The organism is Yinghuangia sp. YIM S09857 (assembly GCF_051388915.1).
In the GTDB taxonomy this organism is placed as follows: domain Bacteria; phylum Actinomycetota; class Actinomycetes; order Streptomycetales; family Streptomycetaceae; genus Yinghuangia.
Genome location: NZ_JBPKBH010000004.1, coordinates 516,077 through 573,345, shown reverse-complemented (window position 1 = coordinate 573,345; position 57,269 = coordinate 516,077). Strand labels below are relative to the sequence as shown.

47 protein-coding genes (1 of these 47 cut by a window edge) are annotated in these 57,269 nt (G+C 72.7%); 21 read left to right on the top strand and 26 right to left on the bottom strand.

Annotated elements, in window-relative coordinates:
- The 3 genes from ACRX5S_RS11420 to ACRX5S_RS11410 form a co-directional block, all read left to right on the top strand.
- Positions 1-4,076 carry the 3' portion of a polymorphic toxin-type HINT domain-containing protein gene (locus ACRX5S_RS11420; protein WP_436772734.1) on the top strand. Its footprint begins 2,383 nt before the window's first position, so 4,076 of the gene's 6,459 nt are visible here — the last part of the coding sequence; its start codon lies off the left edge, out of view; the stop codon is at positions 4,074-4,076.
- Between the two features lie 200 nt (positions 4,077-4,276).
- Complete coding sequence (locus ACRX5S_RS11415; RefSeq protein WP_436772733.1) at positions 4,277-4,921, top strand: hypothetical protein; 645 nt, start codon at positions 4,277-4,279, stop codon at positions 4,919-4,921.
- 133 nt (positions 4,922-5,054) lie between these two features.
- Complete coding sequence (locus ACRX5S_RS11410; protein ID WP_436772732.1) at positions 5,055-6,131, top strand: hypothetical protein; 1,077 nt, start codon at positions 5,055-5,057, stop codon at positions 6,129-6,131.
- 98 nt (positions 6,132-6,229) lie between these two features.
- Here ACRX5S_RS11410 and ACRX5S_RS11405 read toward each other — a convergent pair whose 3' ends face one another.
- Positions 6,230-7,195, bottom strand: a complete 966-nt coding sequence (locus ACRX5S_RS11405) for an ADP-ribosylation family protein (RefSeq protein WP_436772731.1) — start codon at positions 7,193-7,195, stop codon at positions 6,230-6,232.
- A gap of 228 nt (positions 7,196-7,423) precedes the next feature.
- On the opposite strand from ACRX5S_RS11405, the gene ACRX5S_RS11400 reads away from it, so the two are divergent.
- The gene (locus ACRX5S_RS11400) at positions 7,424-8,050 is read left to right on the top strand and encodes a suppressor of fused domain protein (protein WP_436772730.1); all 627 of its coding nucleotides are present in this window, start codon (positions 7,424-7,426) and stop codon (positions 8,048-8,050) included.
- Between the two features lie 6 nt (positions 8,051-8,056).
- On the opposite strand, the gene ACRX5S_RS11395 is transcribed toward ACRX5S_RS11400, so the two are convergent.
- Entirely contained in the window at positions 8,057-9,190 is a 1,134-nt protein-coding gene (locus ACRX5S_RS11395) for an alpha/beta hydrolase (protein ID WP_436772729.1), read from the bottom strand.
- 264 nt (positions 9,191-9,454) lie between these two features.
- A complete protein-coding gene (locus tag ACRX5S_RS11390; RefSeq protein WP_436772728.1) occupies positions 9,455-10,018 on the bottom strand; it encodes a hypothetical protein in 564 nt (187 codons plus the stop codon).
- Between the two features lie 219 nt (positions 10,019-10,237).
- On the opposite strand from ACRX5S_RS11390, the gene ACRX5S_RS11385 reads away from it, so the two are divergent.
- The 4 genes from ACRX5S_RS11385 (at position 10,238) to ACRX5S_RS11370 (ending at position 14,848) form a co-directional block, all read left to right on the top strand.
- Positions 10,238-11,356, top strand: a complete 1,119-nt coding sequence (locus ACRX5S_RS11385) for a PP2C family protein-serine/threonine phosphatase (protein WP_436772727.1) — start codon at positions 10,238-10,240, stop codon at positions 11,354-11,356.
- Between the two features lie 320 nt (positions 11,357-11,676).
- Positions 11,677-12,492, top strand: coding sequence for a SpoIIE family protein phosphatase (locus tag ACRX5S_RS11380; RefSeq protein WP_436772726.1), 816 nt, complete (start codon positions 11,677-11,679; stop codon positions 12,490-12,492).
- 82 nt (positions 12,493-12,574) lie between these two features.
- Positions 12,575-13,489, top strand: a complete 915-nt coding sequence (locus tag ACRX5S_RS11375) for a DUF4429 domain-containing protein (RefSeq protein ID WP_436772725.1) — start codon at positions 12,575-12,577, stop codon at positions 13,487-13,489.
- 165 nt (positions 13,490-13,654) lie between these two features.
- Positions 13,655-14,848 carry a hypothetical protein gene (locus ACRX5S_RS11370; RefSeq protein WP_436772724.1) on the top strand — a complete coding sequence of 398 codons (1,194 nt, stop codon included), beginning with the start codon at positions 13,655-13,657 and terminating at the stop codon, positions 14,846-14,848.
- Positions 14,849-14,957: 109 nt separating this feature from the next.
- Here the strand turns inward: ACRX5S_RS11370 and ACRX5S_RS11365 are convergent, their stop codons facing one another.
- Positions 14,958-16,442 (bottom strand): HAMP domain-containing sensor histidine kinase, encoded by a 1,485-nt coding sequence (locus tag ACRX5S_RS11365; protein ID WP_436772723.1) that lies wholly within the window; start codon positions 16,440-16,442, stop codon positions 14,958-14,960.
- Positions 16,439-17,095, bottom strand: coding sequence for a response regulator transcription factor (locus ACRX5S_RS11360; protein WP_436772722.1), 657 nt, complete (start codon positions 17,093-17,095; stop codon positions 16,439-16,441). Before ACRX5S_RS11360 ends, ACRX5S_RS11365 begins: the two co-directional genes overlap by 4 nt.
- A 255-nt stretch (positions 17,096-17,350) precedes the next feature.
- Between ACRX5S_RS11360 and ACRX5S_RS11355 the strand changes: the two genes are divergently transcribed.
- The 5 genes from ACRX5S_RS11355 (at position 17,351) to ACRX5S_RS11335 (ending at position 23,107) form a co-directional block, all read left to right on the top strand.
- Positions 17,351-17,926, top strand: a complete 576-nt coding sequence (locus ACRX5S_RS11355) for a hypothetical protein (RefSeq protein ID WP_436772721.1) — start codon at positions 17,351-17,353, stop codon at positions 17,924-17,926.
- A gap of 11 nt (positions 17,927-17,937) precedes the next feature.
- Entirely contained in the window at positions 17,938-19,434 is a 1,497-nt protein-coding gene (locus ACRX5S_RS11350; RefSeq protein WP_436772720.1) for a peptidoglycan-binding protein, read from the top strand.
- Positions 19,431-20,240, top strand: a complete 810-nt coding sequence (locus ACRX5S_RS11345) for an ABC transporter ATP-binding protein (protein WP_436772719.1) — start codon at positions 19,431-19,433, stop codon at positions 20,238-20,240. The genes ACRX5S_RS11350 and ACRX5S_RS11345 overlap by 4 nt, the downstream gene beginning before the upstream one ends.
- Positions 20,241-20,275: 35 nt before the next feature.
- Positions 20,276-21,538, top strand: coding sequence for an ABC transporter permease (locus ACRX5S_RS11340; RefSeq protein ID WP_436772718.1), 1,263 nt, complete (start codon positions 20,276-20,278; stop codon positions 21,536-21,538).
- A 261-nt stretch (positions 21,539-21,799) separates the two neighbouring features.
- Positions 21,800-23,107 (top strand): RNA polymerase sigma factor, encoded by a 1,308-nt coding sequence (locus ACRX5S_RS11335; protein WP_436772762.1) that lies wholly within the window; start codon positions 21,800-21,802, stop codon positions 23,105-23,107.
- A gap of 63 nt (positions 23,108-23,170) precedes the next feature.
- On the opposite strand, the gene ACRX5S_RS11330 is transcribed toward ACRX5S_RS11335, so the two are convergent.
- From ACRX5S_RS11330 to ACRX5S_RS11290, 9 genes are all read right to left on the bottom strand, one after another.
- The gene (locus ACRX5S_RS11330; RefSeq protein WP_436772717.1) at positions 23,171-23,920 is read right to left on the bottom strand and encodes a hypothetical protein; all 750 of its coding nucleotides are present in this window, start codon (positions 23,918-23,920) and stop codon (positions 23,171-23,173) included.
- A gap of 131 nt (positions 23,921-24,051) precedes the next feature.
- Positions 24,052-24,687 (bottom strand): helix-turn-helix domain-containing protein, encoded by a 636-nt coding sequence (locus tag ACRX5S_RS11325; RefSeq protein WP_436772716.1) that lies wholly within the window; start codon positions 24,685-24,687, stop codon positions 24,052-24,054.
- A gap of 259 nt (positions 24,688-24,946) precedes the next feature.
- Positions 24,947-25,714: an SGNH/GDSL hydrolase family protein gene (locus ACRX5S_RS11320; protein ID WP_436772715.1), complete on the bottom strand. Its 768-nt coding sequence runs from the start codon at positions 25,712-25,714 to the stop codon at positions 24,947-24,949.
- Positions 25,711-27,264, bottom strand: coding sequence for an MFS transporter (locus ACRX5S_RS11315; RefSeq protein ID WP_436772714.1), 1,554 nt, complete (start codon positions 27,262-27,264; stop codon positions 25,711-25,713). The genes ACRX5S_RS11320 and ACRX5S_RS11315 overlap by 4 nt, the downstream gene beginning before the upstream one ends.
- 678 nt (positions 27,265-27,942) lie before the next feature.
- On the bottom strand, positions 27,943-29,670 hold the full coding sequence (locus tag ACRX5S_RS11310; protein WP_436772713.1) for an amidohydrolase family protein: 1,728 nt from the start codon (positions 29,668-29,670) through the stop codon (positions 27,943-27,945).
- Positions 29,671-30,082: 412 nt separating this feature from the next.
- Positions 30,083-30,763, bottom strand: coding sequence for a response regulator transcription factor (locus tag ACRX5S_RS11305; protein ID WP_436772712.1), 681 nt, complete (start codon positions 30,761-30,763; stop codon positions 30,083-30,085).
- Positions 30,760-32,061: a sensor histidine kinase gene (locus tag ACRX5S_RS11300; protein WP_436772711.1), complete on the bottom strand. Its 1,302-nt coding sequence runs from the start codon at positions 32,059-32,061 to the stop codon at positions 30,760-30,762. The genes ACRX5S_RS11305 and ACRX5S_RS11300 overlap by 4 nt, the downstream gene beginning before the upstream one ends.
- A gap of 104 nt (positions 32,062-32,165) precedes the next feature.
- On the bottom strand, positions 32,166-34,436 hold the full coding sequence (locus ACRX5S_RS11295) for an MMPL family transporter (protein ID WP_436772710.1): 2,271 nt from the start codon (positions 34,434-34,436) through the stop codon (positions 32,166-32,168).
- A gap of 266 nt (positions 34,437-34,702) precedes the next feature.
- The gene (locus tag ACRX5S_RS11290) at positions 34,703-35,110 is read right to left on the bottom strand and encodes a MerR family transcriptional regulator (protein WP_436772709.1); all 408 of its coding nucleotides are present in this window, start codon (positions 35,108-35,110) and stop codon (positions 34,703-34,705) included.
- A 110-nt stretch (positions 35,111-35,220) separates the two neighbouring features.
- Here ACRX5S_RS11290 and ACRX5S_RS11285 point away from each other — a divergent pair, with 110 nt between their 5' ends.
- Both ACRX5S_RS11285 and ACRX5S_RS11280 read left to right on the top strand, forming a co-directional pair.
- Positions 35,221-36,039 carry a methyltransferase domain-containing protein gene (locus ACRX5S_RS11285; RefSeq protein ID WP_436772708.1) on the top strand — a complete coding sequence of 273 codons (819 nt, stop codon included), beginning with the start codon at positions 35,221-35,223 and terminating at the stop codon, positions 36,037-36,039.
- Between the two features lie 124 nt (positions 36,040-36,163).
- The gene (locus ACRX5S_RS11280; protein WP_436772707.1) at positions 36,164-36,289 is read left to right on the top strand and encodes a hypothetical protein; all 126 of its coding nucleotides are present in this window, start codon (positions 36,164-36,166) and stop codon (positions 36,287-36,289) included.
- 82 nt (positions 36,290-36,371) lie between these two features.
- Here ACRX5S_RS11280 and ACRX5S_RS11275 read toward each other — a convergent pair whose 3' ends face one another.
- Together ACRX5S_RS11275 and ACRX5S_RS11270 are read right to left on the bottom strand one after the other, a co-directional pair.
- A complete protein-coding gene (locus ACRX5S_RS11275; protein WP_436772706.1) occupies positions 36,372-38,978 on the bottom strand; it encodes a hypothetical protein in 2,607 nt (868 codons plus the stop codon).
- A 391-nt stretch (positions 38,979-39,369) separates the two neighbouring features.
- Positions 39,370-39,933: a TetR/AcrR family transcriptional regulator gene (locus ACRX5S_RS11270; RefSeq protein WP_436772705.1), complete on the bottom strand. Its 564-nt coding sequence runs from the start codon at positions 39,931-39,933 to the stop codon at positions 39,370-39,372.
- A gap of 310 nt (positions 39,934-40,243) precedes the next feature.
- Here ACRX5S_RS11270 and ACRX5S_RS11265 point away from each other — a divergent pair, with 310 nt between their 5' ends.
- On the top strand, positions 40,244-40,945 hold the full coding sequence (locus ACRX5S_RS11265; RefSeq protein WP_436772704.1) for an SGNH/GDSL hydrolase family protein: 702 nt from the start codon (positions 40,244-40,246) through the stop codon (positions 40,943-40,945).
- A gap of 138 nt (positions 40,946-41,083) precedes the next feature.
- Here the strand turns inward: ACRX5S_RS11265 and ACRX5S_RS11260 are convergent, their stop codons facing one another.
- The 5 genes from ACRX5S_RS11260 to ACRX5S_RS11240 form a co-directional block, all read right to left on the bottom strand.
- A complete protein-coding gene (locus tag ACRX5S_RS11260) occupies positions 41,084-42,427 on the bottom strand; it encodes an NAD(P)/FAD-dependent oxidoreductase (RefSeq protein ID WP_436772703.1) in 1,344 nt (447 codons plus the stop codon).
- A 146-nt stretch (positions 42,428-42,573) separates the two neighbouring features.
- Positions 42,574-43,884, bottom strand: coding sequence for an MFS transporter (locus ACRX5S_RS11255; RefSeq protein ID WP_436772702.1), 1,311 nt, complete (start codon positions 43,882-43,884; stop codon positions 42,574-42,576).
- A gap of 286 nt (positions 43,885-44,170) precedes the next feature.
- Positions 44,171-44,779 (bottom strand): DJ-1/PfpI family protein, encoded by a 609-nt coding sequence (locus ACRX5S_RS11250; RefSeq protein WP_436772701.1) that lies wholly within the window; start codon positions 44,777-44,779, stop codon positions 44,171-44,173.
- A gap of 274 nt (positions 44,780-45,053) precedes the next feature.
- Positions 45,054-46,079 carry an LLM class flavin-dependent oxidoreductase gene (locus ACRX5S_RS11245; protein ID WP_436772700.1) on the bottom strand — a complete coding sequence of 342 codons (1,026 nt, stop codon included), beginning with the start codon at positions 46,077-46,079 and terminating at the stop codon, positions 45,054-45,056.
- A 95-nt stretch (positions 46,080-46,174) separates the two neighbouring features.
- Positions 46,175-47,029: an SDR family NAD(P)-dependent oxidoreductase gene (locus ACRX5S_RS11240; RefSeq protein WP_436772699.1), complete on the bottom strand. Its 855-nt coding sequence runs from the start codon at positions 47,027-47,029 to the stop codon at positions 46,175-46,177.
- A 124-nt stretch (positions 47,030-47,153) separates the two neighbouring features.
- Between ACRX5S_RS11240 and ACRX5S_RS11235 the strand changes: the two genes are divergently transcribed.
- Complete coding sequence (locus ACRX5S_RS11235; RefSeq protein ID WP_436772698.1) at positions 47,154-47,642, top strand: MarR family winged helix-turn-helix transcriptional regulator; 489 nt, start codon at positions 47,154-47,156, stop codon at positions 47,640-47,642.
- Positions 47,643-47,811: 169 nt separating this feature from the next.
- Here ACRX5S_RS11235 and ACRX5S_RS11230 read toward each other — a convergent pair whose 3' ends face one another.
- Positions 47,812-48,390 carry a hypothetical protein gene (locus tag ACRX5S_RS11230; RefSeq protein ID WP_436772697.1) on the bottom strand — a complete coding sequence of 193 codons (579 nt, stop codon included), beginning with the start codon at positions 48,388-48,390 and terminating at the stop codon, positions 47,812-47,814.
- Positions 48,391-48,565: 175 nt separating this feature from the next.
- On the bottom strand, positions 48,566-49,303 hold the full coding sequence (locus ACRX5S_RS11225) for a class I SAM-dependent methyltransferase (protein WP_436772696.1): 738 nt from the start codon (positions 49,301-49,303) through the stop codon (positions 48,566-48,568).
- Between the two features lie 98 nt (positions 49,304-49,401).
- Here ACRX5S_RS11225 and ACRX5S_RS11220 point away from each other — a divergent pair, with 98 nt between their 5' ends.
- Positions 49,402-50,205 (top strand): enoyl-CoA hydratase, encoded by an 804-nt coding sequence (locus tag ACRX5S_RS11220; RefSeq protein ID WP_436772695.1) that lies wholly within the window; start codon positions 49,402-49,404, stop codon positions 50,203-50,205.
- Here ACRX5S_RS11220 and ACRX5S_RS11215 read toward each other — a convergent pair.
- Positions 50,162-51,145: a DMT family transporter gene (locus tag ACRX5S_RS11215; protein ID WP_436772694.1), complete on the bottom strand. Its 984-nt coding sequence runs from the start codon at positions 51,143-51,145 to the stop codon at positions 50,162-50,164. The genes ACRX5S_RS11220 and ACRX5S_RS11215 overlap by 44 nt on opposite strands.
- Positions 51,146-51,215: 70 nt before the next feature.
- Here ACRX5S_RS11215 and ACRX5S_RS11210 point away from each other — a divergent pair, with 70 nt between their 5' ends.
- Both ACRX5S_RS11210 and ACRX5S_RS11205 read left to right on the top strand, forming a co-directional pair.
- On the top strand, positions 51,216-52,127 hold the full coding sequence (locus ACRX5S_RS11210) for a LysR family transcriptional regulator (protein WP_436772693.1): 912 nt from the start codon (positions 51,216-51,218) through the stop codon (positions 52,125-52,127).
- An 829-nt stretch (positions 52,128-52,956) separates the two neighbouring features.
- Positions 52,957-53,241, top strand: a complete 285-nt coding sequence (locus ACRX5S_RS11205; RefSeq protein WP_436772692.1) for a hypothetical protein — start codon at positions 52,957-52,959, stop codon at positions 53,239-53,241.
- Between the two features lie 252 nt (positions 53,242-53,493).
- Here ACRX5S_RS11205 and ACRX5S_RS11200 read toward each other — a convergent pair whose 3' ends face one another.
- Positions 53,494-54,138, bottom strand: a complete 645-nt coding sequence (locus tag ACRX5S_RS11200; protein WP_436772691.1) for a response regulator transcription factor — start codon at positions 54,136-54,138, stop codon at positions 53,494-53,496.
- A gap of 126 nt (positions 54,139-54,264) precedes the next feature.
- Complete coding sequence (locus ACRX5S_RS11195; RefSeq protein WP_436772690.1) at positions 54,265-55,683, bottom strand: sensor histidine kinase; 1,419 nt, start codon at positions 55,681-55,683, stop codon at positions 54,265-54,267.
- 354 nt (positions 55,684-56,037) lie between these two features.
- On the opposite strand from ACRX5S_RS11195, the gene ACRX5S_RS11190 reads away from it, so the two are divergent.
- Positions 56,038-57,180, top strand: coding sequence for an alpha/beta hydrolase (locus tag ACRX5S_RS11190; protein ID WP_436772689.1), 1,143 nt, complete (start codon positions 56,038-56,040; stop codon positions 57,178-57,180).
- Positions 57,181-57,269: the final 89 nt, after the last annotated feature.

The window sequence follows — 57,269 nt, the reverse complement described above, 5'->3', positions numbered from 1 at the left end:
CCCTGGCCAACGCGCGCGGCTCGGCCCGGCCGACCAGCTCGACCGTGTACGACCTGGTCCACCGCCCGATCGAGACCACCGACGCCGTCGGCGCCACCAGCCGGATCCGGTACGACCGCGACGGACTCGCGACGGTGCGCACCGACGCGTACGGCACCGAGTCGTTCGCCCGCTACGACGCCCGCGGCGCGCTGGTCGAGACCCGGGTGCCGCACCGCAAGAAGCCGGACGGCTCGCTCGAATACCGCGTGACGCGCCACGAGTACGACGAAGCCGGGAACCCCACGCGCGTCTGGTCGCCGCGCGCCATCGCGGAGAACAAGCCGTCGCTGACCGGGGAATCGGAGTTCGACGCGCTGAACCGCGTGGTGCGCACGGTACTTCCGTACGACCCCGGGCACGCGCACGTGAACAAGCGCGACGAGATGCGCTACGAGTTCGATCCGGTCGGCAACCTGGTGAAGTCGATCGCGCCGCCGTCGCGCGAGGGCGGCGAGCCGAGCGTGACGCGGACGGACTACTTCGACAACGGACGGGTCCGGTCGAGCGTCGACCCGTGGCAGATCGAGACGCGGTTCACCTACGACGTGATGGGCAATCAGCTCACCCGCACGATCACCGGCGACGGCGCCAACACCCGGACGATGGGCTGGGAGTATTACCCGGACGGCAAGCTGAAATCCCGTACCGACAAGGGTGCTCCGGCCGCCTCGACGGCCGCGGTGTCGGACGACGCCGACGCCGGGCGGACGACCGCGACCGGCGCGTGGCCGACGTTGGCGCGGGACTCGGCATGGAGCGGGGACGCGCGGGCCCACGCGCTCGCGTCCGGTCCCGGGGAGTTCTCGTGGATGCTCCCGGTGCCGGGCAAGGAGGGCGAGAGCGGCGCGTACAAGGTCGCGGTGTACGTCCCGGCGGGGGTGGCCGCGTCGGCGACGGCCTCGGTGCGGGCGCGGTACACGGTCGACGCGGAGGGCGGCCCGGCCGAGGCGTCCGTCGACCTGCGGCGGACCCTGGAGGAGATCGAGGCGGCGCGCGAGCGCGGGCGGTGGGTCGATCTCGGGGTGTTCCGTCTGCCGCAGGAGCGCGACGCGCGCGTCACGCTGACCGCCGCGGGCGCGGACGGCGACCTGGTCGCCGACGCGGTGCGCGTGGTGGCGGACGCGGACACGGCCGCGAAGGCCGAAGCCGAAGCCGGGGCCGGGGCCGGAGCCGGAGCCGGAGCCGGAGCGGCGAACGCCGGTACAAGTACGGAGAGTTCCACCTCCCACGGCAGGGCCGCGGAACCGCCGGTGCACACGTTCGAGTACCGCTACGACGCCGAGGGCAACCAGGTCGAGGTCGCCGACAAGACGCCCGGCGGGCCCGGCAGCCGGTTCGCGACCGCGTACGACGCGCTCGGACGGCCGTACGAGGTCCGGGAGTTCCAGGGCGGCGAGACGCCCGCCCACACGACGCTTTACGCCTACGACGAGAACGGGAACCTGCGCAAGCGCACCCGCGACGGCGCCGAGTCGGCCTACGAGTACGACCCGCGGGGCCTCGCGCTGACCGCCACGACGCCGGGCACCGGTCAGGGGGCGCAGCCGCGCACGACCACCTTCACGTGGGACCTGCTGGGCCGCCTGGAGTCGCAGGTCAAGGCGAACGGCAACAAGGTGGCGAACGCGTACCACCTCGACGGCCTGCTGTTCACCAGCGAGGAGAAGAAGCAGGGCGGCGCCCTGGTCGCCCGGCACGAGATCGACTACGACGCGGACGGCAACCGCGCGAAGGACGCCGCGCGCACGATGAACGCCGACAAGAAGGGCGCGTTCGTCGACCGCACGTCGGCCTTCACGTACGACCCTCGCAACCGGGTCGAGAAGGTGGTCAAGACGTCCGGCGGCGCGGGCACGGGCGCAGCCGACGCCGAGGACACCACCGAGTCGTACCGGCACGACGCCGGCAACAACGTGGTGTGGCAGGAGATCGCCAAGAAGACCACCGAGTACACCTACGACCGCAACCGGCTGGTGTCGTCCACCGTGCAGGGCGCGGGCGGGGCCTTCGCGTACACCTACGACCCGTTCGGCCGGCTGAGCCGTATTGCGCAGGGGGGTTCGCCGAGCGAGAAGTACACGTACGACGGCTTCGACCGGGTGACCGAACACCGCGCGTGGGCGGTGCCGGGCGCGGGCGAGCCGACCGTCACCACGTCGCGGTACGACCCGCTGGACCGGCGCACCGAGACGACCGCGGACCCCGCGTCGGGACCGGCGAAGACGACCGAGTTCGAGTATCTGGGTCTGGGCAAGGAGGTCGTCGCCGAGAAGACGGGTGGCGAGGCGAAGGCCGAGTACGAGTACGGGCCGTTCGGCGAGCGGCTGTCGCAGACCAAGCCGAAGTCGGAGTCGGACAAGACGAAGGAGACGACGTACTTCGGCTACGGCCCGCACTCCGACGTCGAGGCGGTCACCGACCAGAACGGCGACACGAAGGCGACGTACGGCTACACCGCCTACGGCAGCGACGACCCCGACGCGTTCTCCGGCCCCGACAAGCCCTCCGGCGCCGGGAACCCGGACGGCACCGAGGCGTTCAACGCGTACCGCTACAACTCCATGCGGTGGGACGGTGGTTCGCAGACGTACGACGCGGGCTTCCGCAGCTACAGCCCGGGTCTGAACCAGTTCCTGTCGCGCGACATGTACAACGGCGCGCTCTCCGACCTCAACCTCGGCGCCGATCCGTGGACCGCCAACCGCTACTCCTTCGCGGGCGGCAACCCGATCTCGAACATCGAGATCGACGGGCACTTCTGGGCGGCGCTCGGGCACGCGGTCCTCGACATCGTCGGGACCATCCCGGTGGTCGGCGAGGTGGCCGACGTGGCCAACGCCGCGTGGTACGCAGCCGAGGGCAACTACGAGGACGCCGCCCTGTCGCTGGCCTCCGCGGTCCCCGGCGCCGGGTACGCGGCCACCGCGGTGAAGGCGGGCAAGTGGGGCAAGGCCGCGCTCAAGGAGGTCAAGCGCGAGTTCAAGCAGGAGGTCAAGGACGCCGTCAAGGACGAGGTGAAGGACCTGGTCGCGGAGGAGATCCAGACCCAGGTCGCGGAGAACCTGGAGATCCCGGCGGCCGACCTGCCGATCGTCCTGCCCGGCGGCAAGCGGGGCGGCAAGGGCGGCGGCGGGAGCGGCAAGGCCCCGGTCGCGGCCCCGCGCGCCACGAACTCGATGAGCTTCGCCGGGTCGGGCCCCTCGGGCGGCGCGTCCAAGTGCAGCTTCGCGCCCGGCACTCCGGTGCTCATGGCGGACGGCGCCGCCAAGGCGATCGAGGAGGTACGCCCCGGCGACCGCGTCCTGGCCACCGACCCGGTGTCGGGCGTCACCGGCCCGCGTACGGCCACCGCGGCGCACGGCAGCGAGGGCGACAAGGACGTCGTACGGGTCGGTGTCGACCTCGACGCCGACAAGGGTTCGCGGACCGCGACGATCGAGGTCACCGGCAACCACCCGTTCTGGCTGGAGGCGGACAAGGCCTGGACCCGCGCGGACGAACTCGCGGCCGGCGACTGGCTGCGGACGTCCGCGGGGACGTACGTCCAGGTCACCGCCGTCGCCACGGAGCAGCGGCGACTCAAGGTCCACAACCTCACCGTCGCCGAACTGCACACCTACTACGTGTTGGTGGGCTCCGCCCCGGTACTCGTCCACAACTGCAAAGGGGCGCAGTGGACCCCGGACCCGAACTACTCGTACGACGCGGTGTCCGCGAGGAGCGCCGCGAACACCGCCTTCTACGAGACGCCGCAGGACATCCACGATCTGGTGACGGCGATCGTGAACGATCCGAACTACCGGCAGCGCATGACCGGTCCGGCCGGCAGCCGGAGGCCCGACGTCTACCAGGCCCACGACGCTTCGCGGGCGTCCAAGCGCTGGAAGAACGCCTCGATCTACGACAACGGCGACCCGACGAGCCAGGCACGCGTCCTGGTCGACAAGGACGGCAACATCGGCTACGCCGGGCGCACGAAGGACGGCAAGCACAACTACAACCAGATCAATCCCTACCCGTGGGCGAAGCGGTAGGAGGGACGGGGAAGGCCGGGTGCCGGTCGGTGCCGATCGGGTGGACGGCGCGGTCGTAGGCTCTGCCGGGGTCGCGTCGGCGGCTTGCGCAGGACCGGTGGACGTACAGGGCCGTCCGCCGCAGCGACGACCGTTCAGGCGCCGGAGCGCGCGGACGAGACAGGGCCCGGGTAGCGGGCGGAAGCGGAGCGGCGCGGATCATGGCGGAGCATTGGCGGACCGGGCCGCTGGCGGAGGCGGGACTGCGGTTCCTGGGCATGGTGGCGCCTGACGTACCGCTCATCCCGCCCACGACGGCGGCGTTCGCCGGGCACTTCCCCCTGCCCGAGGGCCGATTCGACGCCGTGTCGGTGGAGTTCGACGACCCGCATCTCCGCGACCGCTGCAACGCCGAGTGGCACCGGTTGTGTTCGGACGGCGGGCTGGTGGCGGCCGGCGGTTCGGCCGCGGCGCGCGACGGCGGCTTCCTGGTGGCCGTCCTCCGTACGGACGACGACGGCAGACGCGTGTGGTGGTGGGCGCGCGTCGGGTTGGACGAACCGTGGGACATCATCGGCGCGGGCGCGGCCTCCGGCGCGCTCGGCGCGGGCTGGTGCCACCCGGGGTTCGTGATGCTGTCGGCCGACGGCCGCAATGTCGTGCGCGGGGACGAGGGCCAGTCTTCCGTGGAAATCGTCCTGGTACGCGACCCGCAGCGCGTCCCGCGGCTGCGCGAACACGGCGCGCGGACGGCCGGGCAGGCGTACACCGATCCCTTCACGCGCGCCGCGATCGAGCGCTGGCTCGCCGCCACTGCCGACGACGCGGATGACGCGGATGGCGCCGGTGACACGGGAAGCGGGTGACACGGGGGAAGCGGATGACGCGGCAAATGCGGGTGGCACGGAACGCGCTTAATCCGCCCGGGCGGCGGGTACCGGGCGGCTTCACATTCCGGCAACGCGGTTGGTGCCGCTTGTCCCCTGCTGGGAGCGTTCGATGGCTGTGAGATCAGGGCTTGTCGGTGCGGTAATCGGCTTGTCGTTGCTGGGAGTTCCGGCGGTGGCCGCGTCGCCCTCGGGACCCGCGGCGGAGGTGGGCGACATCGCCGTCGACGCCGCGCGCAAGCGGGTCTACTACTCCTCCGGCGCCGCCGCCAACCAGGTGATTTCGGTCGGATTCGACGGCCGCGGAAAGAAGGTGCTGGAGAACCAGCTCGGCGCGTCCGGGCTCGTCCTGAGCGCGGACGGCAGGACGCTGTACGTCGCCCTCGCCGCCGGCGACGCCATCTCCGCGATCGACACCGAGACGCTCACCGAGCGGGCCCGGTACGCGCTGACCCCGCACAGTTGCCCCACCCACCTCGTACGCTCCGGCTCCGACGTGTGGTTCGGCTACGGGTGCGACGCCTGGACCGGCGAGATCGGCAGGCTGGACACGTCGGTCGAGCCCGCGGTGCCGACGTACGGCCACCAGGCCCCGGAGCCGGGCAACCCCGAGAAGGACCAACGCCGCTTCGAACGCGCGCCGTTGCTCGCCGAGGGCGGGGACGGCGCGGCGCTGCGCGTGGTCGCGAGCCAGCCCCACATCAGCCCGGCCAACGTGCGCGTCTACCGCGTCGACGGCGGCAAGCTCGCCGAGGAGGGACGGCAGGACCGCGGCGGGAGCAACCTGACCGACCTGGCAGTCGGCGCGGACGGTGCGCTGTTCTACACCGCGGCCGGATCGCAGGACCACGTGAGCGCCTACCGCGCCGACAAGGACATGGGCGGCGCGGGTGCGTGGCGTACCGGCCGGTCCCCCAACTCGGTCGCGACGTCGCCCGACGGGACCTGGCTGGCGGCCGGGGTGCGCACCGCGGGCGCGGACGGCACGTCGGTGTACGTGCACGCCCCCGACGCCGGACGCGACCCTCGGACGTACCGCCTCCCGCCCGGCGAGCGCCTCATGGACCGCGGCCTGGCGTGGTCGCAGGACGGCAGGGCCCTGGCGATCGTGGCCCGGAAGGGGCAGGAGTCGGCACCGGTCGTCCACGTCGTCGATCCGTCCCGCGAGCACGCGGGCGACGGCGAGTAGACGTCGGCTCCCGAGCCCATCCCTGGAGACCGTCCCTGGAGCCGTCCCAGGAGGCCGTCCCAGGAGGCCGGCTCCGGAGACGGACCCTGGACGTCGCCTCAAATCACCTGAACGCTCTTGATCTGCCGGTGCCGGTAGTGGGCCTCCGCGACACCCGCGAGCGCAGGCCGGTCCAACGCCTCGTACGCCGCCGTGAGGAGGTCATGCGCGTACGCCTCCCGCTCCTCCTGGAAGCCCGACGTCCAGTGCAGGTCCCGGCCCAGCGCCAACGCCTCCGCCGGGTCGCCGTCCTCGCAGCGCCGCCGGGCCTCCTGAACCGCGGCGGCCAGGGCGTCGGCGTCGTTCAGGATCGCGTGGACCGGGCCCGCGAACCGGCCCAGGTCGGTGCGGTTCTGCGGCTGCCGGCTCAGCACCGTCTCGCCGTCGGCCAGCGCCCCGCCGCCGTCCAGGGTCGTGGCGCAGTCGTGGAGGATCGGCGGCCAGGCGAACGTGTACTTGCGCGAGTACTTGTCGCCGACCTGCTCGCGGTCGCCGGTCTCGAACGCGGTCACCGCGTCCCGCAGCCCGGACAACTCGTCCAGGCGTTCGGCCAGTTCCTCGCCCTCGTGGTAGTCGTGCGCGTCGCGCACGAACAGTTCGAGCCGGGCGCGGATCGCCTCCAACGGCGTCGACGCGGTGATGTCCAGTTCCCCGGCGTCGTTGTTGTAGTACGACGCGACACGAGCGCAGGTCTCCCCGTCCTCGAACCACAGCCCGTAGTGCAGCCCGTCCGAGCCACCGTGCATGAACGTCAGGAACTCGGGCGGGTCGCGGTAGAAGCGCCCGTGCGCGCGCACGTCGACGCCCTCCTCCTTCGGCTGCGCGTCCGGGTCCGCGAACAGGTCAGAGATGCCGAAGGGGCGCAGCTCCATGTCGCGGAGCAACCGCGCCTGGTCCTGGTCGAGGGACCCGAGAAAGGTGTCGTACCGGAACAGGGATTCCGGCAGCTCCAGTCCCCAGTCACGGCGGACGCGCTCCGCGACCGCGGCGTGCAGCTCCTGCGTTCGGGCTCGCTCTTCCGGCATGACCCATCCCCTGCCTCGTGTGTGGTTTCCGGTGCCGTCGGCCACGCTACCGATCTCCCCGCGCCCGCGTTCCCGTCGCCGCGGGTGCGAGGGAAGTCCCTTGGAGTTGCGCCCGATCCGTGCGACAGGCAGGTGGGCGACCTAGGGTGGCCGGACGCCCACGGGGGACGCGGAGCGGGCGTGTCGGCATGCGCGGCATCGGAATTGAGACTGGTAGGGCTCTTGCTCATGGATGAGGCACCCGGCTGGGCGGCGATCGAGGCGGCCTTGGAACGCGTGTACGGGGATGTGGAGCCGTACGGCCACCTGGGCACCCAGGTCCCGTACGCGCTCGGCGGCCCGGACCCGCTGGACGGCATCTCCCTGTACCGCCGCAAGGAGCCGGTCCCGCACTGGCACCTTGTCGGCTTCGGGATGTCGGAGCTGTACGGCAAAGACAGCGACGAACCGGAAGTGTCCGGCTACGGCTTCGAGTTCAGTGTCCGCGTGGCCGACCACGGCGACGACGACAGTGACGACGGCGTGCCGATGTGGGCGGCCGTGCTGCTCCAGGTGCTGGCCCGGTACGTGGTCGGCAACCGGCCCTTCGCACCCGGCCACACGATCCACGTCGCGCCGGGCACGTTCGGCGCCGACACCGCGACGGAACTCGCGGCACTGGCCTTCGCCGTCGACCCGGACCTGGGCGTCATCGACACGCCACACGGCTCGGTGACGTTCCTGGAGGTCACGGCGCTCACGGAGGACGAGTACGCGGCGGCCAGGGGCGGCAACACCGCGGCCGTGCTCGACCGCATCAGCGCGCGCACGACCCGCCCGACGGTGATCGACCGTACGCGCGGCTCCCTGCTCTGACGCGGATCAGACCACGACGCCGGCGCCGTCCCCGGGGTCTTCCGCGGGCTGTGCCGTAGTGGGCCCCGTCGCCGCGGACCCGGCAACCGCCATCGCCCGCCGCACCTCCGCGGCGATCTCCCCCAGCGCCGTGCCGCAGTGGCGCTCCACGCAGGCGAAGCTCGCGAAGCCGTGGAAGAGCAGGTCGAAGCGGCGCAGCGTGACGTCCACGCCCGCGGCGCGCAGGCGTTCGGCGTACGCCTCGCCCTCGTCGCGCAGCGGGTCGAGGCCGCCGGTGGCGATGTAGGTCGGGGGCAGTCCGGCCACGTCCGGGTCGAGGATCACCGACAGGCGTGGGTCCTCGCCGTGCGGCACCAGGGACGCTATGAGTCCGCCCTTGCCGGTCCACGTCTCGGTGTCGATGACGAAGCCCTTGCCGTACGCGTTGCGGGAGGCGTATTCGCCGAGCAGGTCGGTGGCCGGGTAGATGAGGAGCGTCCAGGCGGGCGGGGTGCTCCCGGTGCGGAGCGCGTCGTGGGCGACGGCCGCCGCGAGGTTGCCGCCGGCGCTGTCGCCGCCGACCGCGATGCGCCCCGGTGCCGCGCCGAACCGGGCGGGGTCGCCGGTGACGTGCCGGAACACCGCGACGGCGTCGTCCGACTGCGCGGGGAACCCGTGTTCCGGGGCAAGCCGGTAGTCGGCGGACAACACACGCACGCCCGAGCGGGCGGCCAGGAACCGGCAGACCGGCTCGTGGCTCTCCACTCCGCCGAGGATCCAGCCGCCGCCGTGGAAGAACACGAGCAGCGGACCTGGCTCGCGGCTGCCGGGCGGTTCGTAGAGGCGCGCGCGGAGCGGCCCGGCGGCGCCGGGCACGGTGAGGTCGCCGACGCGGAGGTCGCGTCCCTCGCTGCCGGCCAGGATCGGTCCGCCGCGCTCGCTGTCGGTGCGCAGGCGCGCGAGGTCATGCAGGCCGGCGGGCATGCTGCGCTGTATCAGCCGCATGACGACGCGGCTGGGGACCGGGAGTTCGCGGCCGTCGTCGGTGTGGACCGGCGGTCCGGCGAAAGGGCGCAGCAGCGGCGCGGGCAGTGCGAGCGCACCGCGCAGCATCGCCGACGCCGCACGGGCTCCCCGCGCACCGAGTCGAGGCGCGACCAAGGCGGTTCCTCCCGAGGCCGTGGCCGGACACGACGCCCGGCAGGGTGCCCGCACGTTATCCGACGGGCCAGAAGAAGGCAGCACCGCCGTGCCGCCATCTTGCGGGTATGGCGGGTCACCCCTCAGGGGGCCGACCGTCAGCACACATCCGTCACACCTGTGCATCCCACACACGTGTCGCCACCCCGGAAAGCGCCCCTCGCGATCACCGCCCCGTGCTCACCGCCCCGTGCTCACCGCCTCCGCGATCACCGCGCACGCGCATCAACGGCCGCGCGTCGACGCCTTGAGCACCGCCTTGCCCCGCGGCGACAGCCGGTAGCCCGTGGGCAGGCTCTCCGTCAGGCCGAGTTCCTTGAGCCTGCGTACCGACGCCTTGAAGCTCCGCTTCTCCCTGCCGACCTGGGCCGCGAGATCAACCGCGCGTACACCCGGCTGGGCGGCGATCATCGCCAGCGTGGGCACCGCCCAGTCCCCCATCCGGGCGACGCGGTCCCGCAGGGCGTCGAGGTCGCGGCCCTTGGGTACGTCCTCGCGCAGCGCGATGCGCGGGTCCTCGCCCGCGAGGTGCAGGGTGATGCGGTAGAGCGTCCCTTCGCGGGCGTCCACCGCGCGGCGCAGCGCGTCGAGCGAGGCGAACCCGGCGCGCCGGGCGTCCTCGGCGGTGAGGTCGGCCGGGTCCGCCTCCTCGATGCCGTCGACGGCGAGCACGCCGATCCTGGTGCGCTGCGTGCTCCCGGCGTGCACGCGCTCGGTGTCCCAGGTGCGGAAGACCAGGTCGATGTCGCCGGCGGCGATGCCGTCCAGGACGGCCCGTTTGAAGAGCACCGGTTTCACTCCCTTCGTGTCCTGTACGGCTCCGCACGCCGCACGGCGCCGCCGTCTCCGCCGCGGAGCCGCTGATCGGTCGGTCGGCACAACAGCCGGTACCACCGGCCGGTACCACCTCCGCCATCTGTCCACACCAGGCGCCTCGGTCAGGGGAACTGTCCCGCGTCCGGCCGTGTCGTCCGATGGAGCAAACAGCATCAAATGTAGTGTTTCCGGATGTTCAGCTCCCGCCACGACGAGGGCAGCGCGAGCGGGAACCCGCTGGTGCAGATCGCCCGTTGGGCGCCGATCGGGCTGCTCACGATGGCGGTCGCCGTGGACGTCGTCACACCCGGCACGCAGCGGTTCGACCGTTACCTGGCCGCCGCCCCCGCCCTCGCCGCCGCGACGTGGGGCGTGGTCGGCACCGTCACCATCGGGGCGTTCGCGTGCCTGCTCCAGATCCTGCTGGGGTACGACCGCGGCTCCCACTACCAGGCGCCCGCGTTCAACTCGATGGTGGTGATCGCCGTCGTGACGCTCGCCGCCGCGTACGCGAGCCACGTGCGCCAGCGGCAGGAACGCGACCTCTCCGACGTGCGCGCGGTGGCCGAGACCGCGCAGAGCATGGTCCTGCGCCCGCTGCCGCGCCACCTCGACGACGTCGACCTCGACGTCCTGTACGTGGCGGCACAGGCGCAGGCCCGCATCGGCGGCGACTTCTACGAGGCGCTGCGTACCGAGTACGGGGTGCGCCTGGTGCTCGGCGACGTGCAGGGCAAGGGCCTTCCGGCGGTCGAGGTCGCGTCGGTGCTGCTGGGGTCGTTCCGTGAGGCGGCGTACGACGCTCCCGACCTCGCGGCGCTGGTCGCGCGCATGGAGCTGAGCATGGCGCGCTACACGCAGCAGCCGCCGGTGTCCGACGCGTCCGAACGCTTTGCGACGACGCTGCTGATGGAGATCCCCGAAGGACGGCCGGTGGCGCGCGTCCTCAACATGGGGCATCCCGCCCCCCTGTTGATGCGCGGACGGGCCGTCTCGGCGGTCGAACCGGTGTCGCCGCTGCTGCCGGTCAACCTGTCCGGTCTGGCGGAGGGGGCCGCCGACGCCCCCGACGCGTATGCGGTCGAGACGGTGCCGTTCACCCCCGGCGACCGGCTGCTGCTCTACACCGACGGCGTCAGCGAGACCCGCGGCGCGGACGGCTCCTTCTACCCGCTCGCCGCGCGGGTGCGCGGGTGGATCACCGAATCCCCCGCCGACCTGCTGGAACTCCTGCGTGTGGACCTGGCGGAGTTCGGCGCGAGCCCGGGCGACGACGACGTGGCCGCGTTGGTGGTCCGCCGCCACCCGTGAGCGAGGCCCTTGAGCGACGCCCGCAAGCGACGCTCGGTGAGCGAGGCTCGGTGAGCGACACCCCTGAGCAACGCTCCGTGCGCGGACGCCCGGCTCGCCGCCGCCACCGACGACAGCCCCGTGCCGGACGTCCGGCATTCATCCGCACCGTGACACCCCGCGTACTTATTGTTCATTTATGTGGCTTTTAGAATGGTTGGGAAGGCCGGTCCCAACAGGGCGGAGCGTTCCCGAGCCGCCCTGTCGCGTTGTGCCGGGTGGGCCCACGGCCCGGTCCCGACCGACGCCGACAGACGACCCATCGACGAAAGGTGCCGCCCATGCTCGCCCTCCTCGACGCCCCCGACCGGCTGCTCGGCTCCGTCGCGCCCGGCAGCGGACCGGTCGGGACCACGACCGCCGAGACGGGCAGCATGCGGCTGGCCGCGCGCATGCCCCCGCACGAGGGCCCGACCGCGCCGCGCCTGGTGTACGGGGCCGCCGCCACGGCTTTCGGGACACGCGTGCTGTTCGGCGACGTCGCGGCGAGCGGCGCACGAGGGCTCGCGGTCGCGGCGCGGCTGCTCGACGCGTTCCGGACGGGTGCGGACCACGAGCCGGATCTCGCGCGGGTGATCTACCACATGGACCTCAGCCTGCGCGACGAGCGCAGCGGGGCCGAGGAGTTGGCGCGCATCGTGCTGCTGGAGCACCGCCCCGACGGGCTGGTCGCGGTGGTCAACCGCGGCGGCGCGACGCCGGTCCACGTCAGCGGCGGCCTGGCCCGGCCGGTCGCCGAACCGCTCGCGCAGCCGCCGATCGGCGTGCTCAACCCGGAGACCCTGCGGGTCCCGGCCCTGGCCGTGCCGACGTCGCCCGGGGACCGGTTCCTGTTGCGGACGGGCGCTCCGGACGCCTCGTGGCCCGAGTCGGGCGTGGCGGTCGCGGGCGCGCTGGACGGCGAGTTCGGGCGGGCACTCGACGACATCACCCTGCCGCACTCCGGGGACGCGCCGTCGGGAGGGCGAGCCGGAGGGCCGACGCCGGGCGTGTGCCTGGTCGAGATCGGCGACCCGGCCGACGCGACCCTGCCGACCGGCGAGGCGGAGGAGCACCGGCGCGCCCGGCTGCCCCGCAATCCGCTGCGGCGCGCCTGAGACCTGCGCCCGCGGTCGGGAACGGAGACCTCAGGCGGGAGACCGAACGGGCCGGCCGGAGCGGGATCGTAGGATCGTCCGCGTGGCAGAGCTGAGGACCAAGGACGGCACGTGGACGTTCGACGGGGACACGGTGCGCATCGTCCCCGGCCGGGACCGGGGCGTGCACCGGCTGCGCCAAGTGGTGGGCGAGATCGCCGTGCCGCTGGCGGCGGTTGCCGGAGTCTCGTTCGAGGCCGGGCGCAAGAGCGGGCGGTTGCGGATGCGGCTGCGCGAGGGCGCCGACCCGTTCCTCCAGGTGTGCGGCGGCCGTATTTCGGACGACGCCGACCCGTACCAGCTCACCGTGGAGAACGACTGGGCGGGCGCCGCCGAGTACTTCGCGGACGAGGTACGTGATTCGCTCACCCTCGAATCCGTGCCGGACTCGCCGCTGGACCGCTACCTGCTGCCCGCGGCGCAGGTGCCGCTCGGCGCGAACGGACAGGACGGCAGCGTCGCGTTCGACGGCGACACCGTACGCCTGGAATGGAACTGGATCGCCGAGGAGCGCAAGCGCGCCACCGGCACGCAGCGAATTCCGCTGTCCGAGATCGTCGCCGTGGAGTGGCACCCGGCCGTCGGCCTGGACTCGGGCCATCTCCGCTTCCGCGTCGGGAACCCGCCGCCGGGCAGTTCGCAGCCCAAGTACGACCCGACGTGCCTGCTGCTGTGGGGCACGAAGAAGGAAAGCGGCACCAGCGCGGTGCTCGCCGCCGCGGTCGTCGCCCGCCTCCCGCACCCGAACGCACCCCAGCCGACCGACGCCCCCTCGGCGCTCGCCCCGGGTGCCTCCCATGCCCTGGGAGCCGGCGCCCCGATCCCACCCGGGCCGGCCGACGCCGACCCCGACGTCGTACTGCGTCGCCTCCGCGAACTCGGCGACCTGCACCGCGACGGGGTGTTGGACGACGCGGAGTTCGCCGCCGCCAAGGCCGCTCTGCTCCGACGCCTCTGACGCCGCGTCCCGATCGCCCGTGGAGGCCCCGCACCGCTCCCCACGGAACCCACCGTCCACCTGCGCCACTCCCGTCACCCGCGCCCGCACAACCCAGCCGCTCGCCGGTGGCCGGTACGTGCCCGCCCGCTGGCTCGCGTCTCCTGTAGCGGGTACAACTCCGGTGTGGAATCCGGTGAGGAGTTCGACCCAGCAGACCTGCGGCCGCGCGACCAGGTGGCCGCGCGGCTGCGCCGCAGGCTGCTCGACGGGCTGCGCGGCACCGGGCAACTCCGCTCCCCCGACGTCGAGCGCGCCATGGACGCCGTCCCGCGCGAACTGTTCACTCCCCCGGACACCGACATGCGCGACGCCTACGCCGACCGGGTGGTGGTCCTCGCCACCGATGCGAACGGGTCGCCGATCAGCACGGTCAGCCAGCCCGCGATGGTCGCCCTGATGCTCGAACAGCTCGACGTACGCGCGGGCCACCGCATCCTCGAAATCGGCACCGGCAGCGGCTACAACACCGCCCTGCTCGCCGAGCTCACCGGGCCGCGCGGCAGCGTCACCAGCATCGAGGTGGACGACAGCCTGCTCGCCTCGGCCGCCGCGCGCCTCGCGGACCTCGCACCGGGCGAGGGTACGCCGCTGGACCTGCGCCGCGGCGACGGCTGGCTCGGGGTACCGGACGCCGCTCCGTACGACCGTCTCGAATCGACCGTCGGCGTGGACGACCTGCCGCCCGCATGGCGCACCCAACTCGCCGACGGCGGCGTGCTCGTCGCCCCCCTCTGGCTGCGTCCGGGCCTCGAACTGTCGGTGGCCATGCGGCGTGAGGGGGAGCTGCTGCACAGCACGTCGGTGGCGCAGTGCGGCTTCCTGCAACTGCGCGGCCCCCACGCGGCCGACCCGCACAGCCGCATGCTGGGCCAGGGCATGGCGGTGATCGGCGAGGGCCTGTCCGCCAAGCAGATCGAGATGGTGCGCACGCTCACGGACACCGGCGGCACCGACCTCGGCAGCGCACCGCGCCTGTCGGAGCGCTGCTGGTGGGGGCTCAGCCTGTCCGATCCGCGCACCCTGCTGATCGCCGGGCGGCACGGCGGTCACGTGGCCTGGGGCCTCTTCGACGCGGAGGGCCCGGAGGGGCCTGGGCTGGCGGTGGTCCACGACGGTCGCGTCATCGGGTACGGCGACGGCAACGCCGCCGACGTCCTCCGGCAACGCGTCGAGGAGGCGCCGCCGGTGGACCCGTCCCGCCTGACGGTCACCGCATACCCGCCGGACGCCGTCATCCCGCCCCCGCCGCCGTACGGCTTCACGTGGCGGATCACGCGGGAGCACCACCGCTACCGGGTGCACTGGGAGGCGGAGTAAGTCGTATCGGCGGCGGGCATGCTCCCGGCCCCGGGACGTTCCCGGACCTTTCCCGGCCCGATCCCAGCTCGATCCCGATGCGATCCGACGCGGTTGCGCCCGACCGCCGTCAGGCCACCGGCAGGCGTACCGTCACCGCCAAGCCGCCTTCGCTGCGTGGCTCGGCCTCGACGCGGCCGCCGTGCGAGTCCACGACCGCGCGCACGATGGACAGGCCCAGCCCCGATCCGGCCTTCGTGCCGGCGAGGCGGGCGGCGGTGCCGCGGTGGAACGGCTCGAACAGCTCGTCCACGTCGGCAGGGTCGACCGCCGGCCCGGAATTGACCACGCGAAGCTCGGCCTCGTCCCCGGCGCGGCCCGTGGTGACCGTGATCCGGCTCCGGCCCTCGGCGTCGGGCGCGTTGTGGCGTACGGCGTTCTGCACCAAGTTGGCCGCCACCTGCTCCAGCAGCACCGGGTCACCGGACGTCGGGGCGCGGTCGAGCTCGGTCGTGATGACGACGCCCGCCGCGGCGGCCTCGGCGCGGTACATGTCGACCGCCTCGTCGGCCAGGGCCGCGAGGTCGCTGTGCGCGTAACTCTCCGGCCCCTGCTGGCCCTTGGCGAGCAGGAGGAGGCTTCCGACGAGGCGTTCGCTGCGGGCGGTCGCACGCAGGGAGCGTTCGATGGACGGCCTTAGGTCGTCGGGTACGCGCCCTTCCGCAAGGGGGATCTCCAGGGACGCCCGCTGGAGGGCGAGCGGGGTGCGCAGTTCGTGCGACGCGTTGGCGGCGAAGCGCCGGTTGGCGGCGAACGCGCGGTCGAGGCGGGCGAGCATCGCGTCGAACGTGTCGGCGAGTTCCTTGATCTCGTCCTCGGGGCCGAGGAGGGCGAGGCGGTCGTCGAGGTTGCGTTCGGAGATGCGGCGCGCGGTGGCGGTGACGGTGTGCAGGCGGGCGAGGGAGCGTCCGGCCATCCACCAGCCGAGTGCGGCGGCGATCAGCACGAGTGCGGCGAGGGCCAGGAGGGACTGTCCCACCAGGGCGTTCAGGACCAGGGTCTTGAAGCTGACGAAGCCGTCCTCGGCGGCCTCGGCCAGCGTCAGGCTGCTCATCGAGCCTGAGGTCGCATCGGTCCCGGGGAGTGGCGAGGCGGGCACCGCGTCGGACGGAAGGGGGACCGCGGGGGCGACCGGACCGGCGGGATCGGCGGGCGTCACGGGCGCGAACACGGTGCCCGCGGGGAACACGGCGTAGGGCGCGGTCGTCACGGCCGCGCGCTTGTCCCCGAGGATGCGGTCGACGGCGAAGTACTGGATCGTCAGCAGGACCGCGCCGCCCGCGAGGAAGACCAGGCTGTACATGAGGGTCAGGCGGGTACGGATGCGGAGGCCGCGGCCGGGCCCGCGCCGGTCGTCGGGCAGGTCCTTGTGGTCGGGGCGGTCCCCGTCGCCGGATGAGTGGCAGACGTCCGAGGGATGCCCGTCGTTCGCAAGGTGCCGGTGGTCCGACGTGCTCGCGCCGTCCGGCGAGTGACGGTCGTCGGACTCGCGTCGGTCGTCCCGCCCTCGGGTGTCGTCCGCCCTGCGCCGGTCGTCCTGCCCGCCGCCGGTCACAGCCGGTATCCGATCCCCGGCACGGCCTCGATCAGCGGGGGCTCGCCGAGTTTGCGGCGCAGGCCGTGCATGGCGACCTTGACCACCGAGCTGCGCGGGTCGACGGCCTCCTCCCATGCCTCGTCGAGGAGTTCGGTGTGGGTCACCACGCCGCCGCCGGCGGCCAGGAGGAGTTCCAGGATGATCATTTCCTTAGGGCTGAGTCGCAGCGGGCGGCCGTCGCGTTCGGCGAGGTGGCGCTGCGGGTCCAGGACGACGCCGCGGCCTTCCAGGACCGAGCCCGCGGACGAGCCGCCGCCGCGCCGGGCGAGGGCGTGGATGCGGGCGACGAGCTCGGTGTACGCGAAGGGCTTGGCGAGGTAGTCGTCCGCGCCGAGGTTCAGGCCGCCGACGCGGTCCGCGACCGAGCCGGACGCGGTGAGCATGAGGATGCGGGCGCCGTTGCGCGTCGCGACGAGGGTGCGGCAGACCGCGTCCCCGTGCAGGACCGGCAGGTCGCGGTCGAGCACGACGACGTCGTACGCCGAGGCCGCCGCGCACTCCAGCGCCCGCGCGCCGTCCCGGGCCACGTCCACGGAGAAGCCCTGGCCGCGCAGTCCGCCGGCGAGCAGGTCGGCCATCTCTTCCTCGTCCTCGACAATGAGCACCCTCATCCGGTCTCCGCCCTCTTCTCCCGTTCCGTCGCCGCGCAGGCTTTCTGCTGCTCTTGTCCGTGTCTGATGAGACATGACCGGGATGTTCATGATCCCAGCGAGCCGGGGCGCCACCGCCCCGCGACCCGCTCAAGCGTCCGGCGCGAGCGGTTAGGACGCGGTTAGCGGCACGCGAACCGGTCCCGAACCGCCGCCTCCCTAGAACTGGATCGCGCCGGGCGGCAGCGGGCCGCCCCACCGCGAAGGGACCTTGTGATGCGGAACCTCCCCACGCTCCACCGCGGGCGCCTGCACCGGGCCGTGACCGGTACGGCGGCCGTCGCGTTCGCGTGCGTGCTCACCCTGTCCGCCTGCTCGAAGGACGGCGGTTCCGGCAAGGACGGCGACGTGGCGTCGCTGGGCGACAAGGACAAGAACGCCGGCGCGCCGCCCGAGGCCGCCGCGGGCGAGAAGGGCGACATGGTGAAGTACGCCCAGTGCATGCGGGAAAACGGCATAGACATGCCCGACCCGAACGCCGACGGCAGCATGATGGCCCAGGCGATTCCGGCCGACGGCGGCCCCGAGGCGGCCAAGATGGAGACGGCCTCGAACGCGTGCCGCAAGTGGCTGCCCAACGGTGGTGAGATCACCGAGAAGCAGAAGGCCGAGATGCGCGAGTCCAACCTGAAGATGGCGAAGTGCCTGCGCGAGCACGGCCTCAATGTGCCGGACCCGGGCCCGGACGGCGGCATGGCCCTCGACCTCGGCTCCGACCAGGCCAAGGCCGACGAGGCGATGAAGGCCTGCGGCCAGGCGGGCGGCTCCGGTGCGATGACGGTGACGAAGTGACGGGGCCGGGCATGCCCGGTCCGCCCGGCGACGGCCGGGATGGCCGTGACAGCCGTGACGGCGGGTTCAACGGCGGTTTGGACGGAGTTCTGGACGGCGGTCGGGAGGGCGACCCGGAAGGCGGCCCCGAAGAGCCGGGGACCGCACGGGAGTTCGCGGAAGCAAGAGCGCGTCGGCCGCGGACTCGTGCGCGTACCCGTACCGTCGCGGTCGCCGGTGTCGCGGCGGTCGTCGCCCTCGGGGTGGGTGGCGCGGTGGTGTTCTCCCCCGGCGACGACACCGGCAAGGCGGCGAGCCGGACGCAGGCACCGGGCGCCACTGCGCCGATCGTCAAGGGCGACCTGACGGTGAACGCCGAGGTCGACGGGACGCTGGGATACGGGGGCAGCGGTTCGGTCTTCGCTCAGTCACGTGACTCGGGGGCCGACCCGGGTGGATCAGGCGGCTCGGGTGGCTCCGGTGGAACGGGCGGTTCCGGCGGCAACACGCCTCCGCCCGCGGGCGGCGGTCCGTCGTCCGGGCCGCAGAACGCTCCGCAGGGCAATCCGTCCCATCAGCCCGCGCCCCCGTCCAAGACTCCGACGACGACCCCGACACCGACCAAATCGGTCGACAAGGAGCAGAAGAAGGAGGACGAGCAGTACGCCGGGCAGCAGATCTTCAGCTCGCTGCCCAAGGTCGGCGACGTCGTCAAGCAGGGCCAGACGATGTACGAGGTCAACGGCCGCCCCGTACCGCTGTTCTACGGCCCGTCGCCGCTCTGGCGCGCGCTGGGCAAGGGCGTGTCGAACGGTCCGGACGTCCTGCTGCTGGAGCGCAACCTCGCGGCACTCGGCTTCGGGTCGGATCTGAACGTGGACGAGAAGTTCACGGACGGTACGGCGGCGGCGGTGAAGCGCTGGCAGAAGTCGCTCGGGCTGCCGCAGACCGGGCGCGTGGACCCGTCGGCGGTCGCCGTACAGCCGGGGGCGATACGCGTGACCGCGCTCAAGGCCTCGATCGGCGCGCCCGCGCAGGGCGAGGTGGCCGCGGTCTCGGGGACCGGGCGCCTCGTGGAGGTGAAGCTGCCCGTGGACCAGCAGAACGTCGCCCACAAGGGCGACAAGGTGACCGTGGAGCTGCCGGACGGCAAGAAGACCACGGGCACGATCTCCGAGATCGGCACGGTCGCCTCGAAGGACGAGCAGGGCGGCGGCATGCCGGGCCAGGGCGGCGGCAAGGCGACCGTCCCGGTGACGGTGACGCTGGACAAGCCCGAGGAGGCGGGGTCGCTCGACGGTGCTCCGGTGCGTGTCGGGTTCACCAGCCAGAGCCGCAGGGCCGTGCTGTCCGTCCCGGTCAACGCGCTGGTCGCGCTGGCGGAGGGCGGGTACGCGGTCGAGGTCGTGGACGCGGCCGCGGGCACGCGCAAGCTGGTCGGCGTGCTGCCGGGGCTGTTCGCGAACGGCCGCGTGGAGATCACCGGCGAGGGCCTGGCTGCGGGGCAGAACGTGCGGGTGCCGTCATGACGCATGGGGGTGCAACTGCGGGCGTACCGCCGCAGGGACCCGCGCGGGGGCAGGGGTTCGGGCCCGCGCTCGGCGGCGGGCACGGTGTCGCCCGGCCGGTTGGTGACGCGCCGCAGCTCGGGGGCGAGGTGATCACGCTGCACGATGCGTCGAAGACGTATCCGGGCGGGCTGACCGCGCTCGATCGGGCTTCGCTGTCGATCCGTGAGGGTGAACTGCTCGCGATCGTCGGGCCGTCGGGGTCGGGCAAATCGACGCTGCTCAATCTGATGGGCACGCTCGACCGGCCGTCGTCGGGGCGTGTCGAGGTGCTGGGGCACGATGTCGCGGCGCTGTCGGACCGGCGTCTGTCGGCGGTGCGGGCTCGCTGGATCGGCTTCGTGTTCCAGCAGTTCTTCCTGTCGCCGCATCTGACCGCCCTGGACAATGTGGCCACGGGGCTGCTCTACCACGGGATCGGCCACTCGCGGCGGCGCGAGCGGGCGGCGGACGCGCTCGAACGGGTCGGTCTCGGGAACCGGCTCGACCACCGTCCGCACGAGTTGTCGGGTGGTGAACGGCAGCGCACGGCCATCGCGCGGGCGGTCGTGTCGCGGCCGCGGATCGTGCTCGCGGACGAGCCGACGGGGGCACTGGACTCTGCGTCGGGGGCGGCGGTGGTGCAGTTGCTGCGGGATCTGAACGCGCAGGGCACGACGATCGCGGTGATCACGCACGACCCGCAGTTGGCGGCGTCTCTGCCGCGCCGGGTGGGGATCCTGGACGGGCGGATCCGGCACGACAGTTTGACGGGGACGGCCGTATGAATCCGCGTACCAAATCTCGGTCTGTGTCCCGGTCCATGTCCCGGTCTGGATCCCCTTCTCGTTCCGGACCGACGGCCTCCGGCGCTTACGAGCCTTCCACCGAGCGGGAGAAGTTGCCCACGCCGGCCCGTCTGGGGCCGCGTGACGTGATCGCGGTCGGGCTGTCCGGTCTGCGCGGGCGGAAACTGCGCGCGGTGCTGTCGGCACTGGGCATCGCCGTCGGGGTCGCCGCGATGGTCGCGGTGGTCGGCATCGGAACGTCGAGCGAGGCGCGGCTGAACGAGCGGATCGCCGGGCTCGGCACGAACCTGCTGACGGTCGGTCCGGGTACGAGCTTCACGGGGAACGCGAGTTCGCTGCCGTCCGACGCGGATGCGATGGTGGAGCGCATCGGTCCGGTGAAGTCGGCGACGGCGACCGGCAAGACCAAGGCGACCGTACGCCGCAACGACCGGATCGGCGAAGGCATCACAGGCGGCATCGAGGTGCAGGCGGGCCGCCTGGACCTGCTCGACACGGTCGGTGCGAAGCTGCGGGCGGGACGCTTCCTCGACCCGGCGACCGAGCGCTACCCGACGGTGGTGCTCGGCTCCAAGGCGGCGGAGCGGCTGGGTGTCGACGCGCCGGGCGGCCAAGTGTGGCTCGGGGACCAGTGGTTCACCGTGATCGGCCTGCTCGAACCGGTGCCGCTCGCTCCGGAGCTGGACACGTCTGCACTCGTCGGCTGGCACGCCGCGAGCCAGTACCTCGGCTTCGACGGCAACCCGACGACCGTCTACACCCGGACCGCGGAGTCCGCCGTCGAGTCGGTCCGCGACGTCCTCGCGCCGACCGTCAACCCGAAGAGCCCGAACGAGGTCAAGGTCTCGCGCCCCTCGGACGCACTGGCCGCGCAGCTCGCCGCGAAGGACACCTTCAACGCACTCCTGCTGGGCCTCGGCGCCGTGGCCCTCCTCGTGGGCGGCGTGGGCGTGGCCAACACCATGGTCATCGCGGTGCTGGAACGCCGCCAGGAGATCGGCCTGCGCCGAGCACTCGGCGCCCACCGCGGCCAGATCCGCACCCAGTTCCTGACCGAGGCGGTAACCCTGGCCGGCCTGGGCGGCGTGGCCGGGGCGCTCCTGGGCGGCGCGGCGACGTACGCCTACGCGTCCGTCGAGGGCTGGCCCTTCGCCATCCCCCTGCCCGCCCTGGCGGCCGCCGTCGCAGCCTCCGCAGCAGTCGGCGCGATCGCCGGCCTCTACCCGGCTTCCAGAGCCGCCCGCCTGACCCCGACGGAGGCCCTGGCCACGTCGTAGTCACCACCAGGCGCCCGTCCGGCACGCGTGTTGTGGGGCACGCGTGCCGGGCGGTGCCTTTGCGCGAGTCGCCGAAACGCCGCACCCCAACGCCGCGCCGCGCGCCGCCCCGCGCCCAGACCCTCCGCAACGCTCACCCATCCGCGGCTCACCGCCTCCCCGCACCCACCGCTCCCTCGCGCCCGTGCCCACGCCTTGCTCTCCCGCGCCCCGCGAGCCCCCGCCCCCACGCCCTCAGGCGTCGGGCACGATGGGCGGGTGGTGGACGACGTGTACGACGCTGACGACAACAACCCCTCCCCCGGTTTCCCCGGTGACGAGCTCGTGCGCAAGCTGGCTCCGCAGGTCCTCGCCGCGCTCGTGCGCCGCTACGGACACTTCGACCTTGCCGAGGACGCCGTCCAGGAGGCGCTGCTCGCCGCGGCGCGGCAGTGGCCCGATGAGGGCGTGCCGGACAACCCGCGGGCGTGGCTGGTCACCGTCGCGTCGCGGCGGTTGACGGATCGGCTGCGCAGCGAGGAGTCACGGGCGCGGCGTGAGGAGACGGCGTTCGCGATGATCCCGACCGGCGCCCGGCACGCCGCGCCCGCGGACGCGGAGCAGCCCGCCGAGCACGACGACACCCTGACGCTGCTCTACCTGTGCTGTCATCCCGCCCTTTCGGCCCCGTCGCAGGCGGCGTTGACGCTGCGTGCGGTCGGCGGTCTGACGACTGCTGAGATCGCCCGTGCGTTCCTGGTGCCGGAGGCGACCATGGCGCAGCGGATCAGCCGGGCGAAGCAGACCGTGAAGAAGGCCGGTGCGCGCTTCGAGCTGCCGCCGGAGGCGGAGCGCGGTGAGCGTACGCGCGTCGTGCAGCACGTCCTGTACCTCGTCTTCAACGAGGGCTACACGGCGTCGTCGGGCCCGGACCTGGTCCGCACCGACCTCACCGCCGAAGCGGTCCGCCTGACCCGCGAGGTGCGCCGCCTGCTCCCCGACGACGCCGACACCGCCGGGCTGCTGGCGCTGATGCTGCTGACCGACGCACGGCGCGCGGCGCGCACGGGCGCGGACGGGGAGCTCGTCCCGCTCGCCGAGCAGGACCGTTCGCTCTGGGACCGGGAGTTCGTCGCGGAGGGTGTGGCCCTGGTCGCGGAGGCGCTCGGCAAGGGCGAGGTCGGGCCGTACCAATTGCAGGCGGCGATCGCGGCGGTCCACGACGAGGCACCGTCCGACGCCGAGACCGACTGGCCGCAGGTCCTCGGGCTGTACGACCTGCTCGAACAGGTCGCTCCCGGGCCGATGGTCGCACTCAACCGGGTGGTGGCCGTCGCGCGTGTGCACGGTCCGCGCGCGGGCCTCGCCGTCCTGGACAAGCTGGCGGAAGGCGCACTGCGTGGGCATCACCGCGTCGCCGCCGTCCGGGCCCACCTGCTGGAGGAGGCCGGGGACGGCGACGCGGCACGCACGGCGTACGAGGAGGCCGCGAAGCTCACCGCCAGCGTTCCGGAGCGCAGGTACCTGACCCGCCGCGCGGACCGCCTGGCCGCCGCCGGGCCTCCGCGTCCCGGCGGCGCGCAGGGGTGACGCGGGCTGCCCCGAGCGACGCGTGGCGCACCGCGTGTGCGGGGCGCGGCCGACGTCCGGGGCTCAGCGCTGCGGTACCGCCGCCATCGCCTGGTTGAAGCGGGCCGATCCCGACACCTGGCCGACCTGGCCGTGCCACTGCACGTCGAGGGGTTCGACGACGCCGTCGTGCCACCACAGCGGGCGGGCGCTCATCGGGTGCTGACCACGCGTCAGCTCGTGCCCGGTGGCGAACATGTGTCCGACCATGTCGATCACCCGGGGGTTGTGGATCGGGATGGTCAGGAGCGTGTTGTCGTCCGGCAGGGTGACCAGCGCCCCGGCGGGCAGTTCTTCGCCGAGTGCTTCACCCAGGCGGGTCAGTTGCGCGGACCCGGGCCAGGCCTGTCCCGTGAACATCGTCATCGCGACGCCGGACGCGGTGTCGAACTCGCTGCGCGAGAAATGCTCGGCGCGCAGGTTGCCCGCCCCCTGGAGCCAGACGTCCTCGGCCTCCATCCCCCACACCTGGGCCATGGGGACCTCGGCGGTGGCGATGGCGCCGTCCGGCAGTTTGACGCAGGCGATGGCCGCGAGGTCCTCGGTGATGGGCCACGCGATGGCGGGTGCCGCTAGGTGCGGGCCGACCCGGGTGACGCTCAGCCGCAGGTCCTGGCGGATGCGCTCGACGGGCGCGCCCGTCAGCATCTGCCGGACGTCGGGGGCCCCGCCGGGAGCGCCCGGGGCGCCCTGCACCGGCTGCCCGGCGGCGGGCTGACCGTACGGGCCGGGCTGCTGCCCGGCGGCAGGCCGGTTGCGGCGGAACATCGCCATGCGTTGGTGTCCCTCTTGAACGGTGCGCGCTCCGACAGGGCGGGCGCGGCAGTCGGCACTTGACCCCCTGTGTCTACCTGGCCGCTGTCCCGCGGTGCAACCGACGGGGCCGGTGCGCGCGCCGCGGCGGTTCAGGTGCCCGTCGGGGGCCCGTCCTCGGCGACGGCGTCGAAGAGTCGCCGCAGTTCGGCGAGGGCCTCGCGTTGCGCGCGCTTGGGGTCGTCGGCGCGGCCGATCGTACGGGCGGCCTCGCTCAGTCCGCCGAACAGCATGCGCGCGAGCGGCTCCACCGGCCGGGGTGCGATGCGTCCCGCGTCGATGGCGCGGGAGACGCCGATCCGCATCTGCTTGACGCACAGCTCGGTGACCTCGTCCACTGCCTCCACGCCGAGTGCGCCCGGCGCGTCCCGGAGGGTGATGCGCTGCACTCCGGGGTCGATGCACATCATGAGGTACGCCTTGCAGCCCTCGAAGACGGCGTCCCAGCGGTCCCGTTCGTGGACCTTGAGATACGCCGCGGCCACGGCGTCGGCGATCTTGGCCTCCTCCGCCGCGTACACGGCGTGGAACAGCGCCTCCTTGTTGCGGAAGTGGTGGTACAGCGCGCCCTTGCTGACCCCGGCGCGCTCGCACACGGCGTCGAGTGACGTCGCCGCGTACCCGTCCGCCGCGAACAGCGCGCGGGCGGCCGCGAGCAGTTCGGCGGTGGTGGTGCCGGAGCGTTCCTGCTGCGTCCGGCGGGTGCGGGGGCGCGTCGTTGTGGCCATCGGACTATTCAACCCCACACCCGCCTTCCGCCCCAGAGCCTGTCTCGGCACACCGTCACATCGGTTGCGCGGTCACAAGTCCTGTTCGCCTGTGCCTGTTCGCGTATAGGTGCTCACGCGCTGTGTTCATTCTCGGCTGACCCCGGTTGTTCTCGGATGTGCTTCGCGTGTACGTGCTCACGCACTGTGTTCGTTTGTGGCTGACCCCGGATTGTTCTCGCGTGTGCTCTGCTCCCACGCTGCGTTCGCCGATACCCGCTCATGCGCGGTTGCCCAGCCTGGCGCCGATGGTCCGGATCGCCACTCCCGCCGTGAACGAGTGTCCGCGGCGGTTGCCGTGCAGCCCGTCGCTGCCGTAGATGGCGGGGTCGGCGGAGCCCGGGTTGTTGGTGCAGTCGATGTGCACGGCCCCGAACGCGCGGGCGATCTCCCAGGTGCGGTCGCTGAGTTCGTGGATGCGCTCGGCCATCCGGGTGCGGAACTCCTCGGGGACGTACGGGCTGCCCGTGCAGTCGTACATCCCGAGCGTCACCACATCCGCACCGGCCGCCGCGAACGCCGCGACCATCGCCTCGATGTGCGCGGCCACGGGCTCGATGTCGAAGCGGCCGCGCAGCAGGTCGTTGCCCCCGGCGACGACAATCGCGAGGTCCGGGTCGAACGCGAGGGCCGGTTCGAGCTGGGTGGCCCGTATCGCGTCGGCGCGCAGGTCGCGCTTGCCGAGGTTGAGGTAGACGAGCCCCGGATTGGCGCGGTGGAGCGCTTCGGCGAGCGAGTCGGCCCAGCCCTGGTCGGGGAAGCCCTCGGTGGGTTCGCCGATGCCCTCGGCGATGCTGTCCCCGACGACGACCATGCGCCGCCATGGGGCGCCGCGGAGGAGCGCGGCTTCCTCCTCGCGCGTCATGCGGTAGGCGCTGTCGGGCGTCCCGCGTGCCCCCCGGTCCGCGGCGGCGGCAAGCCCGTCGTTGGTGGTGGTTGGCTCTACGCCGGTCTCCAGGTCCATGGCGTCGTTGTGCACGGTGGTCATGCCGAGATCTCCTCGCGTACGGCGGTGGCAGGGGTCTGCGGGGGCGCGGCGGGGGTCGCGTCCTGCGGGCGGGCGGCGAGGCCGAGTCCCGCGAGGGCGGTCAGCACCGCCAGGCCGGTGAACATGAAGAAGAGTTGGGCGAAACCGTCGGTCCCGTGGCCCGCCTCGCGTTCGAGGACGGTGGCGAGGGCCGCGATGCCGAGGGCGCCGCCGATCTGGCGTGCCGTCAGGTTGAGTCCGGTGGCGCCCGCGAACTTCACCGGCGGCACCGACAGCGCGCCCGCGCTGGACACCCCGGTGCTGACCGCCCCGATGCCGATGCCGAGCAGGATCCCGGACGGCAGCCAGAACGACGCGAACGCCGGTTCCTCGGGCACCGCGAGCCCGAGCCAGAGAGCGGTCGCGCCGAGGACGAGCGAGCCGCCGATGACGGCGGTCCGTGGGTTGACGGCGCGGGCGTACTTTCCGACCAGCAGCCCCGCGACGGCGGAGACGACCGCGCCGTGCGTCATCGCGAACCCGGCGCGTAGCTCGGAGTACTGCCAAATCTGCGTCAGGTACAGGACCCCGAGCAGCATCCACGGGTAGAGCAGCATGCCGAAGAGGAACGAAACGAGGTTGGCGTACGCGTACGGCCTGCTCCGCCACAGCCCGACTTCCAGTCCGGGGCGCGGGTGTCGTGCGGCGCGGGCGACGGATGCTCCGATCATCGCGAGGCCGGCCGCGATGCAGCCGATGGTGCGGGCGTCGGCCCAGTGCCAGGCGGAGCCCTGCGTGACGCCGAGGACGAGCGTGCCGATGCCGCCCGCGAGCAGTGCCGAGCCGACCAGGTCGGGGGTGCGTTCGCCGCTGCGCGAGTCTCCGGCGACGCGGGTGAGGGCCATGAGGCCGAGTCCGATCGGCACGGTGATCAGGAACACCGAGCGCCAGCCGAACACGTCGACCAGGACGCCGCCGAGGCTGGGCCCGAGTGCGGCCGCGAGGGAGGCGGACGCGGACCACGCGCCGATGGCCGCGGCCCGGCGCGCGGGCGGGATCTGCGCGAGCACGATGGCGAGCGAGGCCGGGACGAGGGCCGCGGCGCCGAGCCCCTGGACGGCGCGGGCGGCCAGGAGTGTCGCGAGGTTGGGCGCGAACGCGCAGGCGGCGGAGGCGATCGTGAAGACGGTGATGCCGGTGCGGTAGAGGCGGCGGCGTCCGACCACGTCGGCGAGGCGGCCGGCGGGGGCGAGCAGTGCCGCGAACGCGATGGCGTACAGCGACATGACCCACGTCAGGTCGGCCACCGAGGCGCTGTCGAAGTCCCGTTGCAGGTCGGGGACGGCGAGGTTGGCGATGGTGACGTCGAGGAGCGAGACGAAGGAGCCGCCGCAGGCGAGGAGGAGGACCAGGCCGCTGCCTTGCTTGGTGGACTTGGTGGCCCTCGCGGCCTTGGCGGCCTTGGCGGCTGCGGCTGTGTCCGAGTCCGTGTGCGTGGTCGTGTCGTCGGGGCCGGGCGGATGGTGCGGTTCTGTGCCGGGTGCGCTGCTGGGTGATGTGCGTGAGGTCATCCGGGTCTCCTTATACATACCGACGGTCGGAATGTTAGGCACGCGGCTGACGGCCCGTCAACGCGCCTGGGGCGCGGGTGGGATCGGGGGGTCGGGTGGTTGGCGTGCTTAAACGGTTCACCGATGCTCGGCGCGGAGTGGTCGTGCTCGGCGCGGAGAGTCGTGGCGCGCAGGGCGGCCCGATGCGTGGCACAGAGGGGCGCGACGACCCGAATGAACCTTTATGGGCGGCGAATTCGCGCCGCTCCGGGGCGCGTTGAGTCGGTGGTGAGAGGGCACCCCTACGGTGATCGCGCAAGGGGTACGCACGGGGGAACAACGGGGGTACGGGGAACGGGGGATACGGCGGCGCGAACCGCCGTGGGGGCGGGAGGCCCAGCGCTCGACCGGATGTCGCGGGTGACCGCGGGAGCCGATCGCACCGCCGGGCCGCCCGCCCCTCCCCCGTTCCAAGCGGCGTCTTGGGCGTACGGCCCGTCGCCGCGCCGGCTCCGGACGTCGGGTCGGGGCGCGGCGGTGGGGCGCCGTTAGTAAACGAACATTCGTTTACCCCCGTCCGCGTTAGTAAATGAACTTTCGTTTACGCAGGCCGAGGTGGGGCACCGAACCTTCGTCTGCTGGAGAGGTAAACGAAGGTTCGTTTACTCACCGGCCGCAGGGCGACCCGGCAGGCCGCCGTCAGATCGTCGCCGGCAACGGAAAGCACCCGCACGCGGGCATCGCGGACCGCACCGAGACACGCGCCCCGGCGGCACCACCAGCGCCGGTACCGGCACCCGTACCGCCGGCGCCACCGAGACCGGCTGCCGTGCTCGGCTCTTGCGCCGCCGCCTCCGCGTCGTCCAGCAAGCGCTGCCGGTGGGCACTCGTGATCAGGCGCCCCCGCGTCACCACCGAGTCCACGCGGCGCGTGTTGCGGATGTCCCGGAGCGGGTCCGCCTCCAGAACCACCAGGTCGGCGGCCTTGCCCGGCACCACGGTTCCGACGTCCAGCCCCATGAACCGGGCGGCGTCGCGGGTGGCCGTGCCCAGGGCCTGGTGCGGCGTGAGACCGGCCTCGACGAGGAGTTCGAGTTCGTCGTGGATGCCGAAGCCCGGGAAACAGTACGGGTTTCCGACATCCGTGCCGGCGATCACACCGACGCCCGCCAGGTACATCTCCCGGACCATCGCGAGGCGGCGGTCCAGGAATTCGCGCTGCTGGGCGATCTCTTCGGGCGTGGCCGGGGCGTACACCCGGACCGCGTCGGCCCAGAACGCCCGCAGATCCGGCGGAATGTACTTGAGCCTGGGGTCGCGGGCGTACGTGTCCGCGGGCGACGACATGACGCGGTTCACCGTCAGCGTCGGCGACTGCCAGGTGCCGTTGCGGACCCAACGGGCGTACACGCGCGCGGCCTTCGCAGGGCTGTACAGGCCTGCCGCCTGGCGTTCCAGTTCGCGCATGACGCGGAAGAACGCGCGCGGGTCCGCCGGATCCATCGGGGTCGCGGCGATCCGGCGGCGGAAGCCCTCCTCGTCCGACGACAGCGGCACCGGGATGCCGTGCAGGTGCTCGAAGCTGCGCATCCCCGCGTCGCTCACCTCGCCGACCGACAGGCGGTACGCGTGGTGCCCCGCGAACTGCAGCTTCTGGAGCCGGGCTTCGTCCGCGATGGCGTGCAGGCACTCGGGGCTGAGGTACGAGTAGATCTTGATGAAGTCGCAGCCGTCCGCCTTGGCCTGGCGGACGGCGGCCCTGGCCTCCTCCGGCGTGCCCACGCGAACGGACGGCGGGCCCAGGAGCGACACCGTTCCGTCCAGGATCGTGCTCGCCATCACCATGCGCGGGCCGAGGAGTTCGCCGCTGTCGATGCGGCGCCGGACGTCCCGAACCTCGGGGTAGCCCCACATCTCGCGCACCGAGGTGACGCCGTTTGCGATGAACAGCGGCGGGACGATCTTCTCCATGACCGTCCAGTGCGTGTGCATGTCGGACAGGCCCGGGATGACGTATTTGCCGCGCGCGTCGACGATCCGCGCCCCGGAGGGGATCGGTGCCCGCGCCGTATCGCCGCCGACCCACACGATCCGGTCCCCGACGATCACGATGACCTGGTTCGGGCGCGCGGGCCCGCCGGTGCCGTCGATCAGCGTGCCGCCCATGATGACGATCGCCGTCGTGGCATCAGCGGCGATTGGCCCGTCGGTCGTCGCACGACTCGCGTCGGCGTTGCCGGACGGGTCAGCGGCCTGCGCGTTCCCCGCCGACACGAGCGGTAACGCTCCGGTCAGGGCGAGCCCCGCTCCCCCGGCGGAGACGCGCCGCAGGAAGGCGCGGCGACCCGCGCCCTCCCCCGTTCCTTCCTCCGCGCGGTCGGGCCCTGCCACGGGCTCGGGTGCGTCCGGCAAGCTGGGAGGCTCCATGGCCGTGCTCCCTCGGTTGGGTGCCTACGCGCGGACCTGCTCCGGCGTGGCCCGTCACGAGAACGCCCCGACGCCGCCGTGACGGGATGTCCGCGACTCTAGATCGCGTCACCCCGGGCACCCAGGGGAAAACACGCCGGGGCACCTTGTCCGTCGGTCCGTCCGGTTCGCGCCGTCACAGTGTCGGGTCGGCGAATCGACCTGCGCGGACCGTCGAGAGTCTGCCGGGAAAGCGCCCGCCGAGCCGCCGAGTGACCCACTCGAAGAACTGTGTGCACCAGCCGATTTGGCGACGGCAGACACGGCGGCACACGCGCAGCCGGGGTTGGCGTCGGCGAGGAGGTCGGCCCGGCCGCAGTAGGTGTCGGCGGGGTGGGCGCCGTTCTGGGGAGGAAAATCAGCCCAACTCCGTTCAGGAAGAAGGAGGTTCCGGACGCACCAGTCCGTTCTGGTAGGCGATCACGACGAGTTGTGCACGGTCACGTGCCCCGAGTTTGGTCATGGCACGTTGGATGTGCGTGCGTACCGTCAGGACGCTCAGCACCAACTCGCCCGCGATCTCGTCGTTGGACTTGCCGTGCGCGGCAAGGGCGGTGACCTCGCGTTCGCGCGGTGTGAGGTCGGCGAGGCGTTCGGCGGGGGCGAGCGGAGGGCCGGACGCCGGGGTGGTGAGGAAGCGGGTGATGAGCGCCTGCGTCGCGCCCGGCGACAGAAGTGCCTCGCCTGCCGCGACGGTGCGGATCCCGTCCAGGAGCGCGTCCGTGGTGACGTACTTGCCGAGGAATCCGCTCGCGCCCACGCGCAGCGCCTGCGCGACGTACTCCTCGGTCTCGAACATCGTCAGGATGAGGACGCGCGTGCCGGTGAGGTCGGGGGCCTCGCAGATGGCGGCGGTGGCGGCGAGGCCGTCGGTGCCAGGCATGCGGATGTCCATGAGGACGACATCCGGCCGCCGGTCGTGCGCGAGTTGCACCGCCTCGCGGCCGTCCGCCGCCTCGCCGACCACCTCCATGTCGTCGCAGGAGTCGATCAGGAGCCGGAAGGTGCCGCGCAGGAGGGCCTGGTCGTCGGCGAGCAGGACGCGGATGGTCAACGGGGGTCCTCGGGTCGTCGTCCGGTCGGGGCGTCCGCCGGGGCCGGGGTGCGGGGCTGGAGGGGTTGGAACGGCAGGGCGGCGGCGACCTCGAAGCCGCCTTCCGGACGGGCTCCGGCACGCAGGTCGCCGCCGACCGAGTGGGCGCGTTCGCGCATGCCCATCAGCCCGTACCCTCCGCCGGGCACGGGTGGCGGCGTCGACGTACCGGCGTGCGGGGCGCCGTCGTTGGTGACCGTGATGAGCAAGTGCGTGTCGTCGTACCGGAGTCGGACCCGGGCGGTGTGGTCGGAGGCGTGTTTCGTGGCGTTGGTCAGGGCCTCCTGGATGATCCGATAGGCCGTCAGGTCCACGCCCGGAGACAGGGGTTGGGGCTCTCCCTCGGTGCTGAGGCCGACGCTGAGGCCCGCCGATTCGCAGGCCGCGACGAGCTCCGGAAGGCGGTCCAGGCCCGGGGTGGGTTCGAGCGGGTCGGCGTCCGGCTCGGCGGTCTGGCGCAACACCCCCACGGTGGCGCGTAGTTCCAGCAGCGCGGACGAGGTGGTCCCGACCAGGTCGGCGAGGATCCTGCGGGTCTGCTCGGGCTGCGTCTCGGCCAAATGGGCGGCGGTACCGGCCTGGGCGTGGGCGACGGCCATGTGGTGGGCGACGGCGTCGTGCAGTTCGCGCGCAATGCGCATGCGCTCCTCGGCGACGCGCAGCCGGGCCACCTCCTCACGGGTGCGTTCCGCGTACGCGGCACGGGCCTGGACGGATTCGAGGTAGGCCCGCCGGAAGCGGCTCCTGCCGCCGAACGACACCGGCAGGAGCAGCCACAGCGCCGTACCGAGGGTCCGGAGCCCGAAGTCGTCGCCGAGCGGCTCGCCGGCCAGGGAAGTGGCCACGAGCAGGACCAGGGTGACGGTGACGTAGATGCCCGTGGTCCGGGAGTCGGTGAGGACGACGAGCCAGTAGAGGGCGGTCAGCACGGGGGCCAGCAACATGGGGCTGGGCAGGTAGCCCAGCCCGGTCAGCAGGGCCGCCGCGGGGACCGTGGCCACGACGGCGGAGCGGGGATGGCTGCGGGACGCCAGGACGGCCCCGCTGGAGGCCGCGAGGATCCAGACCGGCCACAGGGCTTCCGGCGGCGAGGACTCGGACGTGCTGATCTGCGTCCCGAACAGCGTGAACACGAACAACGCCACCGCGATCACGACGTCGGCGGGCCGAATGCGGCGTCCCGCGTCGTGCTCGGTGCCGCCGCTCGTGGGGCCGGCCGTGTCGCCGGTCATGGTGCCGGTGCTCTTGGTGCTCGTCATCGTGCTCTCCGCGGGGGACGTGCCGGAGTCCATATTCGCCGATGCCCGGGCGTGCGGGTGCGCAGGACCGCCCGTGACACGTGTTCCGGGCGGTCCTGCGCCGGTCAGACGGGCGCCCTGACCGGCTCGTCCGGCTCGGGGTGAGGCCCGACCGGCTGTCGGCCGCGCAGTGCCGCGCCTTCCACGTCGACGCGCGGCAGTACGCGGCCCAGCCACTTCGGCAGCCACCACGCCCGGTCGCCGAGCAGGGCCAGCGCGGCGGGCACGATGGCCATGCGGACGACAAAGGCGTCGAAGAGGACGGCCGCGGCCAGACTGAAGCCGAGCATCTTGATCAGCGAGCCCTCCTCCCCGATGAACCCGGAGAAGACCGCGACCATGATCAGCGCGGCGGCCGTCACCACCCGGGCGCTGTGCCGGAACCCGGACACGACGGCCTGGTCCGCGGACTCGCCGTGCGTGTACGCCTCCCGCATCCGCGACACGAGGAACACCTCGTAGTCCATGGCCAGTCCGAACACGATGCCCATCATGAAGATCGGCATCAGGCTCATGATCGGCCCGGTCTGCTCCACCCCGAACAGGCTTGCCGCGTGGCCCTGCTGGAAGACCAGCACCACCACGCCCAGTGCCGCCAGCACCGAGAGCACGAAGCCGAGCGCCGCCTTCACCGGCACGACCACCGACCGGAAGACCACCAGGAGCAGCACCACGGCCAGGCCGCCCACCACGGCCAGGTACGGCACGAGCGCGGACTGCACCTTGGCGGCGATGTCGATGTTCAGCGCGGTCGTCCCGGTGACCTCGAACGTCGCGCCGGCCTGCTCCTCCACGGCCGGGCGTCCGTCCCGGATCGTCTCCACCAGGTCCTTGGTCTTCTCGTCGGTCGGACTGGTGGCCGGGGTGGCCTTGAAGACCGCGGTGTCGCCCGCGTCGTTGAAGTCCGCGTCCGAGACCGACACGACTCCGGCCGTACTGCCGATGCGGTCGACGACGGTACGTACCGCGGCCTCGGGGTCGTCCGTCCCTCGGGCGTCCACGACGACGGTCAGCGGGCCGTTGAACCCGGGTCCGAAGCCGTCGGCGAGTGCGTCGTACGCCCGCCGCTCGGTGGTGGAGGTCGACTTGGCCTCGTCGCCGGGCATGCCCAGTTGCAGCGAAGTCATCGGCAGGGCCAGGGCGCCGAGGCCGACCACGCCGAGGACCAGCACCGCCACGGGACGCCGCAGCACGAAGCGGGCCCAGCGTGCGCCGAGGTTGTCGCGTGCCGGCGGGTTCGGCTCGGTGCCGTTCTGGAAGGCTGTCTGGTCGCCCCGCGCACCGGTCTGGCGGGCCTTGCGGGCCTTGCGGGCCTTGCGCGTCCGGCGGGCCAGCACGGCGTCCGGCCAGAACCCGAGCAGTGCGGGGACGACCGTCAGCGCGACCAGTACGGCCACCGCAACCGCGCCCGCGGCTGCCAGGCCCATCTTCGTGAGCGTCGGGATCCCGACCACCGACAAGCCCGCGAGTGCGATCACGACGGTGACCCCGGCGAAAACGACCGCCGATCCGGCGGTGCCGACCGCGACACCGGCCGCTTCCTCAGGCGTACGGCCGCGCCCGCGTTCCTCCCGGTAGCGCGACACCACGAACAGGGCGTAGTCGATGCCGACCGCGAGCCCGAGCATCATCCCGAGGGTGAGCGTGTCGGCGGACAGCCCCAACGGGCCTGCCAGCACCATGATTCCGAACAGGCTGACCGCGACGCCCACAACGGCGGTCAGCAGCGGCAGGCCGGCGGCTGCGAGCGATCCGAAGGTCACCAGCAGCACGAGTGCGGCGGCCGAGAGACCGACGATCTCCGCGAGTCCGCCGGGGCCGCCGTCGCCGTCCATCGCGGAACCGCCGGTCTCGACCGTGAGCCCCGCGGCGCGCGCCTGGTCCGCGGCGGCGTCCACGGCGTCCCGGCTGGCGTCGGTGACGTCGGAGGACTCGACCTTGTAGGTGACGGTCGCGTACGCCGTCGAACCGTCCTCGCTCACCGCGCCCGACTCGAACGGGTCGGCCACGTCGGAGACTTGCGGTCCGCCGGCGAGTGAGTCGACCGCGTTCTCGACGGCCTTGCGCTGGTCCCCCGCGGTCACGGTCCCGCCGCCCGGGGCGACGAAGACGATCTTGGCGGTGGCACCGTCGGCGGCTGCTCCCGGGAAACGCTCCTCCATGAGATCGAACGCCTTCTGCGACTCGATCCCCGGCATCGAGAACTCCTCGTCCGAGGGCTCTTGCGCACCCGCGGCACCCACCACCACGGCGGCCAGGACCCCCAGCCACAGCACGAGGACCCAGCGGCGCCGCCGGAAGGCGCCGCGGCCGAGCCGATACAGAAAAGTCGCCACGTCAGGGTCTCCATATCCACAGGCGATGACCGCTCAAGGCTCGCCCGCGGAGCTCCCGCGAGTCGTCATGCGGCTACGGGCACTTCGGCGTACTGAATCGGGAGGACCGACTACTGAAATCTCAGTAGTCGCGGGTGCACGTGGGGCGTTTGACGTGGGGTTTCGGCGAGGACGCGCACCGACCCGAAAATAAACGAATGTTCATTTACTCATGCACGCCCAGCGCCGGACGAACCGCGCCCGGCCGGCAGTAAACGAACATTCATTTACTTACCGGCCGCCCCCTCCACCACCTCGACCAGCAAACGCTGAAAGTTCGGGCAGGTGGCGATGTCGTCGTGCGAGCATTCGAGGGCGCATTCCACGAGCGCCAGCGCCGCCTGGGCGTCGGCGATGCGAAGTTGCAGAGCAGCGCGGTGCGCCTCCATCGCCTCACGCCGGCGACCCAGGTCCGAGTCGGTCAGCATCGTCCGAATGCCTCCAAGGTCGAACCCGGCCTCCTTGGCGCGCAGGATCGCCGCGATGCGGAACAGGTCGTCGCTGCCGTACCGGCGACGGCCTCCGGCGTCGCGCGACGGGGACAGCAGGCCCTCGTCCTCCCAGTGGCGCCGTACGTGGGTCGCGAGGCCGAACCGCTCGGCGGTCGGGCCGATGGCCTGCTGGGCATCTGTCATATCCGGCATTAACGCGCGCCCCCGCGGACCGTGTCCAGCCACCCCCTGCGGCCACAGGCAGGCGGCCCGAACTTGACTTCAGGTCGACCTTAAGTCGGAAGCTGGACCGCATGCCCACTCACCCCGTCACCGACTCCGTCAACGCCTCCGAAACCCCCGAGAACTCCGCTCAATCCGACAGGACCGAAGCGCTCATCGCCCTCCTCGACGCCGTCGACTCCGCCCCCGGCGCCGCCCAGTTGCGCGAGCGGTCGTACGAACTCCTCAGGGCGCCGACGGCCGCCACCGTGGCCGACATCGGTTGCGGCGCCGGACGGGCCGTCGCCGAACTCCGCGAACGCGGTGTGCGCGCCATCGGCGTCGACCCCGACCCGACCATGCTCGATGCCGCGCGCACCCGGTTCCCCGACGGGGACTACCGCGACGGGAACGCGTACACCCTCCCGTTCCGCGACGGCGAACTCACCGGATACCGCGCCGACAAGGTCTTCCACGTACTCGACGACCCGGCCCGGGCCCTGGCCGAGGCCACCCGCGTCCTGGCGCCCGGCGGTCGCATCGTCCTGGTCGGCCAGGACTGGGACACGGTGGTGGTCGACTCCGACGATCCGGACCTGACCCGGGCGATCGTGCACGCGCGCGCCGATCTCGTGGCCAGTCCGCGCGTCGCCCGCGCGTACCGCAACCTGCTCCTGGACGCGGGCTGCACCACCGCGACCGTCGAGGTGCACACGACCGTCGCCACCGACGGCTTCGCGCTGCCACTGCTGGAAGGCATCGCCAAGTCCGCCGCCGACGCCGACCGCGTACCGGCCGAGACGACCGAATCCTGGATCGCCGAGCAACGCCAACGGGCGGCAAGCGGGCGCCTGTTCGTCGCCATCCCCATCTTCCTCGCCGCGGCCTCCGCCCCCGCCGCCCAGACGTGACAACGAGCCCAGGCGGCGGCCGGCGAGACGGCCGCGCTGTCACACCCTTCTGAAGTGCTCGGCAGCGTCCAAGCAGACCCCACACCGCACCGCATCCCCCACCCTGCAATGCGGTGAGCCGGCCATGACCTCGGTACGGCTGTCGGACGTCCAGGCCACCGTCGAGGTCGCCCGCCGCCGGCCCGACGGCACCTGGCTGTGGGTCATCGACCAACCCGCGCCGCTCCCCGAGGACCCGCCCACCCCGTGACGACCGCGCACGCGGTCAATCCGTCCGCGAGCCCAAAAGGCCTCCGCCGACGGCCCGTTGTCGGCCGTACGACGGACAGCCGCTACAGCGACGCGAACTCCGCCAACCGCGCCCGAGCTTCACCCGCCGCGTCCAGCCACCGGTCCCTCGGCCCCAGCACCCACTCCTCCGGCCCCGTCTCCGGCAGGAGGATCGCGTCGGCCACGGCCAGGAGTTCGCGCAGGATCCGCGTCTCCGCCGCCACGTCGCCGCGCGCCGCGGCCTGCCGGGCGCGGGCGAGGGCGTCCTCGGCGGCCGCGATGTCGAGGTACGAGCCCTCCGGCAGCCGCAGCCGGTACGCCCCGTCCTCGAACGGCACGAACTCCGAGGCGTCCCGCCGCCCCCGCCCCGGCTCCAGGAACCGGCGCAGCTTGTAGACCGCGGTCTGGAGCCGGTGGAACGCGGCGTCCGCGGGCGCGTCCGGCCACATCGCGGTCGCCAGCACCTCGCGGTGCACCGGGCGGCCCGCGTGGAGGGCCAGGAGCCGGAACAGCACCCTGCTCTGTGGGGCGAGGCTCAGCAGGTCCAGCGGACGGCCGCCCAGCCGCACCGTGAACCCGCCGAAGCAGCGGATGTCGACCGGGGCCGCGGGCGCGACACCGCGGTCGCGCCGCAGTCGCAGGAAGGCGTGCAGGTGGATGCCGAGCCGGTCCGCGTCGGCCGCGAGCGCGTCGTAGTCGGCCCCCGGGGCGTCCGGTCGGGCGAGCAGGCGTGCGCAGCGGGCGATCACCGCGGCGCCGGGCAGTTCCCAGCGGGTGGCCTCGGCCTCGGCGCGCAACGCGAGTTCGCCCGCTCCCGGTTCGGCGAGCTGCGCCCGCGCCAGCGCGCCGAACGCGAGGGCCCACGGTGCCGCCGCGGTCATGCCCGCGGCCGCGAACCGCCGGGCCGATGCGTCGAGTACGGCCGGGTCGGGCTCGCCGCGCAGTAGTCCGGCGCAGGCGTCCATGTGTCCGGCGAGGGCCGCTCCCCAGGCATCGCCCAGGCGTTCGCACGCGACCCGCACGGCCGCCGCCTCGCGCCGGTACTCGTCGGCGCCGGTCAGGGTCAGCCCCGCGCGGGCGATCCGGGCCAGCCACACCGGGCCAACAGTCGCCACACGCTGGGCGGCCTGCTCGACCACGCGCACGTCGCAGCCGTGTCCGGCGAGCAACTTGGCAAGTACACCGAAGAGTTCGGCCGCCGCGACCGGCGGCCCGTCGAGGTCGCGCGGGTACGCGTCGAAGGCCGCGGTCGCCGCACGGTAGTCGCCGGTGCCCATGAGCGCGACCGCGCGCACGATCTCCCCCTCGGCCCCGCGCGGGAGCTCCGGTACGTCGGCCAGGCGCAGCGGCCCGTCCATGATGTCGTTGATGGCCGTCGCGGACGCCCGCAGCGACTCCTCCTCGGGCTGCGCGAACACCTCCCAGTCCCCCGCGACCATGCGCGCAGCCTGCCGGTCGACGGGCCGGGCGGGACCGGCGAGCGTACGCAGCATCGCGTGCCAGTGCTCGGGTACGGCCGCGGCTATCACCAGCGGGTTGCGGTCCATGAGTTCGCGGATCGCGGTACGGTCCCGCGCGAGGTATGCCGCCCACGCCGCACCCACCGGGTCCCCGGCCTCGCGCATCGGCCGGATCGCGGCGGCGAACACCGCCTGCGCGCCGGGCTCGGTGGTCGCGAAGCGGTGAACGAGCAAGTGGCGCAGCAGCGTTTCGCCGACGTACTCCGCACCCTTCCGTACGAGCACTCCCGCGCGCTCGGCCCGCCGCAGCATCGCCGCGGCCGCGGCACGGCCGGCCGGGGTGTCGGAGTCGGCGCAATTCCCGGCGGTGGGGCCGTTCATGACGGCGGTTCGGGTGAGGAACGCGACGAGGTCGGCGTCGAGGCCGTCGAGTATCTGGCGGTCGAGGTATCCGGCGGCGAACGGGACGCCCGGCGCGGTGAGGGTCTGACGGGCCTGACGCGGACTCAGGTCACGGGTGCAGAGCAGGTATTCGTGCAGCGGCGCGGCCCAGCCCCCGGTCAGCCAGGTGGCGTCCCAGGCCAGAACCGGGTCGGGCGGTCTGCCGTGCACGTCGGTGAAAAGGCGGTCGACCTCCCACCAGCGCATGCGCAGGTCGTCGGCGCCGATGACGACGGTGTGCGCGAGTTCGGCCCGGGAGAGATTGAGCGCGGCGACCGGGCGCGTGGCCACGAGGAGGCGGGGCGGTCGGGCGGAGGCGGCCAGGGACTCGAAGACCTCGGCGGCGTCCGCGAGATGGTGGAGGTCGTCGACGATGACGAGGGTGTCGTCGTGGTCTTCGTGTCCGCGTACGTCTGCGCAGACCTCGCGGGCCGAACGGTCGTCGCCCGGATCGCACTTGAGGCGCCGCACGCGGCCCGGCCAGGTGGCGGCGTACTGGTCGAGCAGAGTGGTCTTGCCGTGCCCGGCGGTGGCGGTGAGGAGGACCGGCCTGCGGTCGCGCACCGCGTCGAGTTGGGCGTTCAGGCGCGGCCGGGCGAGGGTTTCCGGGGCCGGGTCCGGTCTACAGCGATTCCCGGCCACCGCGTGCTGCCCGTCGTGGGCCGCCCGTTCCGCGGTCGGTCGGCCCTGGTGCCCGGTGCCCTGCGCGCGCGGGTTGGCGTCCGGCCGCCCTGTACCCCCGGCTCCCGCCGGACCCCGTCGCGCCACGTCGGCGTCTCCCCAACTCGCTGAGCCGCGTTCACCCGCACGACCCGATGCCGTGGAGGAAGAGGATTCTGGCACGACGCCTGGATCATGAGGAGTCCGCGTCCTCATTTGATGACCTGGAAGTTGGCGCGATCTCATGGCACCAAGTCAATACGTGGGCACCACCATCTGTGGAGCGCACTCCCGCGTCCTGCTCACGCCCGCTTGAACATCCGCGCGACACCCACTGCCTGAGCCCGCGTCAGCTCGAAGCACCCCCACGGCCGTCGCCCCGCCGCGGCGCCGACGGCCGCCATCCATCCCGGGGGCACCGCAGAATCCAGACACTTGCTCCCGGACGCCACAACCGCGTTCGCGCACCGACGGCCGCCGATGCGGCGCCCTCACGGCGTCACAGGATCGGGGCCAGCAAGGTGTCGATGATGCGGCGCGTTCGAGGCAGGGCATCCGGGTCGCCGAGCCGCAGGGCCGTGTTGGTGCCCACGAACAGGGCGTCGAGGTGGAACGCGGTGAGCTCCGGGTCGAGGTCGCCCGCGGCCCGTCCGCCAACCGCCGGACCGGCGTCGGCGGGCAAAGCGGCAACGGCCCGCCGGATGTGACCGGCGAGCAGCGCGAGCCATTCGCCTCGCTGGACGCCGAGCGCGTCCCGCACGGGGCCCGGCCGGCTGTCGTAGTCCGGGATGTTCGCCGCCCAGAAGCACCCGCCGGGGAACAGTGGCTCCGCGGCGTAGTCGAACCAGCCGTCGATCAGGGCCCGCAGGCGTGCCGCGCCCGGCTCGTGGGCGAGGGCAGGGCGTACGACCGCGTCCACGTACGCCTTCCTCGCCGCCTCGACGACCGCCAACTGCAACTGCTCCTTGGTGCCGAACAGCGTCGCGACTCCGCTCTTGCTCAGCCCCAGGTCGCCGGCCAGGCGGCCGATGCTGAGGCCGCTCAGGCCCTCCGCCGAAGCCACGTCGGCGCCGTGGCGCGCGATCGACCAGCGGGCACGCGCGCCACGCAACAGGCGCTGGTCAGTGGTCGCAGCCTGGGCGCCCCGCCCGCCCGAGCGGTCACGCGCCCCGGGCGCAGCGCCTTCACGGACCGCTGCGCCTTCGCGGAGCGCAGCTCCTTCGCCGAGCGCCGCGGTTTCGCCACGGGCGGCCGGTTCACCGAGGGCGGCGGACTCACCACGTGCACCGCGTCTGCTGTGCGAGGGACGGGGGTTCATACGCCCATCCTGCCATCCTTGCCATAAAAGCACGAACGGTCGTACGTTTTCTTTCATGACCGTGACCCAGCAAGACCTCGCCCTCCCCCACCCGCTCCCCCTCACCGAGGAGACCGACCCCTCCTGCCTGTCCCCCGCCAAAGCCGCACGGATGCTCGCCGACGCACCGTGGCGGCGCTTCGCCGTCATCGGCGACAGCCTGTCCGCGGGCACCGGGGAGCCCACCCCCGGATACACCACCATGGGCTGGCCGGACCGGGTCGCCGACGTCCTGCGGCGCGTCCGGCCCGAACTGGCGTACCTCAACACGGCCCGGGTCGGAGCGACGACGGACAGGGTGCTGGCCACACAGGCCGAGCACCTGGCCGCATTCCGCCCGGACCTGGTGCACGTGCCGAGCGGCGCGAACGATCTGTTCCGGATCGTCCCCGACTTCGCCGAGATCGAACGCTCACTCGGCCTCCTGTACGCGGCCGCCGCCGCAACAGGCGCACGGCTCACGGCATTCACGTTCGGCCGCGCCTTCGTCGTGCCGCGCTTCCCCGACTGGACGGACCGGGTGCGCACGATGAACGGCATCGTCCGCGAACTCGCCGCCGACCACAACGCGGTGCTCGTCGAAATGTGGGACCACCCGGTCAACGACCGCCCAGGCCTTGTCGGTTCGGACGGCATCCACTTCAGGACGTCCGGCCAGGCGGTGCTGGCGGCCGAGGTGGTCAAGGCCCTCGCGCGGGCGGCAGCGGCCGAACGCTGAACAACACCGGCCGCGTCAGCCACCGGAACAGGGCGGGCACACCGAAACGCACGGACCGCACCGACCACCCGGCCGCGTCGACACCTCGACAGCCTCGACAGTCTCGACAGCGTCAACGACGCGCACGCCCACCCGCACTCACGCCCGAGTCTGCTCCGCCAACTCCTCGCGCGACAGATACGAATGCGCGTGCTCGAAGTCCGACAGCGACCCCGTCCGCCCCGACAGGAACCCGAGCCGGACGAAGTCGTCGCCCGCGACCGCGTGCAGTGTCCAGTTCGCCCCCACCCGCGCCCTCGCGCGGAACGACGGCAGGGCCATCAAGTGGTACCCGCGCGTGATCGCCTGGGCCGGCAGGCCCCGCAGTTCGCGGCCGAGCGGACGCGCCACGGCCTCGGTGCCGCCGAGGTCGACGACCAGGCCGAGGTCCTTGTGCATGAACTCCTTGAACGGCTTGCTCTTGATCGCCGCGACGACGTTGTGGGCCGCGATCTTCGCCTGCCGCATGGCGTACTGCGCGGTCGGCGGGCATACGGCGCCGTCCCCCTTGTCCAGGTCCGGCACGGCCGCCGCGTCGCCGAGGGCGAAGACGTCCCGCCGCCCCGCGATGGCGAGGTCCGCGCCGACCGCGAGCCGCCCGCGGACCGTCTCGGCGCCGAGGGTCGCGATCAGCGGGCTCGCCGCGACACCCGCGGTCCACACGAGGGTGCGGCACGGCAGTACATCGCCGCTGGTCAGCGTGACGGCGTCCGAGGTGACCTCGCTGACGCTGGTCTCCAGGCGGACGTCCACCCCTCGCCGCGCGAGGATCTCCAGCGCCGCCCGGCCCAGGTTCTCGCCCAGTTCCGGCATGAGCCGGGGCGCGACGTCGACGACCGTCCAGCGCACCTGGGACGGGTCCAGGCGTGGGAAATGGTCGAGGGCGGACGTGGTCACCATTTCGAGGCAGGCGGCCGTCTCCACGCCCGCGTAGCCCCCGCCCACCACCACGAACTGGCAGCGTGCGCGGCGCTCGCTCTCGTCGGAGCTGGAGTTCGCGAGTTCGAGCTGCGCGATGACGTGGTCCCGCAGCGCCACGGCCTCGGCGAGGTTCTTCATGCCGCGGCCGTATTTGTCGAGGCCGGGGATGTCGAACGTCCGCGTGACGCTTCCGGGGCTGAGCACGATGTGGTCGTACGGCACGTTGACGACCTCGCCGGTGATCTTGCGGACCACGCAGACCCGCGCGTCGAGGTCGACGCCTATCGCGCCGCCGGGCACGATGTGGGTGCGCTTGAGCATGCGGTACAGCGGGACGGCGATGGACCGCGACGAGATGACGCCCGCGGCGACGTGCGGCAGCAGGGGCAGGTACAGCATGTATCCGCCGGGGCTGATCAGCGTGATGTCGGCGTCCTGCGGTGCGAGCGATCTCTCCAGATGCCGTACGGTCTCGAACCCGGCGAACCCCGCGCCGACCACGACCACTCGGGACTGCTGCATCGGTGCCCCTCGTCGGTAGACAGCCGGGCGAAATGCCGCCCGGTTTGCTCAAACATAGGTCGGTTTGTAGTGGCCGACATCTTGAGCGGACGCGGGCGAGGGCCCCGGCACGGGGTGCCGAGCGGCAGGTCGGCCGGGGTGTCGCGCTACTTTGCGGCGGTACGCGAACGGCCCAGTGCGTACCCGCCGACGACCGCGAGGACGGGCAGCACGATCATGCCCGCGGCGGCGTTGAGGCCGCCGTACCCCGCCACGCCGAGCACCGAGCCCGACAGTGCGCCGCCGGCCGCGCCGGCGAGGTTCATCATGAGGTCCGACATGCCCTGGACGCGCGGCCGCTCGCGCTGCGGCACCGACTCGGCCAGCAGCGACGAGCCCGCAACCATCGAGCACGACCAGCCGAGGCCCAGCAGCACCAGGCCGACCACCGTCAAGGGGACCGTACGCCCCGACAAGCCGGCGACCAGTACCGCCCCGAGCAGGATCAGCTGGCCCGCCACGATCACCGGAATGCGGCCCAGTTTGTCCGCGGCCCAGCCGACGAGCGGCGAGAAGGCGTACATGCCCGCGATGTGCAGGCTGATGGTCAGGCCGACGATCGTGAGGTCGGCACCGTGCTCCCGCATGTGCACGGGGGTCATCGTCATCACGGAGACCATGACGGCGTGGCCGAGGACGACCGACGCCAGGGCGAGCGTGGCGGCACGGGACTCGCGTACGACGGCCCAGGAGGACCGGGTGGCGGGCGGCTTGGCGGGGGTGGGGAGGGGTCCCACCGGGGGTGTGTCGGCCGGGGACCCGTCGGCCGCTGCGTGGTCTGCGGTGTGGTCTGCGGCGGCCAGGGTGCGCGCGACGAGGAGCGGGTCCGGGCGTAGCAGGACCCACATCATGAGGCCGCCTGCCGCGAAGGACACGGCGGAGAAGACGTACGGCCCCGCAAGCTCCGGGAGGCCGAGGAAGCGCCCGACGGCCGCGCCCGGCGTGTTGAGGTTGGGCCCGAGGACGGCGCCGACGGTTGTCGACCACACGACGATCGCGAGGGACCGGGCGCGGGTCGCGTCGTCGGCGAGGTCGGCGGCGGCGTAGCGGGACTGGAGGTTTGCCGCCGATCCGGCGCCGAAGACGACGAAGGCCACGAGCAGGGCCGGGAACCAGCCGAGGACCGCGGCGAGGATGACGCCGAGTGCGCCTACTGTCGCGGCGGCCCAGCCGGAGGCGAGGGCGATCCGGCGGCCGCGCGCGTCCGCGAGTCTGGCCAGGGGTATTGCGCACAGGCCCGCGCCCAGAGTGATGGCGGTGACAGCGAGCCCGGACAGCGCGCGCGAACCCGACAGGTCCTCGGCGAGGAGCCCGCTGACGGCGAGGGACGAGCCGACGCCGATACCGCCGACGATCTGGGCGAGCACAAGGTTGCGTACGGTGCGCCGCTGGATGTGGGCGAGGTCGTGCGCGGCCATGCGGTCGGCGCTTAGGGGGTGGGTGGCTAGTCGATCGGTGGCTATCGGGTCAGTGGCAATGGGGTCGGTAGACATGGGGGCGGTAGATATGGAGTCGACGCCTACCGAGTCGTCGGTAATGGGGGTGGCGGTACTGGGGGCGGACGTACTGGGGGCGGACGTACTGGGGGCGGACGTACTGGGGGCGGACGTACTGGGGGTGGCGGTACTGGGCGCGGCCGTACTCGGGGCGGCCGCAATGCGATCGGTGGGCGCTGCCGAATCCGCCTGCTCTTGTGTCGTCATTTCAGCGCGGCGCCGCCGCGCCGGTGCGGACCGCCGCCATGATCCGCTCGACGGTCTCGGCCTTCTCCCCGACGGGAGCCGCGTACTCGATCGCGGCGCGGGCGGCGTCGTCGCCGAGGGTGCGTGCGATCGTCCACGCCGCGAGGTACTGCGACGCGAGGCAGCCGCCCGCGGTGGCGATGCGGCCTTCGGCGTGGAACGGGGCGTCCAGCACGGTCACGCCGCACTCCTCCACCCACGGGCGCGTGGTCGTGTCGGTGCACGCGGGCATGGCGTCGAGCAGGCCGAGACGGGCGAGTACGAGGGCGCCCGAGCACTGGGAGCCGATCAGTTGCCGCTCGGGGTCGACGGGCAGGCGGGCGATCAGGGAGTCGTCGGCGACGACGTCGCGCGTCTTGATGCCGCTGCCGATCAGGACCACGTCGGCGTCGGCGATGAATTCGAGCGGGCGCTGCCCGGTCACCTCGACGCCGTTCATCGACGTGACGACCGGGGCGGGGGTGGTGATGTAGGCGCTCAGGCCCTGCGAGCGGCACCGGTTGACGAGGGCCGACGCGATGAAGCTGTCGAGCTCGTTGAATCCGTCGAAGGTGACCACAGCGACCTGCATGAACCACTCCCGGGCAAGGCCGACCGCGTGCCCGGAGGGGCCGTCCCTGTGGCGGACGGCCTCCCGGACCGAGACCGGCGAGGACAATTGCGTCGCCAGTCTCACATGCCGCGTTTGGCCGGTCACCGGCCAATTGCGTGCGGGTGGCCCGGACCGTGCCGCGCACAGGGCCCGCCCGACGCCCGCCCCGACGCCCTGCGCCGCCGCGAACGCCTGGGACGCCCGCCGCGCCACCGCGTCACGAGACCTGTCACGACACCCGTCACGACACCTGTCACGCCGCGAACGCGGGAATCACCTCGCGCCCGAACAGCTTCACCATCGCGGCGATTTCCTCGAACGTCCCGAGCGACGCGCGCGCGACGTTTCCGGGCAGTCCCGCGCCGAAGGCGGCGTGCACGTGTTCGCAGCCGGTGGCGTCCCGATACGCCCGCACCTGGGCGATGACGTCGTCGGGCGCGCCCCACAGGAGCCGGTCCGCGGCGATCTCCTCCGGCGGTACGTGCTCGCCCGCGTCCAGGCGGGCGAACAGGTCCTTCTCGGTGTCGTCCTCGGCCGACTCGCGCCAGTGCTCCATGAGGCCGCCCACGTAGTGCGGGAGGACGTCGCGGGCGACCTGCTCGCGATCGGCGCCGAGCCAGGCGTAGCGGCGCAGGATCCAGTCGGGCCGGGTGCCGTGCGCGGCGCAGGAGGCGCGGTAGACGTCCAGGCAGGACCGGGCCTTGGCGAGGGACTGCACGGGGCCGCACAGCCACGCGTCGCCGAGCCGGGCGGCGCGGTCGACGGCGGCGTCGGCGACGCCCGCGACCCACAGCGGCGGGTGCGGGTCCTGCACTGGGCGCGGGTGCACGGTGAGTTCGGGGAAGGACCAGAACTTGCCCTCGTAGCCCTGGTCTTCGGTGGTCCAGACGTGGCGCAGGATCTTCAGCGCCTCTTCCATGCGAGCGCCGCGCTGCCGGAACTCCGAGCCGTGCACCTGGTATTCGAGCGGCCACCAGCCCATGCCGACGCCGAGCGAGACGCGTCCTCCGGAGATCTGGTCGATGAGGGCGACCTGTTCGGCGACGCGTACGGGGTGGTGCACGGGGAGTTGGAAGATGCCGGTGCCCACGCGGAGGGTGTCGGTGCGGGCCGCCACGGTGGCGAGGAAGGTCAGCGGGTCGGCGAGGTTGCCGGGCATGAAGTGGTGGTGGCCGATGGTGACGGTGGTGAACCCCGACTCCTCGGCGATCCGCGCGAGTTCGTACGTCTCGCGGTACGGGTCCCGTGCGCCCGCGTCGAACAGGAGGGGCAGGGACATCGAGAACTCCACGAGTTCCCCTTTCTCGGCTTTCTCGTCCGCGCGGCGGCGGACCGGAGGTTGACGGGCCATCAACCGGGGCGTGCTGCGGTCGGTCAGTGGACGACGGCCGTGGTCCCGCCGTCGACGACGAGGTGTGTGCCGGTGATGAAGCTCGCCTCGCTGCCGAGCAGGAACCGTACGGCGCCGGCGACTTCGTGTGGTCGACCGAGGCGCTTCATCGGGTTGCCGCCCTCCATTCGGGCGCGCGTCCCGGACTTCGCGAACGCGGGTGCCAGCATGGGCGTTTCGATGTAGCCGGGGCAGACGGCGTTGACCCGGATGCCGTCGGTGGCCAGCGACGCGGCGAGCGAGCGGGTGAGGCCCAGCATCCCGGCCTTGGCGGCGCAGTACGCGGGGTTGGCGGCGTTGCCGGAGAGGGCGTTGATGGAGGCGATGCCGACGACGGCCGATCCGTCGTGGGTGCGCAGGTCGCCGAGCATGGCGCGGGTGATCAGGGCGTACGCGCGCAGGTTGACGTCGACGACCGGCTCCCAGCTCGCGTCGTCCAGGCCGTCGGGGCCGCGTCCGTCGACCACTCCGGCGGCGTGCACGAGTCCGCCGAGGCTGCCGATGGTGCCACGGGAGGCGTCCAACGCCGTTTCGTAGGAGTCCAGTTCGCGGACGTCGACGGCGAGGCCGACGGTCTTGGTGCCGCTTTCGGCGGCGATCCGCGCGGCCTGCGTCTCGGCCGCGTCGCCGTCGATGTCCCACAGCGCGACCGGTCGTCCGGAGGCCGCGAGTGCCTCGGCTGTCGCGAGTCCGATCCCCGACGCGCCGCCGGTGACGACGACCCCGGTGGTGAGGTGGTCGGTTTCGGGAGTGTGCGCCATGGTGGTCCGCCCCTTGTCCAGATCGGTGGTGGTGTTGCCGTGGTCCCCGCGCCGTGCCGCGCCCAATGGTGCTGCCACACCTCTTGGCGGCGCGTCGTTCGGGCCGTGCCGTTCGGGCCGCCCAGTTCCCCCGGGCGGGCGGCGTTCCCCCATCCCCGTACCGTTGTCTAGCACTTAATTTGCGTGATATCAATCAACCATTATGGAAACACCGACCCCTGGTCCCCCGTCCCGCGAGGCACGCGGCCAGTCGCTGGAGGACGTGCACCGCGCCCTTGAGGCGCTGCTCGCGTCCACCCGCGGCGCCCGCCTGCACCGCGAACTGGCGGCGCGCGCGGGCGGTTCGCTCACCCGCGCCGAGTCGTTCCTGCTGGGCAACATCGTGGCCTACGGGCCGCTGCGGCTGTCCGCGCTGGCCGACCTGACCGGCCAGGACCGCTCGATCACCAGTCGGCAGGTGGACATCCTCATCAAGGCGGACCTGGTCCGCCGTACCCCCGATCCCGACGACGGCCGCGCCCACCTGCTCGTCCCGACCGACGCCGGGCAGCAGATGTCGCGCAACATGCGCGCGGTGTGGTCGACGTGGCTCCAGGACTCGCTGGGCACCTGGTCCGACGCGGACCTCGCGCAACTGGCCGGGCTGATGCTGCGCCTGGGACGCGACCTGCGGGGCACCCGGGAGCCGTAGGCCGGACGAAGTCCCCGGGCACGACGGGTAGTTCGTCCCGCCTGGGAACCGCCCCGAGGCGACGACCAGGCCGTGAGCGAAAATAGAAGACCGGCCGCGGACGTGCGCGGCCGGCCGGGGCGGGCGGTGTCCTCAGGTCCGGTTCAGTTCCCCGTCGGGCGGGTCCGGGTCATGTCTGGGCGCGGATCGCGCGGTCCGCGATCTGCTTGAGGGTCGCGTGCACGACGGACGGGTCGTAGCCCGCGCCCTGGTAGCGCACGAACACGACGGTGCTCTGGTGCCGGACGACCACTGCGCCGTGCGTCGGACCGTACTCGCCGCCCGGCTCGAAGCAGTCGACCATCGCGAACTCCGGTTCGGTCACCGGTGGTTCGGAGCACGTCGAGGTGGTCGTGGCACTGCGCGCGGACTGGTACTCGGCCTTGGCCTGCTCCTGCCCGGTGCGCGCGGGCGTGCGCTGCTTGTCGTTCTTCTTGGCGTCGGCGAAGCTCGTCCACTCGATCCGGAGGGTCCCCCACCGCGGCTCCTTCTTGGCGGCCTCGGTCGCGGCGGACTCGCAGTAGGCGCTGGACGACGCGCTGCCGCTGTGCGTGTCGTCGGAGGTCGGCGGTCCGACGCCCAGCACCGCCCGTTCCTCCTGCAACACCAGGTCGCAGGGGGCGCCCGGGGCCGCGGCGGCGCCCTTGGTGGCACTCGCCTTGCCGCAGCCGGACAGGACCAAGGCGAGGACCGAGGCCGTGGCGGCCACCGTCCATACGCCGGTCTTTCGGTGTGTCCCGGTACCTACCGTCTGCTCGGTCGTTCCGGTATTGCCGTGCGCGGACCGGCGCATCGAACCCCCTCGCTCCCAGGTGGCGCCACAGCATGCCAGGCGTCACGTGCAGGATGAAAGTCCTTGTCCGGGAAGCGAAATCGTTGGCCGGTTACGTGTGCGGGGCAGCTTTCCGCTGCCACACCATCGCGCATGCGAAGCCGAGGTCGGTGAACCGCGCGCCCGGGAAGACCTCCCCGTACCTCCGCTCGTACTGCGCCCGCGTCAGGTACCGGTCGCTGAGCAGGTGGGCGAGCCACGGGCGGCTGGTGCGGAAGCGGTAGAGCCACCAGGCGTCGCGCGCGCCGAGCCGGGCGATGTCGCGCGGCAGCTCGTACGCGGCGCCCGTGAGGTACGCCCAGCGTGCGGGCGTCGCCTGCGCCGCCACGTTGTCGACCAGGATCGCGGTGCCGCCGGGGCGGACCAGCCCGCGCAGGTGTTCGAGTGCCTTGTCGAGGTCCGGTACGTGGTGCAGCGTCGCCATGCTCACGACCAGGTCGAAGCCCGCCTCGTCGGCGACGTCGTGCAGGTCGACCGCCCGGTAGCTGACCCGGTGGTGGGAACGCCGCAGCCGCGCGGTCTCGATGAGCGCGCGGCTCAGGTCGGCGGCGACCACCTCGTCGTAGCTGTCGGCGAGGGCGTGCGCGTGGCGCCCCGAGCCGCACCCGGCGTCCAGCGCCCGGCCGCCCGCGGGGGCGAGGTCGACGATCTGGGTGTCGAGCCATTCGCCGAGCGGGTCGTGGAGATCGGAGTAGCGGTCGTAGTCGCCGGCGAAGGTGTCGAACGACTGGGGATCCGCGTACCCGCCGAGCATCCCGTGCTGCCCCTCTGTGCGCTCGCCTCTTGACATCGCGCCCCCGTACCGGTGCGCTTGGCCGTGATCATTGACACGATCAAGAACACCTGACCCGCCCTCAGTTCTTCCCGACCGCCCGAGGATGCCGCCCCATGTCGTTCGTGCTCATCGACAAGCCGCGCCCGCACGTCACCCTGATCACGCTCAACCGCCCCGAGCGGATGAACGCCATGGCGTTCGACGTGATGGTCCCTTTCCGTGAGGCCCTTGAGGAGGTCAGTGCGGACAACGATACGCGGGTGGTGGTGATCACCGGCGCGGGGCGCGGCTTCTGTTCCGGGGCGGACCTGGAGAGCTCCGGGCGGATCCCCGGTATCAAGGGCCTGACCCGGACGAGCATCGCGCGGCGGTCGATGGAGATCCTCGACGACGTGATCCTGGGCCTGCGCAAAATGCACCAACCGGTCATCGGCGCGATCAACGGCGCGGCCATCGGCGGCGGGTTCTGCCTCTCGGTCGCGACCGACATCCGCATCGCCTCGGACGCCGCGTACTTCCGCGCCGCCGGCATCAACAACGGCCTGACCGCGACCGAGCTCGGCATCAGCTACCTGCTGCCGCGCGCCATCGGCTCGTCGCGCGCGTTCGAGATCATGCTGTCCGGCCGCGACGTGGAAGCCGCCGAGGCCGAGCGCATCGGCCTGGTCTCGCGCGTGGTGCCGGAGGAGAAGCTGCTCGACGAGTGCTTCGACCTCGCGGAGCGCATCATCGGGTTCAGCCGTGTGGGCGTCGAGATCACCAAGCGCATGCTGTGGTCGGGCCTGGAGGCCGGGAGCATGCAGGCGCACATGGACGCCGAGGGGCACGCGCAGCTGTACGTCCGGCTGACGACGCAGAACTTCGAGGAGGCGATCATCGCGCGGAAGGAGAAGCGGGTTCCGGAGTACAAGGACTGACCAGGGCGGATGTGCCGGAGGCGGCGGGCGGCCGACGGGGGTCCGCCGGCTCGGCGGCATGCGGGCGGGCCACGCGTACCGTCTTCGCGGGACGCGTGGCCAGCCACGAACCGGCGAGGATCAGCGCCGTACCGCCCGCGATCGACGCGCTCAGCTTCTCGTCGAGGACCAGCACGCCGAGCAGCACCGCGACGACGGGGTTGATGTACGTGATGAGCGCCGCGCGTCCGGCACCCGCCTCGGCGATCAGCGCGTAGAACGCCAGGAACGCGAGCGCGGTGCAGACCAGCCCGAGCGCCGCCAGGGACCCGGTGGCCCTCGCGCTCGGCATCGCCGCGGGTGCGGTGGCGATCGCGAACGGCATCAGCAGGATCGTGGTGATGCTCATCGTCGACGCCGCGAGCGCCACCGGCGGGACATCGGACAGGTGGCGCTTGACGATCAGCGTCGCGCAGGCGTACCCGAGCGTCGCCAGCAGCACCATGCCCGCGCCGAGCAGGCCGAGGCGGTCGCCGGTCAGGTCGAAGCCGACCAGGGTGCCCACCCCGCCGAGGCCGACGGCCAGGCCGACCGCGCGGAGCCCGGTGACGCGCTCGGACGCGTCGGCCTTCAGCGCGATGAGCGCGATCATGATCGGCTGGGCGGCGATGAGCAGCGCGGTCAGCGAGGACGAGATGTGCACCTCGCCGTAGGTGATCAGCAGGAACGGCCCCGCCACATGGGTCAGTGCCAGCACCAGGACGATCCGCACGCGCCCGCGCAGCGTGCCGAACGCGCGGCGGTGCAGCGCCAGCGGCACCAGGACGGCGGCGGCGATCGCGGTCCGCGTGACCACGACGACCGGGGCCGAGACCTCCTCGACGGCGATCTTGATGAACAGGTACGAGATGCCCCACACGACCGACATCGCGGCGAAGAGTGCCCATGCCTTCTTTGTCATGCCTCGATCCTGGTCGCGTAGGGTCGACAGCAGAAGTATCGAACTGCTTCACGGGCATTAAGGGGATCTGATGATCGACGTGCACCGTCTGAAGATCCTCCGCGAGGTGTCCGAGCAGGGCAGCTTCGCACGGGCCGCCGCCGCGCTGATGCTCACACCGTCCGCGGTCTCCCAGCAGGTCGCCGCCCTCGAACGCTCGCTCGGGCGACCGGTGGTCGAGCGCAGTACGCGCGGCGTCACGCTGACGGAGTCGGGGCGGGTGTTGGTGGAGGCGGCGGAGACGGTCGCGGCCGAGCTGGCGGCGGCGCAGGAGCGCATCGACCGGTTGGCGGAGGGGCGTACCGGCACGCTGAGCGTGGCGACGTTCACCAGCGCCGGGCAGGCACTGCTGCCGCCCGCGCTGATCGCGCTGAACGCGTCGCACCCGGACGTCGAGCTGACCGTGACGGAGGCGGAGCCGGAGGACGCCGCCGAGTTGGTCCGGTCGGGGCGGGCCGACCTGGGGCTGACGTACCACTTCGGGCACGCGCCGGCGACGCCGCGCCTGACGCTCATGCCGCTGATGAACGAGCAGATCTGGCTCGTGCTGCCGCGTGGCCACCGGCTGGCCGGGCGGCGCACCCTGCGCATCGCGGAACTCGCGGACGAGCGCTGGATCGACGGCTGCGGCGCGGCGGGCGCCCCGCTGGCCCGGGCGTCCGGCATGGCGGGCTTCCAGCCGTCGGTGGTGTGCACGAGCACGGACTACCTGTTCACGCAGTCGCTCGTCGAGGCCGGTGTGGGCTTCGCGCTGATCCCGCGCATCGCGCTGGCGACGCACCGTGAGGGGCTGGCCTTCGTGGCGCTCGAACAGCCGCGCCCGACACGGCACATCGGCGTCGTGACGGCGCGCCGGCGCTGGGCGCAGCCGCTGGTGGAGGCGTTGGTCGAGGCGCTGCGGGACGCGGTGCACACGATCGCGCCGGATCCTCGGGAGGGGTGACGGGCGGGCGGTCCGGGCGGCCGGTCGGGGGTGGATCGGCCCGGTGCGCTTGACCGACACCGTCGTCGCCCGGCACACCCGCCCCGCGGACGGCCTCGGGCCCCAAGTCCGCCTCGATCGCCACCGCATCCTCGGGAGGGGTGAGGGGCTCGGGGCGGGATGCGCCCGGTCGGCTTGTCCGACGAATCGTGTGCGGGTGGGGTCAACCGAGTGGATTTCGTGGTCCGCGCGGGTGACTGGGTGCTGCCCATGTGCGTGGTGGCGCCGTTGCGGATGGCAGACGCCTCGCAGGAGGTCTGCCCATGCACGGTACTTCGCGGTCCAGCGGTCGCGGCGCGACGGGCGCGGTGCTGTGCGCAATCCTCGTCGTGCTCTTGGCCGTGGCTTCGGCGACGGCCTTGGTGCTGCTGCCGGGGGCGGGAACGCCGGGCGGTGCTGGTGTCGAGGGCGGGCGGGGCGTCGCGGGTAGCGGGGCTGCCGGGAGTTCTGGCGGTGCCGGGAGCACTGGGAGTTCCGGCGGTTCCCTGCCCGGGGCGCCGTCGGTGCCCTCGGACGGGGCCGAGCAGACGGCTGCCGGTGCCGATGTCGAGGTGCGGGCGCCCGGGAGGCGTACGGCCCCTGCCGCGCCGCGGGTGGTGCGTCCGGCCCGGCCGGTGGTGGATGTCGTCGTACCGCCGCCGTACAGCCCGATCGCGCCGGGCGCTCCCCCGGCTCCGCCGGCGGATGCGCGGTGCCTGCGCTGCGCGGTGATGCGCTGCTGAGGGGACGGCTCTGCCGCATCGTCCCGCTCTTCAGCACACCATCGCACAATGCAAGGACCTGATCTGCCATGCCCATTGATCCCTTCACCGCCCTGAACGCCATGCTCCGCGCCGAAGCCGCACGCAACGCCCTCCCCTCCGCCGACGCCCTGCGCGACGCTGCCGCGGACGGGGAGGGCGGGAAGCGGCAACGTGAACAGGCGGAATCCGGCCGGGAGTCCGGCCGGACGCCCAGCCGGGACTCGGCTGCGGAATCCGCGTCCGGCCGCTCGGTGTCGGCGAGTTCGTCGGCGGCGCGTGGGCTGTCGGCGCGCGAACGGTCGGAACGCACGGCCTCGCGTACGCGTTCGTAGGCGTCCCGCCCACTCGTACGCCGTTCCCTCGCGCGCGGGCGCGGACGGCGCCAAGCGGTACGAGGACTACGGCGATGCCGTTTCCTGGCGCGCGTGGGCGCGCGGCCACAACGCCCGGGGCCTCAACCCCGCGCTGCGCGGGCACCCTCGCGCGCGGACGGGCGGACACAACTGGCAGCGCAATGCAGGGCGCGGTCGCCGTCCCCGCGCGCGCGTGGGCGCGCGGGGGGACGGCGGGGCGCGCAGCTCGCGTCAGCCGCGCAGGTAGCGGAGTACGGCCATCACGCGCCGGTGGTCCTCGTCCGACGGGGGCAGGTCGAGCTTGGTGAAGATGCCGCCGATGTGCTTCTCGACCGCGCGGTCCGAGATGCGGAGGGCTTTGGCGATCGCGGCGTTGGAGCGTCCCTCGGCCATCTGGGCGAGCACGTCGCGTTCACGCGGCGTGAGGGTGTCCAGGGCGTCGACGCGGCGGCCCGCGCCGAGGAGTTGGCCGACAACCTCGGGGTCGAGTGCGGTGCCGCCCGCCGCCACGCGCTCCAGGGCGTCCATGAAGTCCCGTACGTCGACCACCCGTTCCTTGAGGAGGTAGCCGACCCCGGCGGCGTTCTCGGCGAGGAGGCGGGAGGCGTACCGCGTCTCGACGTACTGCGAGAAGACCAGGACGCCGGTCTGCGGGTACGCCCTCCGGACCTCGATCGCGGCGCGCAGCCCCTCGTCGGTGTGGGTGGGCGGCATGCGGATGTCGACGACGGCGACGTCCGGGCGGTGCTCGGCGACGGCCGCCAGCAGACCTTCCGCGTCGGGCAGGGCGGCGGGGACCTCGTGGCCGCGGTCGGTGATGAGTTGGACCAGGCCGTCGCGCAGGACTGCGGCGTCTTCGGCGATGACAATGCGCATGGCAGCGATGATGTCAGCCTCGCGTCCGCGGACCGTGGCACCGAGGCCGGGGGCGTCGCGGTCTCGGGTGCCGCTGAACGGGATGCCGGGGCGCGGGGTGCCACTGTACGGCGGGCCGGATGCGGTTCACGCCGCGGGGACCGGGAGTTCGACGGTGATCCGCGTCGGCCCGCCCGGCGGGCTCTCGATCGCCAGCGTGCCGTCGACCGTACGCACCCGCTCCGCGAGTCCGGCGAGGCCGCCGCCTTCGCGGAGGCGCGCGCCGCCGTTGCCGTTGTCCTCGACGCGGACGACCAGCGTGTCGCCGCGGCGCACGGCGTCCACGAGGATGCGGGTCGCGTCGCTGTGGCGTCCGGCGTTGGCGAGGAGTTCGGCGGCGCAGAAGTACGCGATCGACTCCAGGGACGCGGGCGGGCGTTGCGCGATGTCGGTGTGCAGGCCGACCGGGACGGCGCTGCCCGACGCGAGGGTGGCCAGTGCGGCGTCGAGCCCTTGGTCCAGGACGGGCGGATGGATGCCGCGCGCGAGGTCGCGGAGTTCGGTGATGGCGATGCGGGCGTTGCCGAGGGCGGAGTCCACGTGGGCCCGGGCCTTGGCGAGATCGGCGGCGCTGCCGGCGCCGTCGGCGGTGTTGTCTTGGTCGAGGCGTTCCTGCGCCTGGCTGAGGTGCATGGCGAGGGCGACGATGCGGGCCTGGGCGCCGTCGTGCAGGTCGCGCTCGATGCGGCGCAGCCGGGCGGCGGAGTCGTCGACCGCGATGGCGCGGGTCTCCTCCAGGTCGCGTAGGCGTTCGGAAACCTTGGTCGGGCCGAGCAGGGCCCGCATCAGCCAGATGTCGGCCCGGCTGATGAGCCGAATGGCCCACGGGGCGATGAGCAGGAGTGCGGCGCCGAACAGGCCGACGGCGATCAGTTCGTACCACGAGCCCATCAGGTTGCCCCCCAGGTTCACTCCGGCGCCGTCTCCGTTGTCGCCGCTCTGGGTGGGCTTCATCCAGATGGGATAGGTCAGGAGCAGGATGCCCATGCACCAGAAGATCCAGGTCGCGGCAAGCCCGGCGATGGCGACGGGCAGCCTGGCGACCAGGAACACGACGCCGCGCCAGCCCTCCGCATGCCCCAGCGCCGACCCGAGCCAGCCGAACGCGCCGGGGCGGGCCCGGAAGGGACGCGGACCCTCGATGTCGCGGCGCAGCAGCACCCGGGCAAGGCCCCGGTGCAGGGCGCCCTGGTAGCGGCCCAGCAGGATGATCCCGGCAAGCAGCGGGAGGCCGACCACCGTGATGGAGAGCGGCACCGACACCAGGAATCCGGCGCCGAAGACCAGCACCAGGACGAACGTCAGCGGCGACGCGACCGCAAAGTACGGCGCCTCGCGCAGCGAGCGGAGCCGTGTGGGCTCACGCAGGATGCGGAGCGCGTGTGCACGCTTGGCGGAGACGGTGCGGTCGGGACGGCCCGAGCCGCCGGAATGGTGGTCAACGCTGCCGGGAGTGCCGCCTGTGCTGCCGTCGGGCGCGTTGGCTGCGGAATACGCGGAGGACATGGCCACAATCGTGGCCTCGTTCCGGTCCCGGGCCCAGGGCGCGACCACCCGAAGGCAGGGTACGGCCTGCCCCACCATCGGACGTGCGGCCGCTACGCGCGGCAGCCGCGGACCGGGTGTCGCCGACTCGCCGTCAACGGGCGAGTTCCGGTCGAACTCCCCGTCCCTCCGGGGACTTTGCTTGACATCTCGTGCCGTGCGACCGAGCCTATGGCCGACCGGTCGGTCATTATCCGGGGAGCGGCTCTCGAACCGGATCGAACTGCCTTCCCCGTCAACTCCGTTGGTACCTCCGTTGGACCCCAAGCCTTGCGGCCGGACCCGTCCGTGCCGCCGACTTCGAGGAATCCACCTGTGAAACGAACCCTCGCCAAGTCCGCCGCCGCGCTCGCGGTCGCCATCGGCGCGGTCGCGACCGCGCTCGTCGGACCCTCCGCCGCGAACGCGGACACCACCACGCCGACCTCGCCCCCGGCCCTGAGCGACGCGTACGGGCTGACCCGACTCCCGACCGCGCCGAAGCCGAACGTCCCGAACACGGCCCACGACTTCGTGATCACCGTGTCGACCGCCGAGGTCGCCGGGACGGCGGTCAACGACGGAGGGCACCACATGCGGATCGTGCTGCCGTCGGACTACTACAGCAATCCGACCAAGCGCTATCCCGTGCTCTACCTGCTGAACGGCTCGACGCCCGACGCCGACGTCGCCACCTACTTCTCGGCCTACCCCGCGGTCGGCGGCTCGGCCGGGATGATCTTCGTGATGCCGGACGGCGGGCCGCGCGGCTGGTACTCGAACTGGCTCAACCAGAACAGCGCCGCCGGAGCCCAGCGCTGGGAGAACTTCCACATCAACCAGGTCATCCCGTTCATCGACCTGAACCTGCGCACGAAGGCCGACAAACAGAACCGCGCGGTCGCCGGGATCTCGATGGGCGGCTTCGGCGCCGTCCGGTACGCGGAACGCCACCCCGACCTGTTCTCCCAGGTCGCTTCGTTCTCCGGCGACCTCGATTTGTCGCGCGCGTCGATGGACCTGCGGATGGCCGTGGTCGCCTCCCTGACGACGCCGCTCTACACCCCCGTGGTCGGCAGCGACGACCTGTACGGGACCCCGTACCCGTTCTCGGTCAACTACCCCTACTCCGACGTCCTGTGGAACGACGCGAACCCGGGGGCGCACGCGGCGGCGCTGCAAGGCCTGGGCGTGTCGGTGTACGTGGGGAACGGCGGCGGCGGTCCGGTGCCGCCGGTCGAGGACGACGGCGACCCGTACGGCATGTTCTTCGAGTGGTGGCTGCAAGGCGCGAACCAGCACTTCAAGGCGGCGCTGGACGCCGCGGGCGTGCCCTCGTACTACGTGAACTACGGTGACGGCACCGGCACTCCGTGGGCCGAGTGCCGCGGCGGGCACAACTGGCTGTGCTGGAAGATCAGCCTGGACGACTACATCCCGCGTCTTCAGCAGGCGTTCGGGGTCACCGGGGCTGCGTGAGGCCCTGACTGCCGGCCTGGCTCCCTGGCGGCCAGGCCGGTCGTGTGGGCCCTGTCCGCGCCGCGTCGGGATCCGCCGGCGCGGCGCGG

Bases quoted from the DNA above. Each gene is read 5' to 3' on its own strand.
- ACRX5S_RS11415 (WP_436772733.1), top strand. From the start codon at position 4,277: ATGGCGGAGCATTGGCGGACCGGGCCGCTGGCGGAGGCGGGACTGCGG.
- ACRX5S_RS11410 (WP_436772732.1), top strand. From the start codon at position 5,055: ATGGCTGTGAGATCAGGGCTTGTCGGTGCGGTAATCGGCTTGTCGTTG.
- ACRX5S_RS11405 (WP_436772731.1), bottom strand. From the start codon at position 7,195: ATGCCGGAAGAGCGAGCCCGAACGCAGGAGCTGCACGCCGCGGTCGCG.
- ACRX5S_RS11400 (WP_436772730.1), top strand. From the start codon at position 7,424: ATGGATGAGGCACCCGGCTGGGCGGCGATCGAGGCGGCCTTGGAACGC.
- ACRX5S_RS11385 (WP_436772727.1), top strand. From the start codon at position 10,238: ATGTTCAGCTCCCGCCACGACGAGGGCAGCGCGAGCGGGAACCCGCTG.
- ACRX5S_RS11380 (WP_436772726.1), top strand. From the start codon at position 11,677: ATGCTCGCCCTCCTCGACGCCCCCGACCGGCTGCTCGGCTCCGTCGCG.
- ACRX5S_RS11360 (WP_436772722.1), bottom strand. From the start codon at position 17,095: ATGAGGGTGCTCATTGTCGAGGACGAGGAAGAGATGGCCGACCTGCTC.
- ACRX5S_RS11355 (WP_436772721.1), top strand. From the start codon at position 17,351: ATGCGGAACCTCCCCACGCTCCACCGCGGGCGCCTGCACCGGGCCGTG.
- ACRX5S_RS11350 (WP_436772720.1), top strand. From the start codon at position 17,938: ATGCCCGGTCCGCCCGGCGACGGCCGGGATGGCCGTGACAGCCGTGAC.
- ACRX5S_RS11345 (WP_436772719.1), top strand. From the start codon at position 19,431: ATGACGCATGGGGGTGCAACTGCGGGCGTACCGCCGCAGGGACCCGCG.
- ACRX5S_RS11340 (WP_436772718.1), top strand. From the start codon at position 20,276: ATGTCCCGGTCTGGATCCCCTTCTCGTTCCGGACCGACGGCCTCCGGC.
- ACRX5S_RS11330 (WP_436772717.1), bottom strand. From the start codon at position 23,920: ATGGCGATGTTCCGCCGCAACCGGCCTGCCGCCGGGCAGCAGCCCGGC.
- ACRX5S_RS11325 (WP_436772716.1), bottom strand. From the start codon at position 24,687: ATGGCCACAACGACGCGCCCCCGCACCCGCCGGACGCAGCAGGAACGC.
- ACRX5S_RS11320 (WP_436772715.1), bottom strand. From the start codon at position 25,714: ATGACCACCGTGCACAACGACGCCATGGACCTGGAGACCGGCGTAGAG.
- ACRX5S_RS11315 (WP_436772714.1), bottom strand. From the start codon at position 27,264: ATGACCTCACGCACATCACCCAGCAGCGCACCCGGCACAGAACCGCAC.
- ACRX5S_RS11310 (WP_436772713.1), bottom strand. From the start codon at position 29,670: ATGGAGCCTCCCAGCTTGCCGGACGCACCCGAGCCCGTGGCAGGGCCC.
- ACRX5S_RS11300 (WP_436772711.1), bottom strand. From the start codon at position 32,061: ATGACGAGCACCAAGAGCACCGGCACCATGACCGGCGACACGGCCGGC.
- ACRX5S_RS11290 (WP_436772709.1), bottom strand. From the start codon at position 35,110: ATGACAGATGCCCAGCAGGCCATCGGCCCGACCGCCGAGCGGTTCGGC.
- ACRX5S_RS11285 (WP_436772708.1), top strand. From the start codon at position 35,221: ATGCCCACTCACCCCGTCACCGACTCCGTCAACGCCTCCGAAACCCCC.
- ACRX5S_RS11280 (WP_436772707.1), top strand. From the start codon at position 36,164: ATGACCTCGGTACGGCTGTCGGACGTCCAGGCCACCGTCGAGGTCGCC.
- ACRX5S_RS11265 (WP_436772704.1), top strand. From the start codon at position 40,244: ATGACCGTGACCCAGCAAGACCTCGCCCTCCCCCACCCGCTCCCCCTC.
- ACRX5S_RS11260 (WP_436772703.1), bottom strand. From the start codon at position 42,427: ATGCAGCAGTCCCGAGTGGTCGTGGTCGGCGCGGGGTTCGCCGGGTTC.
- ACRX5S_RS11255 (WP_436772702.1), bottom strand. From the start codon at position 43,884: ATGGCCGCGCACGACCTCGCCCACATCCAGCGGCGCACCGTACGCAAC.
- ACRX5S_RS11250 (WP_436772701.1), bottom strand. From the start codon at position 44,779: ATGCAGGTCGCTGTGGTCACCTTCGACGGATTCAACGAGCTCGACAGC.
- ACRX5S_RS11245 (WP_436772700.1), bottom strand. From the start codon at position 46,079: ATGTCCCTGCCCCTCCTGTTCGACGCGGGCGCACGGGACCCGTACCGC.
- ACRX5S_RS11235 (WP_436772698.1), top strand. From the start codon at position 47,154: ATGGAAACACCGACCCCTGGTCCCCCGTCCCGCGAGGCACGCGGCCAG.
- ACRX5S_RS11225 (WP_436772696.1), bottom strand. From the start codon at position 49,303: ATGTCAAGAGGCGAGCGCACAGAGGGGCAGCACGGGATGCTCGGCGGG.
- ACRX5S_RS11220 (WP_436772695.1), top strand. From the start codon at position 49,402: ATGTCGTTCGTGCTCATCGACAAGCCGCGCCCGCACGTCACCCTGATC.
- ACRX5S_RS11215 (WP_436772694.1), bottom strand. From the start codon at position 51,145: ATGACAAAGAAGGCATGGGCACTCTTCGCCGCGATGTCGGTCGTGTGG.
- ACRX5S_RS11210 (WP_436772693.1), top strand. From the start codon at position 51,216: ATGATCGACGTGCACCGTCTGAAGATCCTCCGCGAGGTGTCCGAGCAG.
- ACRX5S_RS11205 (WP_436772692.1), top strand. From the start codon at position 52,957: ATGCCCATTGATCCCTTCACCGCCCTGAACGCCATGCTCCGCGCCGAA.
- ACRX5S_RS11200 (WP_436772691.1), bottom strand. From the start codon at position 54,138: ATGCGCATTGTCATCGCCGAAGACGCCGCAGTCCTGCGCGACGGCCTG.
- ACRX5S_RS11195 (WP_436772690.1), bottom strand. From the start codon at position 55,683: ATGTCCTCCGCGTATTCCGCAGCCAACGCGCCCGACGGCAGCACAGGC.